At 61.5% G+C, this 54,863-nt stretch carries 56 protein-coding genes and 2 tRNA genes (2 of these 58 running past the window's edge); 26 read left to right on the forward strand and 32 right to left on the reverse strand.

Annotated features, from left to right (window positions below):
- Positions 1–75: the final stretch of a class II aldolase/adducin family protein gene (locus ACXAED_RS18145; RefSeq protein ID WP_475052061.1), read on the forward strand. Its footprint begins 591 nt before the window's first position; only the last 75 of its 666 coding nucleotides appear in the window; the start codon falls outside the window, past its left edge; it ends in the stop codon at positions 73–75.
- Positions 76–191: 116 nt separating this feature from the next.
- Here ACXAED_RS18145 and ACXAED_RS18150 read toward each other — a convergent pair.
- Positions 192–277 (reverse strand) — tRNA-Leu (locus tag ACXAED_RS18150).
- 164 nt (positions 278–441) lie between these two features.
- Here ACXAED_RS18150 and ACXAED_RS18155 point away from each other — a divergent pair.
- Both ACXAED_RS18155 and ACXAED_RS18160 read left to right on the forward strand, forming a co-directional pair.
- On the forward strand, positions 442–1,020 hold the full coding sequence (locus ACXAED_RS18155) for a YqaA family protein (protein ID WP_475053138.1): 579 nt from the start codon (positions 442–444) through the stop codon (positions 1,018–1,020).
- A gap of 2 nt (positions 1,021–1,022) precedes the next feature.
- Complete coding sequence (locus tag ACXAED_RS18160; RefSeq protein ID WP_475052064.1) at positions 1,023–1,490, forward strand: disulfide bond formation protein B; 468 nt, start codon at positions 1,023–1,025, stop codon at positions 1,488–1,490.
- 58 nt (positions 1,491–1,548) lie between these two features.
- Here the strand turns inward: ACXAED_RS18160 and ACXAED_RS18165 are convergent, their stop codons facing one another.
- The gene (locus ACXAED_RS18165) at positions 1,549–1,974 is read right to left on the reverse strand and encodes an Lrp/AsnC family transcriptional regulator (RefSeq protein WP_475052067.1); all 426 of its coding nucleotides are present in this window, start codon (positions 1,972–1,974) and stop codon (positions 1,549–1,551) included.
- A gap of 112 nt (positions 1,975–2,086) precedes the next feature.
- On the opposite strand from ACXAED_RS18165, the gene rocF reads away from it, so the two are divergent.
- The 3 genes from rocF to ACXAED_RS18180 are packed head-to-tail and all read left to right on the forward strand — an operon-like array spanning position 2,087 to position 4,982.
- Positions 2,087–3,013 carry an arginase gene (gene rocF, locus ACXAED_RS18170; protein WP_475052068.1) on the forward strand — a complete coding sequence of 309 codons (927 nt, stop codon included), beginning with the start codon at positions 2,087–2,089 and terminating at the stop codon, positions 3,011–3,013.
- The gene (gene ctlX, locus ACXAED_RS18175; protein ID WP_475052070.1) at positions 3,010–3,939 is read left to right on the forward strand and encodes a citrulline utilization hydrolase CtlX; all 930 of its coding nucleotides are present in this window, start codon (positions 3,010–3,012) and stop codon (positions 3,937–3,939) included. Before rocF ends, ctlX begins: the two co-directional genes overlap by 4 nt.
- The gene (locus tag ACXAED_RS18180) at positions 3,936–4,982 is read left to right on the forward strand and encodes an ornithine cyclodeaminase (protein ID WP_475052073.1); all 1,047 of its coding nucleotides are present in this window, start codon (positions 3,936–3,938) and stop codon (positions 4,980–4,982) included. Before ctlX ends, ACXAED_RS18180 begins: the two co-directional genes overlap by 4 nt.
- Before the next feature lie 197 nt (positions 4,983–5,179).
- Here ACXAED_RS18180 and ACXAED_RS18185 read toward each other — a convergent pair whose 3' ends face one another.
- Positions 5,180–5,764 carry an HNH endonuclease gene (locus ACXAED_RS18185; protein ID WP_259969497.1) on the reverse strand — a complete coding sequence of 195 codons (585 nt, stop codon included), beginning with the start codon at positions 5,762–5,764 and terminating at the stop codon, positions 5,180–5,182.
- Between the two features lie 240 nt (positions 5,765–6,004).
- On the opposite strand from ACXAED_RS18185, the gene ACXAED_RS18190 reads away from it, so the two are divergent.
- Entirely contained in the window at positions 6,005–6,658 is a 654-nt protein-coding gene (locus ACXAED_RS18190; protein ID WP_475052076.1) for a pseudouridine synthase, read from the forward strand.
- 13 nt (positions 6,659–6,671) lie between these two features.
- Positions 6,672–7,094 (forward strand): VOC family protein, encoded by a 423-nt coding sequence (locus tag ACXAED_RS18195; RefSeq protein ID WP_475052079.1) that lies wholly within the window; start codon positions 6,672–6,674, stop codon positions 7,092–7,094.
- Positions 7,095–7,131: 37 nt separating this feature from the next.
- Here the strand turns inward: ACXAED_RS18195 and ACXAED_RS18200 are convergent, their stop codons facing one another.
- A complete protein-coding gene (locus ACXAED_RS18200) occupies positions 7,132–7,797 on the reverse strand; it encodes an alpha/beta hydrolase (RefSeq protein ID WP_475052080.1) in 666 nt (221 codons plus the stop codon).
- On the reverse strand, positions 7,794–8,441 hold the full coding sequence (locus tag ACXAED_RS18205; RefSeq protein ID WP_475052082.1) for a DNA-3-methyladenine glycosylase family protein: 648 nt from the start codon (positions 8,439–8,441) through the stop codon (positions 7,794–7,796). The genes ACXAED_RS18200 and ACXAED_RS18205 overlap by 4 nt, the downstream gene beginning before the upstream one ends.
- Before the next feature lie 107 nt (positions 8,442–8,548).
- On the opposite strand from ACXAED_RS18205, the gene ACXAED_RS18210 reads away from it, so the two are divergent.
- The gene (locus tag ACXAED_RS18210; RefSeq protein ID WP_475052085.1) at positions 8,549–9,766 is read left to right on the forward strand and encodes an MFS transporter; all 1,218 of its coding nucleotides are present in this window, start codon (positions 8,549–8,551) and stop codon (positions 9,764–9,766) included.
- A gap of 60 nt (positions 9,767–9,826) precedes the next feature.
- Here the strand turns inward: ACXAED_RS18210 and ACXAED_RS18215 are convergent, their stop codons facing one another.
- From ACXAED_RS18215 to ACXAED_RS18235, 5 genes are all read right to left on the reverse strand, one after another.
- Positions 9,827–10,603, reverse strand: a complete 777-nt coding sequence (locus ACXAED_RS18215; RefSeq protein ID WP_475053141.1) for a squalene/phytoene synthase family protein — start codon at positions 10,601–10,603, stop codon at positions 9,827–9,829.
- On the reverse strand, positions 10,593–12,227 hold the full coding sequence (cimA, locus tag ACXAED_RS18220; protein ID WP_475052086.1) for a citramalate synthase: 1,635 nt from the start codon (positions 12,225–12,227) through the stop codon (positions 10,593–10,595). Before cimA ends, ACXAED_RS18215 begins: the two co-directional genes overlap by 11 nt.
- Positions 12,227–13,609 carry a cysteine--tRNA ligase gene (cysS, locus tag ACXAED_RS18225; protein WP_475052088.1) on the reverse strand — a complete coding sequence of 461 codons (1,383 nt, stop codon included), beginning with the start codon at positions 13,607–13,609 and terminating at the stop codon, positions 12,227–12,229. Before cysS ends, cimA begins: the two co-directional genes overlap by 1 nt.
- A 301-nt stretch (positions 13,610–13,910) precedes the next feature.
- A complete protein-coding gene (locus tag ACXAED_RS18230) occupies positions 13,911–14,492 on the reverse strand; it encodes an outer membrane protein (protein WP_475052091.1) in 582 nt (193 codons plus the stop codon).
- A gap of 275 nt (positions 14,493–14,767) precedes the next feature.
- Complete coding sequence (locus ACXAED_RS18235; RefSeq protein ID WP_475052093.1) at positions 14,768–15,283, reverse strand: hypothetical protein; 516 nt, start codon at positions 15,281–15,283, stop codon at positions 14,768–14,770.
- A 440-nt stretch (positions 15,284–15,723) separates the two neighbouring features.
- Here ACXAED_RS18235 and ACXAED_RS18240 point away from each other — a divergent pair, with 440 nt between their 5' ends.
- Positions 15,724–17,274: a trimethylamine methyltransferase family protein gene (locus tag ACXAED_RS18240; RefSeq protein WP_475052096.1), complete on the forward strand. Its 1,551-nt coding sequence runs from the start codon at positions 15,724–15,726 to the stop codon at positions 17,272–17,274.
- Between the two features lie 675 nt (positions 17,275–17,949).
- Here ACXAED_RS18240 and ACXAED_RS18245 read toward each other — a convergent pair.
- Positions 17,950–19,170: an acyl-CoA dehydrogenase gene (locus ACXAED_RS18245; RefSeq protein ID WP_475052098.1), complete on the reverse strand. Its 1,221-nt coding sequence runs from the start codon at positions 19,168–19,170 to the stop codon at positions 17,950–17,952.
- Positions 19,171–19,269: 99 nt separating this feature from the next.
- Here ACXAED_RS18245 and ACXAED_RS18250 point away from each other — a divergent pair, with 99 nt between their 5' ends.
- A complete protein-coding gene (locus ACXAED_RS18250; protein ID WP_475052101.1) occupies positions 19,270–20,181 on the forward strand; it encodes a LysR family transcriptional regulator in 912 nt (303 codons plus the stop codon).
- A gap of 46 nt (positions 20,182–20,227) precedes the next feature.
- Here the strand turns inward: ACXAED_RS18250 and phoB are convergent, their stop codons facing one another.
- The 10 genes from phoB to ACXAED_RS18300 all read right to left on the reverse strand — a co-directional run bounded on the left by phoB (position 20,228) and on the right by ACXAED_RS18300 (position 29,863).
- Positions 20,228–20,917: a phosphate regulon transcriptional regulator PhoB gene (gene phoB / locus ACXAED_RS18255; protein WP_058286894.1), complete on the reverse strand. Its 690-nt coding sequence runs from the start codon at positions 20,915–20,917 to the stop codon at positions 20,228–20,230.
- A 3-nt stretch (positions 20,918–20,920) separates the two neighbouring features.
- Entirely contained in the window at positions 20,921–21,631 is a 711-nt protein-coding gene (gene phoU, locus ACXAED_RS18260) for a phosphate signaling complex protein PhoU (protein WP_475052103.1), read from the reverse strand.
- Positions 21,632–21,648: 17 nt separating this feature from the next.
- Positions 21,649–22,446 carry a phosphate ABC transporter ATP-binding protein PstB gene (gene pstB, locus ACXAED_RS18265; RefSeq protein ID WP_475052105.1) on the reverse strand — a complete coding sequence of 266 codons (798 nt, stop codon included), beginning with the start codon at positions 22,444–22,446 and terminating at the stop codon, positions 21,649–21,651.
- Positions 22,447–22,460: 14 nt separating this feature from the next.
- A complete protein-coding gene (pstA, locus tag ACXAED_RS18270) occupies positions 22,461–23,819 on the reverse strand; it encodes a phosphate ABC transporter permease PstA (protein ID WP_475052107.1) in 1,359 nt (452 codons plus the stop codon).
- Positions 23,819–25,291, reverse strand: coding sequence for a phosphate ABC transporter permease subunit PstC (pstC, locus tag ACXAED_RS18275; protein WP_475052110.1), 1,473 nt, complete (start codon positions 25,289–25,291; stop codon positions 23,819–23,821). The genes pstA and pstC overlap by 1 nt, the downstream gene beginning before the upstream one ends.
- A gap of 109 nt (positions 25,292–25,400) precedes the next feature.
- A complete protein-coding gene (locus ACXAED_RS18280) occupies positions 25,401–26,441 on the reverse strand; it encodes a substrate-binding domain-containing protein (RefSeq protein ID WP_475052112.1) in 1,041 nt (346 codons plus the stop codon).
- 207 nt (positions 26,442–26,648) lie between these two features.
- Positions 26,649–27,689: a sensor histidine kinase gene (locus ACXAED_RS18285; protein ID WP_475052115.1), complete on the reverse strand. Its 1,041-nt coding sequence runs from the start codon at positions 27,687–27,689 to the stop codon at positions 26,649–26,651.
- 101 nt (positions 27,690–27,790) lie between these two features.
- Positions 27,791–28,312: a gamma carbonic anhydrase family protein gene (locus tag ACXAED_RS18290; protein ID WP_475052117.1), complete on the reverse strand. Its 522-nt coding sequence runs from the start codon at positions 28,310–28,312 to the stop codon at positions 27,791–27,793.
- Positions 28,309–28,950 carry a guanylate kinase gene (gmk, locus tag ACXAED_RS18295; protein WP_475052119.1) on the reverse strand — a complete coding sequence of 214 codons (642 nt, stop codon included), beginning with the start codon at positions 28,948–28,950 and terminating at the stop codon, positions 28,309–28,311. Before gmk ends, ACXAED_RS18290 begins: the two co-directional genes overlap by 4 nt.
- Positions 28,951–28,966: 16 nt before the next feature.
- A complete protein-coding gene (locus tag ACXAED_RS18300) occupies positions 28,967–29,863 on the reverse strand; it encodes a YicC/YloC family endoribonuclease (RefSeq protein WP_475052122.1) in 897 nt (298 codons plus the stop codon).
- A gap of 238 nt (positions 29,864–30,101) precedes the next feature.
- Here ACXAED_RS18300 and ACXAED_RS18305 point away from each other — a divergent pair, with 238 nt between their 5' ends.
- Positions 30,102–30,950 (forward strand): PAS domain-containing protein, encoded by an 849-nt coding sequence (locus ACXAED_RS18305; RefSeq protein ID WP_475052125.1) that lies wholly within the window; start codon positions 30,102–30,104, stop codon positions 30,948–30,950.
- A 140-nt stretch (positions 30,951–31,090) separates the two neighbouring features.
- Here ACXAED_RS18305 and ACXAED_RS18310 read toward each other — a convergent pair whose 3' ends face one another.
- Positions 31,091–32,461, reverse strand: a complete 1,371-nt coding sequence (locus ACXAED_RS18310) for a class II 3-deoxy-7-phosphoheptulonate synthase (protein WP_475052127.1) — start codon at positions 32,459–32,461, stop codon at positions 31,091–31,093.
- Between the two features lie 181 nt (positions 32,462–32,642).
- Here ACXAED_RS18310 and ACXAED_RS18315 point away from each other — a divergent pair, with 181 nt between their 5' ends.
- On the forward strand, positions 32,643–33,647 hold the full coding sequence (locus ACXAED_RS18315) for a GlxA family transcriptional regulator (protein WP_475052129.1): 1,005 nt from the start codon (positions 32,643–32,645) through the stop codon (positions 33,645–33,647).
- Positions 33,648–33,668: 21 nt separating this feature from the next.
- Here ACXAED_RS18315 and ACXAED_RS18320 read toward each other — a convergent pair whose 3' ends face one another.
- Entirely contained in the window at positions 33,669–34,772 is a 1,104-nt protein-coding gene (locus tag ACXAED_RS18320) for a PQQ-dependent sugar dehydrogenase (RefSeq protein WP_475052130.1), read from the reverse strand.
- A 189-nt stretch (positions 34,773–34,961) separates the two neighbouring features.
- On the opposite strand from ACXAED_RS18320, the gene ACXAED_RS18325 reads away from it, so the two are divergent.
- The 7 genes from ACXAED_RS18325 (at position 34,962) to ACXAED_RS18355 (ending at position 41,077) form a co-directional block, all read left to right on the forward strand.
- Complete coding sequence (locus tag ACXAED_RS18325; RefSeq protein ID WP_475052132.1) at positions 34,962–36,155, forward strand: ABC transporter substrate-binding protein; 1,194 nt, start codon at positions 34,962–34,964, stop codon at positions 36,153–36,155.
- Between the two features lie 99 nt (positions 36,156–36,254).
- The gene (locus ACXAED_RS18330; protein WP_058286880.1) at positions 36,255–37,043 is read left to right on the forward strand and encodes an ABC transporter ATP-binding protein; all 789 of its coding nucleotides are present in this window, start codon (positions 36,255–36,257) and stop codon (positions 37,041–37,043) included.
- On the forward strand, positions 37,040–37,870 hold the full coding sequence (locus ACXAED_RS18335) for an ABC transporter ATP-binding protein (RefSeq protein WP_421055459.1): 831 nt from the start codon (positions 37,040–37,042) through the stop codon (positions 37,868–37,870). The genes ACXAED_RS18330 and ACXAED_RS18335 overlap by 4 nt, the downstream gene beginning before the upstream one ends.
- Before the next feature lie 5 nt (positions 37,871–37,875).
- Complete coding sequence (locus ACXAED_RS18340) at positions 37,876–38,295, forward strand: hypothetical protein (protein WP_475052137.1); 420 nt, start codon at positions 37,876–37,878, stop codon at positions 38,293–38,295.
- Positions 38,295–39,305 carry a branched-chain amino acid ABC transporter permease gene (locus ACXAED_RS18345; RefSeq protein WP_475052139.1) on the forward strand — a complete coding sequence of 337 codons (1,011 nt, stop codon included), beginning with the start codon at positions 38,295–38,297 and terminating at the stop codon, positions 39,303–39,305. Before ACXAED_RS18340 ends, ACXAED_RS18345 begins: the two co-directional genes overlap by 1 nt.
- Positions 39,302–40,624 carry a branched-chain amino acid ABC transporter permease gene (locus ACXAED_RS18350; RefSeq protein WP_475052140.1) on the forward strand — a complete coding sequence of 441 codons (1,323 nt, stop codon included), beginning with the start codon at positions 39,302–39,304 and terminating at the stop codon, positions 40,622–40,624. Before ACXAED_RS18345 ends, ACXAED_RS18350 begins: the two co-directional genes overlap by 4 nt.
- Before the next feature lie 204 nt (positions 40,625–40,828).
- Entirely contained in the window at positions 40,829–41,077 is a 249-nt protein-coding gene (locus ACXAED_RS18355) for a hypothetical protein (protein WP_475052142.1), read from the forward strand.
- A gap of 30 nt (positions 41,078–41,107) precedes the next feature.
- Here ACXAED_RS18355 and ACXAED_RS18360 read toward each other — a convergent pair whose 3' ends face one another.
- On the reverse strand, positions 41,108–42,652 hold the full coding sequence (locus ACXAED_RS18360) for a helicase HerA-like domain-containing protein (RefSeq protein ID WP_475052145.1): 1,545 nt from the start codon (positions 42,650–42,652) through the stop codon (positions 41,108–41,110).
- Positions 42,653–43,150: 498 nt separating this feature from the next.
- Here ACXAED_RS18360 and ACXAED_RS18365 point away from each other — a divergent pair, with 498 nt between their 5' ends.
- A complete protein-coding gene (locus tag ACXAED_RS18365; protein WP_475052147.1) occupies positions 43,151–43,819 on the forward strand; it encodes an invasion associated locus B family protein in 669 nt (222 codons plus the stop codon).
- 71 nt (positions 43,820–43,890) lie between these two features.
- Here ACXAED_RS18365 and ACXAED_RS18370 read toward each other — a convergent pair whose 3' ends face one another.
- From ACXAED_RS18370 to ACXAED_RS18385, 4 genes are read right to left on the reverse strand one after another with little or no spacing between them, the layout of a single operon-like run.
- Positions 43,891–45,099, reverse strand: coding sequence for a beta-ketoacyl-[acyl-carrier-protein] synthase family protein (locus tag ACXAED_RS18370; protein ID WP_475052149.1), 1,209 nt, complete (start codon positions 45,097–45,099; stop codon positions 43,891–43,893).
- An 8-nt stretch (positions 45,100–45,107) separates the two neighbouring features.
- On the reverse strand, positions 45,108–45,365 hold the full coding sequence (locus tag ACXAED_RS18375; RefSeq protein WP_475052152.1) for an acyl carrier protein: 258 nt from the start codon (positions 45,363–45,365) through the stop codon (positions 45,108–45,110).
- Positions 45,366–45,413: 48 nt separating this feature from the next.
- The gene (lpxD, locus tag ACXAED_RS18380; protein WP_475052153.1) at positions 45,414–46,487 is read right to left on the reverse strand and encodes a UDP-3-O-(3-hydroxymyristoyl)glucosamine N-acyltransferase; all 1,074 of its coding nucleotides are present in this window, start codon (positions 46,485–46,487) and stop codon (positions 45,414–45,416) included.
- Between the two features lie 39 nt (positions 46,488–46,526).
- Positions 46,527–48,155, reverse strand: coding sequence for a L,D-transpeptidase family protein (locus ACXAED_RS18385; protein ID WP_475052155.1), 1,629 nt, complete (start codon positions 48,153–48,155; stop codon positions 46,527–46,529).
- Positions 48,156–48,503: 348 nt separating this feature from the next.
- Here ACXAED_RS18385 and mepK point away from each other — a divergent pair, with 348 nt between their 5' ends.
- The 3 genes from mepK (at position 48,504) to ACXAED_RS18400 (ending at position 49,752) form a co-directional block, all read left to right on the forward strand.
- Complete coding sequence (gene mepK, locus ACXAED_RS18390) at positions 48,504–49,073, forward strand: peptidoglycan L,D-endopeptidase MepK (protein WP_475052158.1); 570 nt, start codon at positions 48,504–48,506, stop codon at positions 49,071–49,073.
- A gap of 166 nt (positions 49,074–49,239) precedes the next feature.
- Positions 49,240–49,316, forward strand: a tRNA-Arg gene (locus ACXAED_RS18395).
- Between the two features lie 103 nt (positions 49,317–49,419).
- Entirely contained in the window at positions 49,420–49,752 is a 333-nt protein-coding gene (locus tag ACXAED_RS18400; RefSeq protein ID WP_475052160.1) for a PilZ domain-containing protein, read from the forward strand.
- 34 nt (positions 49,753–49,786) lie between these two features.
- Here the strand turns inward: ACXAED_RS18400 and ACXAED_RS18405 are convergent, their stop codons facing one another.
- Positions 49,787–50,656 (reverse strand): LysR family transcriptional regulator, encoded by an 870-nt coding sequence (locus ACXAED_RS18405; protein ID WP_475052162.1) that lies wholly within the window; start codon positions 50,654–50,656, stop codon positions 49,787–49,789.
- A 98-nt stretch (positions 50,657–50,754) separates the two neighbouring features.
- Between ACXAED_RS18405 and tmpA the strand changes: the two genes are divergently transcribed.
- Positions 50,755–51,888: a 2-trimethylaminoethylphosphonate dioxygenase gene (gene tmpA / locus ACXAED_RS18410; RefSeq protein WP_475052165.1), complete on the forward strand. Its 1,134-nt coding sequence runs from the start codon at positions 50,755–50,757 to the stop codon at positions 51,886–51,888.
- 3 nt (positions 51,889–51,891) lie between these two features.
- Positions 51,892–52,497, forward strand: coding sequence for a (R)-1-hydroxy-2-trimethylaminoethylphosphonate oxygenase (gene tmpB, locus ACXAED_RS18415; protein ID WP_475052168.1), 606 nt, complete (start codon positions 51,892–51,894; stop codon positions 52,495–52,497).
- Between the two features lie 102 nt (positions 52,498–52,599).
- On the opposite strand, the gene ACXAED_RS18420 is transcribed toward tmpB, so the two are convergent.
- The 3 genes in view from ACXAED_RS18420 to ACXAED_RS18430 are tightly spaced (each overlapping or abutting the next) and all read right to left on the reverse strand, a layout consistent with a single transcriptional unit that may run on beyond the window.
- On the reverse strand, positions 52,600–53,820 hold the full coding sequence (locus ACXAED_RS18420; RefSeq protein WP_475052170.1) for a cysteine desulfurase: 1,221 nt from the start codon (positions 53,818–53,820) through the stop codon (positions 52,600–52,602).
- Positions 53,813–54,397, reverse strand: a complete 585-nt coding sequence (locus tag ACXAED_RS18425) for a YIP1 family protein (protein WP_475052172.1) — start codon at positions 54,395–54,397, stop codon at positions 53,813–53,815. The genes ACXAED_RS18420 and ACXAED_RS18425 overlap by 8 nt, the downstream gene beginning before the upstream one ends.
- Positions 54,394–54,863, reverse strand: the 3' portion of a protein-coding gene (locus ACXAED_RS18430) for a YIP1 family protein (protein ID WP_475052174.1). The gene runs 16 nt beyond the window's last position; 470 of the gene's 486 nt are visible here — the last part of the coding sequence; its start codon lies off the right edge, out of view; it ends in the stop codon at positions 54,394–54,396. Before ACXAED_RS18430 ends, ACXAED_RS18425 begins: the two co-directional genes overlap by 4 nt.

Raw genomic sequence — 54,863 nt, forward strand, 5'->3', positions numbered from 1 at the left:
CATATCCTGAGCGAGGATGAGATGGCGGACGTGATCGCAGCTTTCGCCGATTACGGCCTGAAGGACAGCCGCTGATTTTGCACTGATGCAAAGCGTAACCGGAGTAAGCCGCCGGTCGCAGGCAATCCTTGCCGTGCCAGGTTTTTGGTTCAGCTTCGTTTCCGATGTATTTGATAGTTAACGAAAATCTGTGGTGCCCAAGGAGAGACTCGAACTCTCACGATGTTGCCATCGGGGGATTTTGAATCCCCTGCGTCTACCATTCCGCCACTTGGGCCACGCACCGTTCCTAGCCAAGCCTGCCGCCGACGTCCAGAGGCAAAACGGCACCTCTGCGCCGAAATCACATCCCGTTGCAAATTCATCCGCAGCAAAGGTTGACGGAGGCCGGCGCACATGCGACCTCCCTCTGCAAACGCCGTTGAGGACGCAGGGCGCAGCATGCTGAAACCGCTATATGACCGGACAATGGCTTTGGCCGATCACCCCAAGGCGCTTTGGTGCCTGGCTGCCGTCGCCTTTGTAGAAAGCTCTGTTTTTCCAATTCCCCCAGACGTGCTGATGATACCGATGATCCTGGCGCGCCCGTCGCGCGCCTGGCTGGTCGCGCTGGTGGCCTTGGTGGCCTCTGTGGCGGGCGGTATGCTTGGATATGCCATCGGAGCATTCTTTTATGACAGCATCGGGCAACCGGTTCTGGAGGCGATGGGCAAAGGCGATGCCATGGCGGAGTTCAACACCCGCTTCAACGACTTTGGCTTCTGGGCGGTTCTGGGCGCAGGCATCACGCCGTTCCCCTACAAGGTGATCACCATCATGTCGGGCTGGACCGGAATGCCGCTCAGCACTTTCATTGCCACCTCTATCCTCGCCCGTGCACTGCGTTTTTTCATTGTCGCCGCTCTGCTCTGGCAGTTCGGGGCCCCGGTCCGCGACTTCATTGAACGCCGCTTGGGGCTGGTTTTCTCGGCCTTCATGGTGGTGCTGTTCGGCGGCTTCCTGATGGTGAGGTTCATCTGATCATGCACCGGTTATTGATCGTCATTGCCGCCGCAGGCTCTGCAGCTCTCCTAGTTGGAGCGCTGGCCTTTCAGTACATCGGCGAAATGCCACCCTGCAATCTGTGCTACTGGCAGCGCTACCCTCATGCCGCCGCAGCCGGTATCGGCATTCTGGCGCTGATCATTCCCGGTGCCACTCTGCCATATCTTGGGGCGCTGGCAGCGCTGACCACCGCAGGCGTCGGCGTGTTTCATACCGGGGTTGAACGCGGCTGGTGGGAAGGTCCTTCCACCTGCACCTCCGGCCCGATCGGCGGACTGTCCCCCGATCAGCTGATGGAGCAGATCATGGCCGCACCGCTGGTGCGCTGCGACGAGGTGCCATGGGAGATGTTCTCTCTGTCCATGGCCAGCTGGAATGCAATTGCCTCCTTTGGCCTCGCACTGCTTTGGTTTGCCGCCGCCAACTATATCCGCAAGCAGGGTTAACCTGCTGGAAAGCTAAACTGCGGCCGCTAACCCGCTGGCAGCGTTATATGCTTCAGGATCACGTGTCCTTTTTGGTGGCTAGTAGCAGATTGGTTTCACTGCTCACCACCCCTTCGAAGGTTCGGATCTTGGCAAGAGCTGCGTCCAGTGTCTCCAAAGTTTCAGTGCCAAGTTCAACAATCAAATCCCAGCGTCCATTGGTAGTGTGAATCGCCCTCACTTCCGGCAGCCCCTGCAGCTGCCTGGTGATCCGGCTGGTTCCACGGCCCTCGATACCGATCATCATCAGACCACGCACCGGATCCCGCAGCACATCTTCCTTTAACACAACAGTGAACCCCAGAATGTCCCCGCGGGCCTGCAGCCGCTCTATCCTGGCCCGCACCGTAGTGCGCGACAGGTTCAGCTCCAGCGCCAAATCCGACAGCGACGCCCTGGCGTTGTGACGCAGCGCAGAGATCAGGCGCTCCTCCGTTCTGTCCATACTTCACCTCAAATCGAACAATCAGCAACCAATATGACCAAATTGCTTGCTGGATTCCATCGCATTTCGGAAGTTTATAGATGGAAAGCTGACTTTTAGAGAGAGCAAAACCGTGACTTCACAACATTGCATCCTGATTGGAGCCCCAGTCGACAGCGGCAAGCGCCGTGCCGGCTGTCTGATGGGCCCGGACGCCTACCGCACTGCCGGAATTGCCACCGCCTTGGAAAGCCTCGGGCACACAGTAGAAGATCTCGGCAACTTGTCTCCCGAGACACACGCCGCCGACACCAATGACGGGCTTGTCTACGCCCGCAATGAAACCATCGGCTGGACATCGCGCCTCGCTCAGGCCGCGGAAGATGCACTTGAGTGCGGCTTGCCGGTTTTCCTCGGCGGCGATCACTCGCTGTCGCTGGGATCGGTGGCTGGCGCCGCAAACTATGCTGCCAAGGCAGGCCGGCCGCTTTTTGTGCTATGGCTGGATGCGCATACCGATTTCCACACGCCGGAAACCTCTGACAGCGGTAATCTGCATGGAACGCCAGTCGGATATTTCACCGGACGCAGGGGGTTCGACGATTTTCCTGAAGTCCTGAACCCGGTACCGGAAGAAAATGTCTGCATGATCGGCCTGCGGTCAGTGGACACACAGGAGCGGCTCGCGCTGGAAGACAGCGCCATCCGCACCCACGACATGCGCCACATTGATGAAAACGGCATTGCCGGTCCGCTGAACCGGTTCCTGGATCAGGTCGCAGAGGCCAATGGCATGTTGCACGTGTCTCTCGACGTGGACTTCCTCGACCCCTCGGTTGCCCCGGCCGTCGGCACCACCGTCCCCGGCGGCGCGACCGTGCGCGAGGCGCATCTGGTTTGCGAAATCCTGCATGATTCCGGCCTGATGACCTCGCTGGATCTGGTGGAGCTGAATCCGTTCTTGGATGAGCGCGGCCGGACCGCGCATCTGATGGTGGATCTCTGTGCCTCCGCCCTCGGCCGCCGCGTCTTTGACCGCCCGACCCGGAGCTACCAGTGACCAGCCTGCAAGCCCCCTCTGCGGTCGTGATGATCCGGCCGCATCACTTCTGCTCGAACCCTGAAACCAAAGGCGATAACGCCTTCCAGACATTGGCAAACACGTCGGCTGAGGTTACGTCAGCCCAGGCTCTGGCGGAATTCGACGGCGCCGTCGAAGCTCTGCGCGGCGCGGGCGTTGCGGTACATGTGTTTGATGACACCGGCACCGAAACTCCGGACAGCGTTTTTCCCAACAACTGGTTCTCCACTCATGCCGGCGGCCATGTTGCCGTCTACCCGATGTTTGCGGAAAACCGCCGCAAGGAGCGGCGCTGGGATGTGATTGAGCTGTTGAAACGGGACTACCGGGTTCAGGATGTGATCGACTATTCCGGTTTGGAACAGGACGGGTTGTCGCTGGAAGGCACCGGCGCCATGGTGCTCGACCATATCGGCCGCATCGCCTACACGGTGAAATCCAACCGCGCCAATTCGGTTCTGCTGGAACGCTTCTGCACCCATTTCAACTTTGAACCCATGGTGTTCGAAGCCAAAGATGATGCAGGCCGCGACGTCTATCACACCAATGTTCTGATGGGGATCGGCACTGAATACGCGCTGATCTGCCTGGACATGATTGTGGACCCCGCCCGCCGCGCCGAAGTTGCCGCGCGGCTGGAAGAAACCGGCCGCCGGGTGATTGACCTCACGCCGGAACAGATCGCAAGCTTTGCGGGCAACGCCCTGGAGCTCACTGGCCGCAAGCGCCTTCTGGCTCTCTCGGCCAAGGCATTGGGCGCGCTGCGTCCGGATCAGATTTCGGTCATTGAGCAAAGCGCGGAGCCGCTGCCGCTGACCATCCCCACCATCGAAACCGCAGGCGGGTCGGTGCGCTGCATGCTGGCAGGCATCCACCTCAGCCCCCGTGAAAGGAAAACCGCATGACACAGCCCTCGGATAAGGCGCTGGTGCCTTTTGTCAGCGTCGACAACATGATGCGCCTCATTCATCACGTCGGCATCGAGCAGATGATGCGCGATCTGGCCGAATATGTGGAAGAAGACTTCAAGCGCTGGGAGCTGTTCGACAAAACCCCGCGCGTTGCCAGCCATTCGGATGTGGGCGTGATCGAGCTGATGCCGACCTCGGATGGCGAGGCCTATGGGTTCAAATATGTGAACGGTCACCCTAAGAACACCTCCGAAGGACTGCAGACTGTCACCGCCTTTGGCCTCCTGGCGGATGTCTACACTGGCTATCCGGTGCTGCTGACAGAGATGACCATGCTGACCGCGTTGCGCACTGCCGCCACGTCAGCAATGGCCGCCAAGTATCTGGCGCCCAATGGATCAACAACGATGGCCATGATTGGCAACGGCGCCCAGTCGGAGTTCCAGACGCTGGCGATGAAGGCGATCATCGGGCTGAAATCCGTGCGCCTCTATGACAACGACCCAGCCGCAACCGAAAAATGCGCCCGCAATCTGCAAGGTCTGGGGATGGAAGTTGTCGCCTGCAAGACGCCGGAGGAGGCGATCGAAGGCGCGCAGATCCTCACCACCTGCACCGCGGACAAGCAGTATGCCACCATTCTGACTGACAACATGGTCGGCAGCGGCGTCCACATCAACGCGATCGGCGGCGACTGCCCCGGCAAGACCGAACTGGCACCCGGCATCCTCAACCGCTCCGATGTCTTTGTCGAATATCCGCCGCAAACCCAGATCGAAGGCGAAATCCAGCAGATGCCGGAAGACTTCGCCGTGACCGAACTATGGGAAGTGATTGCGGGCAAGAAGCAGGGGCGCACCGGAGACCGTCAAATCACCCTGTTCGACAGCGTCGGCTTTGCGATCGAGGACTTCTCGGCGCTGCGCTACATCCGCGACCGCATAAATGGCACAGATTACTTCATCGACCTGGACATGCTGGCCGACCCCGACGATCCGCGCGATCTGTTCGGTATGCTTCAGCGCGCCAAGCCCTGACACGCCACCCCCTTCCACCATGCAAAGGCGGCCCGCTGAACTGAGGCCGCCGGCACCTCCGGCCTCCTTGTCCGTTTGCAGCACCCAGCGGCTTCGGTAGCACTGTTCATGGGGATCTGAGCAGTTGCCCCACGGGGAGCAGACGATCCGACAAAGAGGCCGGAACCCTTATTTTCCAACATATTGGATAGCTTACTTTAAGCGTCCAGCTCAGTATCCCAGTACAGGAAGTCCATCCAGCTTTCATGCAGGTGGTTGGGCGGGAACTTGCGCCCGGTATTGCGCAACTCCTCCGCGCCAGGCCGCCGCGGCGGCTTGCGCAGGGACATGCCGGCCCGGTGCAGCGACTTGGACCCCTTTCTCAAATTGCAGGGGCTGCAGGCCGCGACCACGTTCTCCCAGCTGGTCACACCGCCCGCCGCACGCGGCACCACATGGTCGAAAGTCAGTTCTCCCTTGCTGCCGCAGTACTGGCAGCGGAATTCATCCCGTAAAAACAAATTAAAGCGCGTGAAGGCCACGCGCTTTTGAGGTTTTACATAATCTTTCAGAACCACCACAGACGGTATTCGGATCTCGGTGCTCGGACTGTGCACCACCTCGTCGTATTCGGCCACGATGGCCACCCGGTCCAGCCAGGCCGCCTTGACGGCATCCTGCCAGGTCCACAAAGACAAAGGATAATAGGAGAGCGGCCGGTAATCCGCGTTCAGCACCAGCGCCGGGTGCTGCTTGAGCGCGCCCGGAGATCTGACAAACTCTGCTCTGAAATCGCCATCCATTTTTGAACGTCTTCCTCGCCCTGATCTTCCGTGTTGCGGAACCAGAGCGGGGAACCCGCCCCAGCCTGACTTTGACTATATATCGTGGTTAGCGCCTGACAAGCCCTGATGATCCACAATATGTCGGGAGCAACCTGCGCTGATTCCGTGACAGCACGGTGACACTTATCCACAGGTGCCCAGCCCCCAAGGGCCTCTGCGCCTCTTGCCCTGCGGCCACCGCCCGCATATTGCCGTGCCATGACCCGTCTCATTCGTTTCAACAAACCTTACGATGTGCTGCCTCAGTTCACCGACCGCGGCAGCCAGGACAGCCCGCGCGCGACACTGAGCAAATATATCGACTGCCCGGGTGTCTACGCAGCCGGCCGCCTGGACCGCGACAGCGAAGGACTGATGCTGCTGACAGACAACGGCCGTTTGCAAGCCTGGATTACCGACCCCAAGCACAAGATGGACAAGACCTATTGGGTGCAGGTGGAGGGTATCCCGGATCAGCAGGCCCTGAAGAACCTGGCAGAAGGTGTTGAACTCAAAGACGGAATGACCCTGCCGGCCAAGGCTCGGATGATCCCGGAACCGCCGGGACTCTGGGCCCGCACCCCGCCGGTCCGGGAACGCAAGACCGTCCCCGACAGCTGGATCGCGCTCACCATTCGCGAAGGCCGCAATCGGCAGGTGCGCCGGATGACAGCCGCGGTTGGGCATCCCACTCTGCGCCTGATCCGCTACAGCATCGGCGCCTGGACCCTGGACGGGCTGGCGCAGGGCGCTTGGTCGGACCTGGAACCGCCCCGCGTTCCCGGCCCGCCGAAACCCTCGCAGAAGCCGCCGCGCAGACCCAAGGCATCGGCGGCGCGGCCTGCAAAAGGTGACAGGTCCCGCCGCCGCTGATAGCCTTAAAGCTATGCTGCCGCACGCCCCTGCCCCTAATGCCATTCTCGAAGCGTCGCTGTACGCGGACGACCTCGACGCAGCTGAAGGTTTCTATGGTGAAATCTTGGGATTGGAGCGTATCCAGCGGGTCGCCAAACGCCATGTTTTCTTCCGCTGCGGCGCCTCAGTCCTGCTGCTGTTCAACGCTGAGGAAACGGTGAAGCCACCGGGAAACCCAAGGTTGCCGGTTCCGCCGCATGGCGCCCGCGGGCCGGGTCACGTGTGTTTTTCGCAGCCGAGAGAGGAGCTGCTCCTGATGCGCGCCCGGCTGCTGGCGGCAGGCATTGCGATTGAGGCGGAATTCGACTGGCCGAGCGGCGCCCGGTCCATCTACTTCCGCGACCCGGCCGGTAACTCCCTTGAAATCGCCGAACCGCACTTGTGGGCACCCTGACCTCCCGAAGAATTGGAAGGCCAGTTATTTCAACAAATTAGAGACCAAGCTTGTCGCGCATAAACGCAAGCGCCACGCTCAGCCCGTCCGGCGCGATGCCGTGGGCGGTGCCTTTCTGGATATGAGCAAAAACGTCCTGGAACCCGGCCTCCTGCAGGGCTTCGGCGGCTTCCGGCAAAGACTGCACCGGCACCACGTCATCCTGGTCGCCATGCACCAGCAGCACCGGCATCTTGGAGACTGCTTCGTCCTTCAGTAACTCCGGTGCCAGCAACCGGCCGGAAAAGGCTACTATACCCGACACTGGGTCCTCCCGGCGAGGCGCCACATGCAGGCTCATCATGGTGCCCTGGCTGAACCCGAACAGCACCACCTGCTCCGGCAGCACATCCTCGTCGACCATCAGCGCATCAAGGAAGGCGTTCAGGTCCTCGACCGCCGCCTGCATCCCGCGCATGCTTTCCTCTTCCGAGGAGCCATCGATCCAGGGGATCGGGAACCACTGGAACCCAAAGGGCGCGCCGGCACAGGCTTCGGGCGCGTCGGGTGCGACAAACAGCGTATCCGGCAGATGTTCGCCCAGCGGGTCGGCCAGCCCCAAGAGGTCGGCCCCATTGGCGCCATAGCCATGCAGGAACACCACAATCGAGCGGATTTCGCCAGAGACCGGCTCCTTGCGGCCGGCATTCAGTACACGAGTCATCGGATCCCTTCCCTGTCCTTCGCCACCCGGTAATAGGCCCAGAGAATGCGCGCCGCAACCGACCGCCACGGCGACCAGGCTTCGGCCATTTGCCGCATCTCACGCTCCTTTGGGCGGGCTGGCAGATCAAACAGCACCCGTGCCGCCTCCTGTAAGGCCAGATCGCCATGGGCAAACACATCCGCACGGCCCAGCGAGAACATCGCATAAATTTCAGCCGTCCAGACGCCGACCCCTGGAACCTGAACCAGTGTCTCAATCACTTCTGCGTCAGGCGCGTCGCGCAAGGCTTTGAAATCAATGCGTGCTTCCGCTAAAGCCCGGGCATAGCGGATCTTCTGGCGGCTAAGACCGGCTGCGCGCAGATCTTCATCCGTTGCCCATAATATCTTGCGCGGTCCGGTGAGCTTTGCGTCTTTCATCCGCTTCCAGATCGCATTGGCGGACGCCACGCTAACCTGTTGGCTGACAATCGCGCTTAGCAGTTCCGCAAAGCCGTCCGGCCTGCGCCTGAGCGGAAGCGCGCCGGTCAGCTCCAACGCATGGCCAAAACGGCTTTCCTGCGCCGCCAGCCACGCGGCACCTTCGCTCACGCAGGCATCGCACTGGATGATCCGGCCCACGCCTGGGAGAAATGTCTGCACTTCTGACGCCACGTCACCCCCTGATTGGCCGCTGTTGAAAGAAAGCGTGATCGCCAAGCCAATTCCGCTGTCTTGCTCCGCAACATATTCACCGCTACGCATCCCACATGACCATGAGCATGACCACCCCCAGCGACGCCGTCGCCAAGAAAAACGTCGCCATCCTGGTGCTGGCGCAGGCGATCCTCGGCGCGCAGATGCCGATGATCTTTACAATCGGCGGCCTCGCAGGGCAGTCGCTGGCGTCGAACCCCTGCTTTGCAACGCTGCCGATCTCGCTGATTGTCGGCGGCTCGATGCTGGCCGCGACCCCGATCTCTGCCATCATGCAGCGCTGGGGCCGCCGCGCGGGGTTCTTTGTCGGGGCCGCCTTTGGCGTTGTTGGCGGTTTGGTCGGCGCTTACGGGCTGTATCTTGGGTCCTTCCCCATCTTTCTGCTCGGCAGCCTGCTGACCGGTGTCTATATGAGCGCGCATGGGTTCTATCGCTTCGCCGCTGCCGATACCGCCTCCGATGCCTTCCGCCCCAAGGCGATTTCCTACGTCATGGCGGGAGGTCTGGCGGCGGCGATCATCGGCCCGCAGATCGTGAAGGCCACCAGCCAAGCCTTTGTTATTCCATTTCTAGGCACCTATTTGGCGGTGATTGCAGTCAACGTTCTGGGCGCCGCGCTGTTCCTGTTTCTCGACATCCCTAAGCCGCCCGCGCCTACAGAGGACGGCCCCAAGGGCCGCAGCCGGATGGAGCTGCTGAAGACGCCCGTGATCGCAGTTGCAGTTATCTGCGCCATGGTCTCCTATGCGCTGATGAACCTGGTGATGACTTCGACGCCGCTGGCGGTGGTCGGCTGCGGTTTTACAGAGGGCAACGCCGCCGATGTGGTCACCTGGCATGTGCTGGCGATGTATGTACCGTCCTTCTTTACAGGTCACCTGATTGCCCGCTTTGGCGTGGAAAAGATCGTCGCCGCAGGTCTGGTGATCCTCGCAGGCGCCGGCGCCGTTGCCCTGCAAGGGGTCGAGTTGGAGAACTTCTTTATAGCGCTGGTGCTTTTGGGCATCGGCTGGAACTTCGGCTTCATCGGCGCCACGACAATGCTGGCCGGCGCGCATGAAAGCTACGAGCGCGGCCGGATGCAGGGCCTGAACGACCTGCTGGTCTTTGGCGGTGTCACCATGGCTTCGCTGGCGTCGGGCGGGCTGATGAACTGCTCGGGCGGCAACCCGGCGGACGGCTGGAGCGCAGTGAACATGGCCATGGCCCCCTTCCTGGTGCTGGCAGGCGGCGCGCTGATGTGGCTGGTGTTGCGGCCCAAAGAGGCCTGACCATTCTGCAAACCAAAAAAGGCGCCCCGGGAGGCGCCTTTTTCTTTGGATGCGATTTCTTTACCAGCGCCCTAAGGCGGCCCGCCACATCAATCCCGCCCTACGCCGGAACTCGCTCTGCCCAAGCGTGCCTTGCGCTACCCGTTCAGGCTGGCGAATGGCCTGTTTCAGCAGGCTTTCCGCCTGCCAGCCCGCCAACAGCGCAGTTCCCGACGGTTTCGAGACTTTCCCGCCGCTTAACCGAGAGTTTTGTATTTTTTCCAAGCCCTTACGCGCCAAAGCCTGCACACCTTCCAAGGTTCCGTCCAGCAACGGGATCCGTTTCTGGGCCTCCAGCTCCGGAATGGCGCGCAGCCAGTTGGCAACGCCGATGCCATAGGCAAAGTCACGCACGACAGCTTCATCCGCCTGCCCCAAAGACGCCGCCGCCATCCACATCAGCGACCCGCTGGTGCGGTCGATGTAGCTGTCAAAGGCAGCTTGATCCTCAAACGGGTCCTTGTAGATGTCCCAGCGCCGCGCCTCCGCCATACCGTCAACGCAGGCCGCCAGTTCCGGCTTCAGAAACCGCGAGAGCGGAGTCGCCACGTAGTGCCGCCGGACGGGCTTGCCCTCGGCGATCTCTGCACCGACGTCGCGCCACCATTGCACCCGCATTTCGGCAATCATGCTTTCCTGGCTGGCCCAAGGTGCCCGGGCCAGTTCGACATTGAAGGCATAGAGCGCAAACAGCAGCGGCCGGGCCTGGACCGGTGCGGCCATCGTGGCCAGAAACCGGTCCGGGTCGCTCTTTTGAACCAGCTCCGCGCAGGCCGTCAGGTCGTCGTCAAACTGCATCCGCCTGCCCGGCCCCGCAGTCATGCGCCAATTTCCAGCGGATCGCATCCAGCAGCGCCTCGAACGAGGCGTCGATGATGTTCGGGCTGACCCCCACTGTGGACCACCGGCGCCCCTGACTATCTTCGCTGTCGATGATGACACGGGTCACAGCTTCGGTGCCGCCCTGAGTGATCCGCACCTTGAAGTCGACCAGCCGCATATCCTCCAGCTGGGCGGAGTAGCGCCCCAGATCCTTGATCAGCGCCCGTGCCAACGCGTTCACCGGGCCGCGGTCGCTGCCGGTTTCGTCCAGAGACTCACTGACAGACAGCCGTTTTTCGCCGTCGACCTTCACCACTACAACCGCCTCGGAGAGGCTCACCATCCGGTTGTACTTGTTCTTGCGCCGCTCGACCGTGACCTTGTAGCGCTTCACCTCAAAGAAGTCAGGCAATTGGTCTAGCTCATCGCGCGCCAGCAGTTCGAACGAGGCCTGCGCGGTATCGTAGGAATAGCCTTCCGCCTCGCGCTCCTTGATCCGCTCCAGGATCCGCGCCAGCGCCGGGTTGCCAGTTTCTACGCTCAAGCCTGCGTCGGTCAAACGCTTGCGCAGGTTCGACTGCCCGGCCTGATTAGACATCGGGATGACCCGCGCATTGCCGACCTTGCCTGGCTCGATGTGCTCATAGGTCGACGGATCCTTGAGGATCGCGCTGGCATGCAGCCCCGCCTTATGGGCAAAGGCCGAAGCGCCCACATAGGCCGCCTGCCGCACCGGAACCCGGTTCAGGATATCATCCAGCGTCCGGCTGATCCGGGTAAGACCCTTAAGCGCCTTTAGGCTCACGCCGGTGTCGAACTGGCTGGCATAGGGCTCCTTCAGCAGCAGAGTCGGGATCAGCGCGGTCAGGTTGGCATTGCCGCAGCGCTCCCCCAGACCGTTCAGTGTGCCCTGGATCTGACGCGCCCCGGCATCCACCGCCGCTAGCGAGCAGGCAACAGCATTTTCCGTGTCGTTATGGGTATGTATCCCCAGTTTCTCACCTGGAATTCCGGCGGCAACAACCTCCGCAACGATGCGGCTCACCTCGGCCGGCAGCGCGCCGCCGTTGGTATCGCACAGCACCACCCAGCGCGCCCCGGCCTCCAGCGCGGCGCGGCAGGCCGCCAGCGCGTACTCCGGATTATCCTTGTAGCCGTCAAAAAAATGCTCGGCGTCAAACAGCGCCTCGCGCCCCTGCGCCACGATATGGGCGACCGAGGCACGGATATTCTCGAGGTTTTCCTCCAGCGTGATCCCCAGCGCATGGGTCACGTGGTAGTCGTGGCTTTTGCCGACCAGACAGACGGCCGGTGTGCCCGCGTTCATGACCGCTGCCAGCACATCGTCATTTTCCGCGGACCGCCCGGCCCGCTTGGTCATGCCAAAGGCGGTCATGGTGGCGCGGGTTTCCGGTGCCTCCCCGAAAAAGGCGCTATCGGTCGGGTTTGCACCCGGCCAGCCGCCTTCGATGTAATCGACCCCCAGGCCGTCCAGCGCCTGGGCGATCTGCTTTTTTTCCGCAGTCGAGAACTGCACACCCTGGGTCTGCTGCCCGTCCCGCAGGGTCGTGTCGTAAAGGTAGAGCCGTTCCTTGCCCATCAAAGCGCCCCCAGCTTGTCCGGGTCAAACCCCGCACCCGGCACCAGTTCCACGCCGGTCTTGCTCATCCGCACCTCAAGCCCTGCCTCAACAAAGACCGCTTTTAGCCTGTCGACTTCGGAAAAATCCTTGCTTTCCATGGCCTTCCGGCGCGTTTCGAAAAGCTTCTCCTCAAAGGCGGAAAGATCGATGGCAGGCGCTGACGCCCAAGCCCCCAACTCATCGGTCAGCAGCCCCAGCAACCGGGCGGAGGCCAGCAGCCCCGCCGCATCGCCATCCGCTGCCAGCTTGTGCAGCTCTGCAATCGCGCCCGCGGAATTGAGGTCATCCGCCAGTGCTTCCAGGACCGCGGCAGCAGCGCTGGACGCGGGTTCGATGCCCGCGGTCAGCGCCCGCCACTTGCGCAGCGTCGCCTCGGCCTCCTTGGCTTTCTTGTCGGTCCAATCCATCGGCTTGCGGTAATGGGTCTGCAGGAACACCAGCCGGATCACCTCGCCTGGATAGCCCTGGTCCAGCAGATCGCGCACAGTGAAAAAGTTGCCCAGTGATTTGGACATTTTCTTGCCTTCCACCTGCAGCATCTCGTTGTGCAGCCAGAATCGTGCAAACTCACCTTCCGGATGGGCGCAGCAGCTTTGCGCAATTTCATTCTCGTGATGCGGGAACATCAGGTCGTTGCCGCCGCCGTGGATATCAAACGTCTCGCCCAGCAGCTCATAGGACATCGCCGAGCATTCGATGTGCCAGCCCGGCCGCCCGCGGCCCCAGGGGCTTTCCCAGCCTGGCAGATCGCCGGTGGAGGGTTTCCACAGCACAAAATCCATCGGGTTCTTCTTGTAAGGCGCCACCTCAACACGGGCGCCGGCGATCATGTCGTCAACAGACCGGCCTGACAGCTTGCCGTAAAGTTCTTTCCAACTATCGACAGCAAACAGCACATGGCCCTCCGCAGCATAGGCGTGGCCCTTGGCGATCAGATCCTCGATCATCGCCACCATCTGCGGAATGTACTCAGTCGCCCGCGGCATGTGGTTGGGTTCCAGCGCACCGAGCTCGCCCATATCGTCCAGGAACCACTGGGTGGTTTCCGCTGTGATATCGCCGATCGCGCGGCCACTTTCGGCGGCGCGGGCGTTGATCTTGTCGTCAACGTCGGTGAAGTTCCGGGCGTAAGTCACTTGATCCGCGCCATAAACTTCCCGCAGCAGCCGGAACAGAACGTCAAAGACCACCACAGGCCGGGCATTGCCCAGATGCGCCCGGTCATACACCGTGGGGCCGCAGACATACATCCGCACGTTGCTGGCGTCGATCGGCTCAAAGACCTCTTTCTTGCGGGTCTTCGTATTGTGCAGCTTGATCACTATGTCCTTGGTTCCCATGCCCGGCTCCTTTCCCATGCCCAGCTCAAAATGGCCGGCATCACCCTTTGCGCGCAGCGCGGGCTTAGCAACTTGTCAAGGAAATGAAAACGACAGAAACCAGCCCGCTGATATGTCAGCAGGTAATGCAGCAGATGATGGCGGTGCATTTATGGTTCATGAGGGTTGCTTAGCACGGGCCGGCACCCCCGCCAAGGCTTTTGCTTCAAAAAGCAAAGGCCGCCCCGTCTGCCTTGGGTACAGACCGGGCGGCCAGCGGCGCAGCGAAACAGGTGAGTGCTGCGCCCGCTTTAGCGTCAGCTTAGAATTTGAACGACGCGCGCAGCGATACCGAGGTGGCATCCGCGCCAACGCCGGAGTTGCCGAAGTCGTCGAACTCATGCTCCAGCACTTCGCCGCCGATCTGCCACTGGTCGGTCACCTGATAAGCCAGGCCAACGCCGTAGAACTCACCGGTTTCGCTGCCCAGCGAGCTGTCGGCCTCAGCCACACCGCCGGTGACATAGGCCAGAACGTTGCCGAAGTCGTAACCGGCTTTCACCTTGGCACGGGCAACCGAGTCAACGGTTGCGCCACCGCCCAGGTCCACGTCGGTGGTGTCATAATCCAGTTCGCCGCCCAGCACGAAGCGGCCAAAGTCATGGTTGTAGCCGGCGTGGATACCGTATGCGGCATCATCACCCGACGCACCGTTGGTTGCGTCCACATCCAGCTGGCCGATCTGGCCACCCAGGTAGAAACCAGTCCAGTCGCCGCCATCATTGGCCACCGGTACGGGTGCCGGTGCCGGTGCCGGCTCGACCACCGGTTCACTGATGTTACCGGCAAATGCTGCACTGCCCATTACGGCTGCGATGGCTGTCATAGCTACGAAACGAGTCATTCAGACTTCTCCTTTTGCAGTCCCGGCGCAGGTTGTGCGCCGTTGGAGCTTACAAAAGGTCTCCAAAGCCGAACTTCCAGTCCTATCGGCTCACGTTCCCTTGAACTGGCAATGACTGGCCGAAATTCCCCTGCAACGTGCGCTTTTCCGCCGGACTCCAATATCGGAGTTAAGTGCAGCCATTGAAATGAACCCTGCGCGCACCTAGCGCCCTAACACTGCATGGCATCGGTCACCCGCCGCGCGTAACGGCAGTTAGCCGGGGCCAGTGATCGTCAGAAGCGAAATGCAGCGGTTAAGGATAAAGTCTCGCCGCGCAGTCGGCCGCTGCCATCCTTGGGTCCGGCTTCGTGATGCAGCAGCTCACCCCGCAGTTGCAGTGCCCGGTTGAGAGAGACACGCATTCCCAAACCAAACAGTGTCCCATTCCGCTTGCCGGTTGCGGTCTCAGCTTGCAACCCGCCCAGGGTAACAACACCCGTTGCTGGACCAAAGTCGTATCCCGCGTGGAGACGCAGCTGATGCGTTTCATCTGCCCGCACCGCCCGTGTCAGCAGGCCGGAACGGCGGGAGGCAACAGTGCCGCCAAGGATAAAACTGCCAAATTCCTGCAGGAAGGCCAGCTGGAAAGCTTGCGGCTCGGTGCTGCCGGCGCCGGATGCGGATTGAACGCGGTTACTGAAAAGCGGCCTGGCCCACCCTTCTGCAAAACACGGCTGGGCAAAGGCAAGCCCAACAGAAAGACCCGCGGCAAAGGCATGAGTGAGTGTGGTTTTCCTAACCATCGGCATATCGCTTTGCCTTCTTGAAATGCGCTGTTTCAGCGCGCCATCCCCAGGACCCCAGTTTCGCCATTAATGCTTAATATTCGGTTCCCAAGGCCATCCTGCCAATAACCGCCAGCCGCGCATAGCGTCAAAAATCGAAGATACACCAATAAAAATAAATACATTTACTTAAAGCCACAGTTTTGCGGCGTCCAAACCGCGCCTGGCGCCCCGGATGAAAATCATGTCGCTTTTTTCATCCTGGTCGCAAACGGGCAAGAAACCCCTTCCAGCCATGTCAAATTACAACAACACAGACAGGAGCCCGCATGCAGGGAGAACGCAGCCTTGTCAGCCTGATCTGCCGCACAATCGGTGCGGCGCGCGGGCGTGCGGCCAGAGGCCGGCCGCACTGAGTTGGAATTCCAGAAATTTCCACTCACCCACCTGAAAGGCTCAATATAATGAACGACCAAGCCTCCTCCTCCCGCGCTGGCCGCAGCGGCGGCCGCAATGCACGACGTGCCGCCCGGGCAGCCGCATTGCCGGATCATCTGCGCCCCGTGCGCCCGGGGATGGAATTTACCGCCCTGAAAATGCTCAGCCAAGCGGACATGGAGCAGATCCACCAGACCGCACTGACCGCACTCGAAGAGATCGGCCTCGCCGATGCCCCCCAAAGCGGCATCGAATACTTGACCGCAGCAGGCTGTACCCTGGGCGATGACGGCCGTATCCGCTTCCCCCGCGCCCTGGTCGAGGACACCATTGCCAAAGCCAACCGGTCCGTCACCCTGTTTAGCCGCGACGGCAAAACCGACCTGCAGCTTTCTGGCGGCCGCGTTCATTACGGCACCGCAGGCGCCGCGGTCAGCATGGTCGATGTGCATGGCAAGACCTACCGCGATTCCACCGTGCAGGATCTGCACGACGCCGCCCGCATCTGCGACCAGCTCGACAATATCCACTTTGTCCAGCGCCCCATGGTATGCCGCGACATCGCCGACAACTGCGAGATGGATCTGAACTCGATTTACGCCACCACCGCCGGCACGACCAAACATGTTGGCGTCTCCTTCACCGAGCCGGGCTTCGTAAAGCCGGGGCTGGAACTTCTGCATATGATTGCGGGCGGCGAAGACAAGTGGCGCGAGCGCCCGTTCGTGTCGAACTCCAACTGCTTTGTGGTTCCGCCGATGAAGTTCGCCACGGAATCCTGCGAGGTCATGGAGGAGTGCATCAAGGGCGGCATGCCAGTGCTCCTGCTGTCGGCTGGTATGGCGGGCGCAACCGCGCCCTCCACCATTGCCGGCGCAATTGCCCAGGCGGTGGCGGAATGCCTGGCCGGGCTGGTTTACGTAAACGCCGTAAAGCCCGGTGCCCCAGCAATTTTCGGTACCTGGCCCTTCGGCCTGGACCTGCGCACCGGCGCGATGTCCGTGGGTTCTGGCGAGCAAGCTTTGCTGACTGCAGGCTGCGCTCAGATGCACAAGTTCTACAACCTGCCCGGCGGAGCCGCCGCGGGCGCGTCAGATTCCAAAATGCCCGACATGCAGGCCGGCTGGGAGCAGATGTGCTCTGCCGTGATGGCGGGGCTGTCTGGTCTCAATATGGTTTACGAGGCCGCGGGCATGCATGCTTCGCTGCTGGGCTTCTGCCATGAGTTGCTGATCCTCGACAACGACCTGCTGGGCCAGGCGCAACGCTGTGTGCGCGGCATTGAGGTCAACGAAGAGACTTTGGCCTTGGACCAGATGCGCGCCACCTGCCTTGGCGGGCCCGGCCACTATCTGGGCACCGATCAGACGCTCAGCCGGATGCAGATGGACTATGTCTATCCCGACCTGGGCGACCGCACCTCACCCAAGGAATGGGCGGAGCGCGACAAGCCCGACCTGATCCAGAAGGCAATTGTGAAAAAGGAAAAGATCCTGTCGCAACGCGCCACAGCCAGGTTTGACGCCGCCACCGACATGGCAATCCGGGAGCGTTTCAACATCCATCTGCCTGCGTAACGGCCAGTGTCGCTTTCAAACGGGCCGGAATTTCCGGCCCGTTTTTTTTGCATCAGTGCCTGTGGCCGTCAGTTCTGCAACCGGCCGATATACCAGGCTGCCTTCCTGAGTGGTCCATTTGTGCTACACCGGGCCCATCGCCAGCAATCCAATAAAACGCGAACTAATGGCTTCCATAGCCGGGAGCTTCATGATAACTATTTGTTAACATGCGCTTCTTTGCAAAGCGCGCCGGCGTTCGGTTGTTTCACGAATTGCATTCTTGCAATGCAAAGTTGCAGGCTGGTATTGCATTATTGCATGACGAGACCCTTGTGTATCTCGCTACTGCTTCGCGGCTCCTCAAAAGCGCAAGACGACAGCGCCAGATGGGTGGGAAAACCATCATCTGAAAATTCGCAACGCAAACCTGCGCTTGGGTCGCCGCAGCCAACACTGTTGCAAAAGCGGTCCTCGAAAATTAACCAGCTGTCTCCCGAGAGACCAAAGTTTCTCAGTAGTTTTTATGCCACCACAGATTTCAGGGTAGGGTTTTCGGATCCTATCCGCGATAGCTGAGCTTGCAAACGAGCCAGAATCCTTTGCGGAACTCACCGAGCGGTCACATCTTGCAAAACTGCAAAATCATAATGGAAAAATGCAGCGCGAGAGGGTATCTCGCGCTGCAATCGGTCTTTAGAAGAAGGCCTGCAAACCAGTCTGAGCACGGCCCAGGATCAGGGCATGAACATCGTGGGTGCCCTCATAGGTGTTTACTGTTTCCAGATTAACCATGTGGCGGATCACGTTGAACTCCAGGCTGATACCGTTGCCGCCATGCATGTCGCGAGCCATCCGGGCAATCTCCAGAGCCTTGCCGCAGTTGTTGCGCTTGATGATCGAGATCATCTCCGGTGCCGCGCTGGCCTCATCCATCAGCCGCCCGACCCGCAGAGAGGCCTGCAGGCCAAGGGTGATCTCGGTCTGCATGTTGGCAAGCTTCAGCTGAAACAGCTGCGTATTGGCCAGCGGACGGCCGAACTGCGTGCGATCAAGCCCGTACTGGCGCGCTGCGTGCCAGCAAGCCTCCGCCGCGCCCATTGCGCCCCAGCTGATGCCGTAACGGGCGCGGTTCAAACACCCGAAAGGACCCTTAAGCCCCTGAACATGCGGCAGAAGCGCGTCTTCGCCAACTTCAACGCCGTCCATCACGATCTCACCGGTGATCGACGCGCGCAGTGAGGCCTTGTTCTGGATCTTCGGCGCGCTCAGGCCTTTCAGGCCCTTGTCGAGCACAAAGCCGCGGATCTTGCCGCCATGCGCTTCGGACTTGGCCCAGATCACAAAAACATCCGCGATCGGCGCGTTGGAGATCCACATTTTGGAGCCAGTAAGCCTATAGCCTCCTTCGGTTTTCTCAGCTCGGGTCTTCATGCTGGCGGGGTCGGAACCGGCATCCGGTTCGGTCAGGCCGAAGCAGCCGATCCATTCGCCGGAGGCGAGTTTCGGCAGGTATTTCTGCCGCTGCTCTTCGCTGCCGTATGCATAGATGGGATACATCACCAGCGAGCTTTGCACCGACATCATGGAGCGGTAGCCGCTGTCCACACGCTCCACTTCGCGCGCCACGAGTCCATAGGATACATAGCCGCCGCCAAGGCCGCCGTATTCTTCCGGGATGGTAGTGCCAAGCAGGCCCATTTCGCCCATCTCGCGGAAGATTTCGGGATCGGTTTCTTCGTTTTCATAGGCACTTAGCACACGCGGCTGAAGTTTTTCCTGGGCATAGGCGCAGGCCGAGGCGGAAATCATCCGCTCATCTTCGGTCAGCTGGTCCTCCAGCCGCAGGGGATCTTCCCAGTTGAAACGGCCCAGGTCCGGAGCATCTTTGGCGCGCAGCGCGGGTTTGTCGGTCATCATGTCACCTCAATGGTTCGCGGTTTGGGCAAACCCTAACGGGAGATGAAGGGAAAAAACAGCGAGACTTTCGCAAAGATACATGACAAAAACTCATACATGACCGTGCCCCGCAAATTCCTGCCATCCATCTCCTCCCTGCGCGCGCTTGAAGCGCTCGACCGTTTGGGCAGCGCCTCTGCCGCGGCTGAGGAGCTTGCGTTGACGCAAGGCGCCGTCAGCCGGCAGCTGCAAACGCTGGAACGGCAATTGGGGATGGAACTGGTGCAGCGGGACCAGAAACGCCTGATGCTGACCTCAGAAGCGCAGGATTACGCCGCGGAGGTTCGCCAAGCCCTGAACCAAATTGTGCAATCCACCCTGCGTTTGCAGGCCGCGCCGCTGGCCGGCACGCTGAATCTGGCGATTTTGCCCGCCTTCGGGATGCGCTGGCTGATGCCGCGGCTGCCGGAGTTTTCCCGGCTGCACCCGGATGTGACAATCAACATGGCCACCCGTCTGGAACCATTCAACTTCTCCACGGAACCCTTTGATGCGGCTATTCATTTCGGAAACGCAGAATGGCCCGGCACGCGATCCTTGCTGCTCAAGCACGAACAGCTGCTGCCGGTCTGCGCGCCGGAGCTTTTGGAGGGCCGTTCAGTCACGGACCCCAAGGATATCCTGAAGATGCCGCTGCTGCACATTCAAACCCGGACGACCGCCTGGCGGGACTGGTTCGACCGGCAAGGGATCGCTGCCGATGACGGTTTGAGCGGCACGATCTATGACCAATTCGCAACCATCACCCAGGCTGCTCTGCATGGCCTGGGCGTGGCGCTGATGCCGGATTACCTGGTGGAACAGGACCTGGCGACAGGCCGTCTGGTGGCGCTGCACCCGGAACCGCTGGAGTCAGCCGGTGCCTATTACCTGGTCTGGCCGGAGCGGAAGTCAGGCGCGCCGGCGCTGATGAAGTTCCGGGAGTGGCTGGCGGGCCAGGCGCAGCCGGAAGATCCGCTGCCGCGCTGACCGGCGGTGCACAGGGGGTGACATGCGTGTACCCCCTGATGCCGTTTCAGCCGAGCGCGTAGCCCGCGCCGCGCACCGTGCGCACCGGGTCGCTGCCGCCATGCTGGGTCAGCGCCTTGCGCAACCGCCCGATGTGAACATCGACGGTGCGGGTGTCGACATAGATGTCGCGGCCCCAGACCCGGTCCAGTAGCTGCTCGCGGCTCCACACCCGGCCCGGCTTCTCCATGAAGGTGGAGAGCAGACGGAATTCCGTCGGCCCCAGCTTCAGCGGATTGTCGGCGCGGCTGACCTTGTGAGTTTCGGCGTCCAGCACGATGTCGTCGTACTCCAGCCGCACCCCGACGGTGGAGGGCCGCACCCTGCGCAGCTGGGTGCGCACCCGCGCCATCAGCTCAATCACCGAATAGGGTTTGACCACGTAATCATCGGCGCCGGTCTCCAGGCCGCGCACCTTGTCGACCTCTTCCGAGCGGGCCGACAGCATGATCACCGGAATGTTGCGGGTTTCCGGTCGGGTCTTGAGCCGGCGGCACACTTCGATGCCGCTGAGGTTAGGCATCATCCAGTCCAGGATGATGATGTCGGGCATGTCTTCCTCGACCACCAGCAGCGCTTCTTCGCCATGTTCGGCGCGCAGCACGCGGAAGCCGTCGGCTTCGAGGTTGTATGCCAGCACTTCCCGCTGGGCCATTTCGTCTTCAACAACAAGGACGGTGGGCTGATCGGCAGCCATCGGTCAGATCTCCTGAGATGTTGTCGAGGTGGTATCGGCTTTCTTACGGTCTTCCTCCGGTTTTACACCGGTCACCAGATAGATCACCTGCTCAGCGATGGAAGTCACGTGATCACCCATGCGCTCTGTGTTTTTTGCAATGAAATGCAAGTGCATACAGGCCGAAATGTTGCGCGGGTCTTCCATCATATGGGTCAGAAATTCGCGGAACAGCGCGTTATACATCTGATCCACATCGCGGTCGCGCTCGATGACATCGGCTGCCAGCTCGGGGTCACGCTGGATGTAGGAATCCAATGCGTCCTTAAGCATCCGCTCCACCTCGCGCGCCATCCGGCGCAACGCCGCTGCGCCTTCGGTGATGTCAGGACCCTGGGCCAGCACTGCGGTGCGCTTGGCCATGTTTTTTGCATAATCGCCAATGCGTTCCAGGTTGCCGGCGATCTTCATCACCGACAGGACCAGGCGCAGGTCGGAGGCCGTGGGCGAGCGCAGCGCGATCAGCCGGGCGGTTTCCTCGTTTATCAGCTCTTCCAGCCCGTCAATCGCCTTGTCGCCCTGGCGCACGGTCAGCGCCAGTTCTTCGTCGCGGGTTTCCAGCGCGCGGGCTGCCTCGCGGATGGCGTCCTCAACCAGGCCGCCCATTTTCATGATCCGCGCCTGGATTGCCTCCAGGTCGCGGTCGAATGCCGATGCAATATGCTGTTCTACCATGTTGAAATTCCTATAGATCAGCCGATCCGGCCGGTGATGTAGCTTTCGGTGCGCGGATCTTCCGGGTTGGTGAAAATCTGGCCGGTGGGGCCGAATTCCACCAGGTTCCCAAGGTGGAAGAAGGCGGTTTTCTGGCTGACCCGGGCGGCCTGCTGCATCGAGTGCGTGACGATCACCACGGAATACTGGCTGCGCAGTTCGTCAATCAGTTCCTCGACCTGCGCAGTGGCGATCGGGTCAAGCGCTGAACAGGGTTCGTCCATCAGCAGCACTTCGGGCTCTGTCGCGACGGCGCGGGCGATGCACAGGCGCTGCTGCTGGCCGCCGGAAAGGCCGGTGCCGGGGGCGTCCAGCCGGTCCTTCACCTCGTCCCAGATCGCGCCGCGGCGCAGGGACTTCTCAACGATTTCATCCAGTTCCGCCTTGTTCTTGGCCAGGCCGTGGATGCGCGGACCGTAGGCCACGTTGTCATAGATCGACTTGGGGAACGGGTTTGGCTTCTGAAAAACCATGCCGACCTTGGCGCGCAGCTGCACAGGGTCGACGCGCTTGTCATAGATGTCCTCACCATCCAGCAGGATGTCGCCCTTGACGCGGCAGATATCAATAGTGTCGTTCATCCGGTTGAGGCAGCGCAGGAAGGTCGACTTGCCGCAGCCCGACGGGCCGATGAAGGCAGTGACGGTCTTGTCCTCGATCTCGACGTTCACGTCTTTGATCGCGTGGGAGTCGCCGTAGTAGACGTTCACATCCTTGGCGGCGATTTTGATTTGTTGTGTGTCCACGGTGTTATCCATCAAGGTCATGTCGTTCATTGCACTATGCCCCCTTACCAGCGGCGTTCAAAGCGGCGTCGCAGGATCACGGCAAGCGTGTTCATGGTCACCAGGAAGATGAGAAGGATGATGATGCCGCCCCAGGCGCGTTCATAGAACGCCGGGTCGGCGCGTTTGGCCCACTCATAGATCTGCGCGGGCATCGCGGAGTTCGGGGCCAGCAGGCCGTCGGCCAGGGTTTCCGGCGCGTTGGAGGCGATGAAGCCGACCATGCCGATGAGCAGCAGTGGCGCGGTTTCACCAAGCGCCTGCGCCAGGCCGATGATGGTGCCGGTCAGGATGCCGGGCGCGGCCAGCGGCAGCACGTGGTGGAACACCGCCTGCATCTTGGAGGCGCCGACACCGAGGGCGGCGTCGCGGATCGACGGCGGCACCGATTTCAGCGAGGCACGGGTGGAGATGATGATGGTCGGCAGGGTCATCAGCGTGAGCACCAGTCCGCCCACCAGCGGCGCCGAGGTCGGCAGGTGCATGTAGTTGATAAACACCGCAAGACCCAGGATGCCGAACACAATCGACGGCACCGCGGCGAGGTTGGAGATGTTCACCTCGATCATGTCAGTGAGCCAGTTCTGCGGCGCAAATTCCTCAAGATAGATCGAGGCGGCGACGCCAATCGGAAGCGCGAGCGCCAGCACCACAAACATCATGAACAGCGAGCCTAGCATGGAGACGCCGATGCCGGCGGCTTCGGGGCGGGCGTCGGAGGCGTCGGCGCCGGTGATGAAGTCGAGGTTGAAGGTCTTTTCAAGCACTCCGGCTGCAGCCAAAGCATCAACCAGATCAAGCTGTTCGGCCGAGATGTTCTTGTCGTTGACGATGCTGTCGCGACTGACGCGGCCCTTCATGTAGCCGTCGACCCGGCCTGAGGCGAGGAAGCGGAACTCCACCGTCTGGCCGATCTGGTCCGGGTTGGCGATAACAAAATCACGCAGCTGCGCGGCGACGTCCTTGGACAGCACGCCCGCCAGTTCCTTGGCCTTCAGGCTGGTCTCAATGCCCAGCTCTTCGACCGCGGACTCCATCGCGCCCTTGATGATCGGGGCATAGCCGAAGGTGGTGACCTTCTTGATGTCCTCGATGTTGCGCTCACCCTTCTTGTCGAGCTTGCTTTCCAGCAGTTCCACCTGAAGCGTCACAAAGGTTTGCTGGAAGGCGCCGGTGCCCTTGCTGACAATGGTGGTCACCAGGATCAGCAGCATGATCAGGCCCGCGGTAATGGCGGCGATGCCATAGCCGCGGAACCGTGCTTCGGCTGCGTTACGTTTTCTGGTGCGCGGGGTCTGCTCCAGCAGCGAGCCGCCATGTTTGCGGGGCGCGGCGCCTGCGGGGGATTGGCTGAGGTCAGTCATTATTCGTACTGCTCCCGGTATTTGCGCACGATGTAGAGCGCCAGGACGTTCAGGCCGAGGGTCAGGACAAACAGGGTCAGGCCCAGGGCAAAGGCAACGAGGGTTTCGGGGCTGGCAAAGTCGGTGTCCCCGGTCAGCTGGCTGACGATGCGGGTGGTGATTGTGGTCATCGATTCCAGCGGGTTGGCCGAGAACTTGGCAATCGCCCCTGCCCCCATCACCACGATCATCGTTTCGCCAATGGCGCGGGACGCGGCCAGTAGCACCGCGCCGACAATGCCCGGCAATGCCGCCGGCATCACCACCTGGCGCACGGTCTCAGATTTGGTGGCGCCCAGGCCCAGCGAGCCATCGCGCATCGCCTGCGGCACCGCGTTGATGATGTCATCGGACAGCGAGGAAACGAAGGGGATCAGCATGATGCCCATCACCAGTCCCGCGGTCAAAACCGAGGTGGCACCGGCCATCCATTCGACGCCCAGCAGCCCGCCCTTGGCGAACAGATTGGCCAGCGCCGGCCCCACGGTCAGCAGCGCGAACAGGCCGTAAACGATGGTCGGGATGCCCGCCAGGATCTCCAGCAGCGGCTTGGCAAAGGCGCGCACGGTGCCGCTGGCGTATTCCGACAGGTAGATGGCGGCAAAGAGGCCCACCGGCACCGCCACCAGCAGCGCGATGAAGGAGATATATAGCGTGCCCCACAACAGCGGCAGGATCGACAGGTCGCTGTCGCCGCGGAAGTTGGGCGCCCAGGTGGAACCAAAGAAGAAGTCGGTCCAGCTGTGCAGGCCAAAGAAGTTCTTGGTCTCGAACAGCATCGACAGGACGATGCCGACCGTTGTCAGGATTGCCAGCGAGGCAGCCAGGATCAGCAGCGCAAGGACACCGCGCTCCACCACGTTGCGGGCGCGGAAATCCTTGTGAGTACGGCTGTGGGCCCAAGCAAAGCCGCCAAGCGCCAGCAGCGCGACGACCACGGTCATTGCGGTTTTGCCGGTATGCGACAGGTTGCGGTAGGCCTGAGCCGCATTCAGAACCTCGGGCCGCACATCGGCACCTAGGGCAACTCCGACTTCGCCCATCAGGGCGCGCAGGTCCTGCCCGCTGCTGGAGGCATCGCGGGCCTGACGGCGGGTCAGCAGTTCCTGCTCCACCGCGAGATCCAGCCCTTCGGCAACCCGGCGCACGTCGCTCATCACCAAGCCGAGGGTGGAGCTTTCCGGAACCGCCTCAGGCGGGATCATGCCCGAGACACGGTTCTCAATGACCAGCGGCTGGGCCAGCAGCCAGATGGCCAGCACAGCGATGGCAGGCACAAAGGATGCCAGTGCAACATGGTAGCCGTAATAGGACGGCAGCGAATGCAGTTCTCTTGCATCGCCCCCGGCGGATTGGAGCGCGCGGCTGCGCCCCCAGTAAAAACCCGCTGCGGACAGCGCAAGCAGGAGAACAACGAGCCAGAAAGTGGGCATGGAGGGCTCCGTTAGGCGGTGACGGAAAGGGAAACAGCGTCGGGGACCGGGAAAAACAGCGCCGGGGCAGAAAAGTCCACCCCGGCAAATCTTACGTCAGGACAAAGCCTTAGGAGTTGCCGCCCATGACGGCTTCGTTGGCGACGGTTTCCTGGGTCTCGGCCAGTTCCGGGTCTGCCACCAGGCCGTATTCGGCCAGCGGGCCGTCTTCGCCTGCGACTTCGTCAGCGACGAAGAACTCAGCATATTCCTTGAGGCCGGGGATCACGCCGATGTGGGCTTTCTTCACGTAGAAGAACAGCGGGCGGGAGACCGGGTATTCGCCGGTTGCGATGCTCTCGGTCGAGGGCACAACACCGGACATGGTGGCAACCTGCAGCTTGTCGGTGTTGTTCTCATAGAACGCCAGGCCAAAGACGCCGATGCCGTCCTTGTTGCTTTCGATGCGGGCCAGGGTCTCGGTGTAGTCGCCGTCGATGTCGACCGACTTGCCGTCGGTGCGCAGGGCGATACAGGCTTTCTCGGCTGCTTTTTTGTCGCCGCCATTGGCTTCCTTGAAGGCTTCAAAGGCGCCGGTTTCCTCGCAGCCTGCCAGGATCACCTTATCTTCGAACACTTCGCGGGTGCCGTGCTTGGTGCCCGGAACAAAGGCCTGGATGTCGACGGCCGGGAAATCGGCGTTCACGTCGGCCCAGGTCTGGTTCGGGTTGTCGGCCAGCTGGCCGTCAACCAGGATCTTGTCGGACAGCGCCAGGAACCAGTCGGACGGGGTGAACTCAAAAGCGTTGGCGTTGATGTCGGAGGCAAACACGATGCCGTCATAGCCGATGCGGACTTCGATGATGTCGGTCACGCCGTTTTCGGCACAGGCGGCGACTTCCTTGTCCTTGATCTTGCGCGAGGCGTTGGCGACGTCGATGGTGTTTTCGCCCACGCCTTCGCAGAACCGCTTGAGGCCCGCGGAGGAGCCGCCGGATTCCACAACCGGGGTCGGGAAGTCGAAGTTCTCGCCAAAGGCCTCAGCCACGATAGAGGCATAGGGCAGAACGGTCGACGAACCGGCAACCTGCACCTGGTCGCGCGCGGCTGCTGCAGTGGCAGAAACGGCGGAAATTGCCAGGGCGGAAGCGGTCAGTTTCACAAAGGACATTTTTGTCTCCATGAGTTTTCAATGTTCGATCACCCCTCGATGATCTTGGCGCATCACCTAGAGGCCGCTGATGAGGCTTTTGTGACACCAGTGTAACAGCTTCATGACAACCGCCGTTTGGACGGAAAAAAATGTGTCATAAATCGGCAAAGCGCCGCCGGGAATTGCCGGCGGCGGTTTGTGTGCAGCGTTATATGCGGCGCCTGGTCATTCCGGCAGGATCACCGTGAAAACAGAGCCCTGCCCCAATTCGCTTTCCACCCGCAGGCGTCCGCGGTGGCGGTTGATGATATGTTTTACAATTGCCAGCCCCAGCCCGGTGCCGCCCATCTCGCGGGAGCGGTGGCTGTCGGCGCGGTAAAACCGTTCGGTCAGGCGCGGCAGGTGGACGGGGTCGATTCCCGGCCCGTTGTCGATCACCTGCACGCGGGCGGCCGGGGCACGCACGGATGGGTCGCGATCAGTATGGCTCAGCACCACCCGGACCTCGTCACCGCCGTATTTCACCGCGTTTTCCACCAGATTGGTGAAGACCTGCTGCAGCTGGTCCGGATCGCCGGTGACTGACACGGCCTCCTCGGGCGCCTCAAGTTTCATCTGGACGCCGCGGGCCTCCGCCACCGGCTGCAGCGTCCTGAGAGTGGAGGCCAGATGGCCGGTCAGATCGACCTTCTGCTTGGGCCGCACCCGTTCTTCGCTTTCCACCCGGTTCAAGGACAGGAGGTCGCCTACCAGGCGGTTCATCCGGCTCGCCTCGCCCTCCATGATCGTCAGGAAACGGTCGCGGGCCCGCGCATCCTCGCGGGCCGGGCCGCGCAGGGTTTCGATAAAACCGATCAGCGCGGTCAGCGGCGTGCGCAGCTCGTGGCTGACGTTACCGACGAAATCGCGCCGCATCTGGCCGGCTTGCTCGCGTTCAGTCACATCGTCGAAACAGGCCAGCACCGCGCCGCCGCCGACGGCGCCGATGCCGGGCACGTAGCGCAGCGTGACAGCAAAGGTGGTGTCCTGCGCCCCGTCATTGGCGAGATGGCGGGCCACGCGCGGGTTGCGGTCGCGCAGGCAGCCCTCGATGGCGGTGGCGACGCTGGGCTGGCGCAGGATGGTGGCGAAATGGCGCCCCTTCACCCCTTGCCCCAGAAGCGTGGCCGCTTCGGTATTCACCGCGATGAACCGCTCGGTCTGGTCCACCAGCACAGCGGGCAGCGGGATGGCCGCCAGAAATCCGTCAATCAGCTCCGTCGTCATCAGATCCCCGTCGTTGAGTGTCCGGCCTGCCTAGCGCTGCTTTGTAAACGCCGTGTGGCACCCGCGTTCAGCCAGCGCAAAAACCGGGGCTCGGATGCTGGTTACAGCGGTTTCAGTTCAGCCCGGAAGCGGCGCATGTTGTCCTGATAATGCAATGCGCTTTGGGTGAGCTTCTCTGCCAGCGCGGCATCCACCTCCCGCACGACCTTGCCGGGGCTGCCCATGACCAGCGAGTTATCGGGGATTTCCTTGTTCTCGGTGATCAGGGCACCGGCACCGATCAGGCAGTTCTTGCCGATCTTTGCACCGTTCAGGATGGTGGCGCCCATGCCGACCAGGGTGTTTTCGCCGATAATACAGCCGTGAAGCATCGCCTTGTGGCCGATGGTGCAGTTCTTGCCGATGGTCAGCGGGTAGCCCGCATCAATGTGCATCACCACGTTTTCCTGCACATTGGTGCCTTCGCAAATGCGGATCTCCTCGTGGTCGGCGCGGATGGTGACGCCGAACCAGACCGACGACCCTGCCTCCATCACCACCTTGCCGATCAGATTGGCATCGGGGGCGACCCAGGTGTCCTCGTCGATTTGCGGCTGGTGGTCTCCAAGGGCGTAAAGGGTCATGACTGTTCCTCGAATTGGGTTTGCAGGGCGCGCACATGCTCTTGCAGCTTGGGCTGCTGGATCCGGCGCATCCGTTCAGCTTCGACGATGGTTTTCAGCTTGGCCTCGGTCTGGTCCAGGTCGTCATTGACCAGCACGTAATCGTAATAGCCCCAGTGGCTGATCTCATCCCAGCTTTTCTGCATCCGTTTGGCGATCACCTCGTCGCTGTCCTGAGCCCGGGTTTCCAGGCGGCGGCGCAGCTCCGGAATGGAGGGCGGCAGGATGAAGATCGACAGCGCGTGCTTGCCCAGGTCGGAGTTGCGGATCTGGATTTCGCCCTGCCAGTCGACGTCGAACAGCACGTCCTGGCCGGCCTCGATGGTGTCCTTCACCGGACCGGCGGGTGAGCCGTAGAAGTTGCCGAACACGTGGGCGTGCTCCAACATGCCGCCCTCAGCCACTTTCTGGCGGAACTCGTCCTCGGACATGAAGAAGTACTCGCGGCCATGCTCCTCGCCCGGGCGCGGGGCGCGGGTGGTCGCGGAGACCGAGAATTTGAGCCCCGGGTCCCAGGCCATCAGGCGGCGGGCCAGTGTGGATTTGCCTGCGCCCGAAGGCGATGAGAGGATGATCAAAAGGCCGCGGCGGTCCGCCATCTGGGAACTCCTTTTCTTATTCTATGTTCTGCACCTGCTCGCGCATTTGGTCGATCACGGTTTTCAGCTCAAGCCCCACCGCCGTCAAGGCGCTGTGCTGCGCTTTTGAACAAAGCGTGTTGGCCTCGCGGTTAAATTCCTGCATCAGGAAGTCGAGCCTGCGGCCCACGGCGCCGCCCTTGACCAGCAGGTCGCGTGCGGCTTCGACATGGGCGCCGAGGCGGTCCAGTTCCTCGGTCACGTCTGCCTTGACGGCAATCAGCGCCAGTTCCTGCGCGACGCGGTCCGGATCGGCACCGTCGGCGTTGTCCAGCACCCGGGCCAGGTTGGCCTTGAAGGTTTCCGCCATTTTGACTTTGCGCTCGTCGGCCCGTGCCCCTGCTTGGGCGGTCAGTGAGGCAACCTGCTCCAGCTGGCCGTTAAGGATTACGGCAAGCGCGGCGCCTTCGGCTTCGCGCATCTGCACGAATTCCGCCACAAGTGTTTCCAGTTCCTTGCTCAGCACCTTAACCAGCGGCGCCGGGTCGTCGTCCACTGCGGCCTGTTCGAGCACGCCCTTGAAGCCCAGCACCTCGGCGGCGGAGGCCGGGCGGATGCCGACCCGGTTCTGCTGCGCGATGGACTGCGCCTCGCCCAGGGCCTTGATGACCGACTGCAAGACTGCCGTGTTGATCTGAACCTGCGCGGCGCTGTCTTCGGTCCGTGACAGCCGCAGCGTCAGCGAGACATTGCCCCGTGCCAGCGCCTTGGACAGAACCGAGCGGATGTGGCTTTCAAGGCCGTCCAGCCAGTCCGGAACCCGCAGCCGGATGTCCAGCCCCTTGGCATTGACCGAGCGGAGTTCCCAACTCCAGCTGTGCTGCCCGGTGCTGCCCTGCGCCGAGGCAAAGGCGGTCATGCTGCGGATGGTCATGGCAAAGGCCCTCTCGTCGCTGGTGATTGGTCAGCTCTACTGTCTCGAAAGTATAGGGTGCAAGCGCAATCGCAAAAACGCCGCTACCCCTGCACGTTAACCATTGCTTAAAGAAGTAGTCCAAATTTGAATTAGATTGTGTCATCTTAACTTCAGGGTAACCATACCGGCCCTAAGTGTTAACGCAGCCGCTGGCTGAGAGAAACGCAAGGCACGCCGGGGCTTAAGGGGATATGAGATGATTTTTGGCAGCCGCAGCGGTACCGAAAAGACCAGCAGTCAGGACAAGGTTGTTTCCATGAACCGGTTCCGCAAAGGCGGACCGCTGTCGCCGCTGCGCCAGGCGGAGGCCTATTGGACGGCCCTGCGGCGCGGCGATGATGTGCCGAGCCGGTCGCAGATCGATCCGCGCGGGCTTGAGAATATCCTGAGCAACACATTCATTCTGGAGCGGATCGCACCGGGCATCGCCCGCTTCCGCCTGGCCGGGTCGATGGTGAATGACATGGCCGGCATGGAAGTGCGCGGTATGCCGGTCACCGCCTTCTTCACTACCGAGGCGCGCAAGCAGCTGAGTTCGGCGATGGAGCATATGTTCGAGACTCCGGCAATTGTGGAGCTGGAGCTGCAGATCGAAGCGCCGCGCCTGCGCACCCCGCGCGAGGCCCGCATGCTGCTGCTGCCTCTGCGCAGCGATCTGGGCGACATCAGCCGGGTGCTGGGCGTGCTGGTGGCGGATGAGGGCGAGACGGTCACCTCGCAGCGGTTCTCGATCTCCTCGATCGAGATGCGCGCGGTCTCCAAAACCCCGGGCACTGCCGGGTTCAAGGCCAAGCCGCGTCCCGATACCACGCCTCCCGCCACGCCAGCAGCCAAGGAAGAGCGCCGCGACGTGAACCAGCCAAACCCGGGCTTTGCCGAGACCCAGGCGCGGTTCAAGCCGGAGCGCTCCATTTTGGATGAGGCCAAGGCGCTGCTGGAGCGCAGCCGCGCGGCCAGACCCGCAGCACCGGCAGAGACACCCGCGGCGGCACCGGCCAAGCCCAAGGGCGCGCCGCACCTGCGCCTGGTGGTCAGCCGCGACTAACAGGCCGCGCCGCACAGATCTTATCATTCAAGTACAAGGTCATAGCACTTGAATTGACTGCGCCCCGAGGGAGAACCCCCGGGGCGCCTTTTCTTTTGCAAGAACCGTGGAAAGGCCGCGCAGCCGCGGCCCCACTGGTGTCAGCCTGCCTGACGGGCTTTTTGCGCGGCGCGCAGGGCGGACAGTTCCTCGGCCACCAGGAAGGCAAGTTCCAGCGACTGGCTGGCGTTCAGGCGCGGATCGCAGGCGGTGTGGTAACGGTCGCTCAGGTCCTCTTCGGTCACCGCACGGACGCCGCCGGTGCATTCGGTCACGTCCTGGCCGGTCATCTCGAAGTGCACGCCGCCGGGGATCGTGCCCTCCGCCTTGTGGACGCCGAAGAAGTCGCGCACCTCGCGCAGCACGCTGTCGAAGGGGCGGGTCTTGTAGCCGGTGGAGGATTTGATGGTGTTGCCATGCATCGGGTCGCAGACCCAGGTAACATTGGCCCCCTCTTCCTTCACGGCCTTGACCAGCCGCGGTAGATGCTCGCCTGCCTTACCCGCACCGAAGCGCGCGATCAGGGTCAGTTTGCCCTCTTCGTTCTCCGGGTTCAGGCGCGCCATCAGCACCTTCAGGTCCTCGGCGGTGGTGGACGGGCCACACTTGAGGCCGATCGGGTTCAGTACACCACGGCAGAATTCCACATGGGCACCGCCGGGCTGGCGGGTGCGATCGCCGATCCAGATCATGTGGCCGGAGCCGGCCAGCCATTTACCGGAGGTCGAGTCCAGACGGGTCAGCGCTTCCTCATATTCCAGCAGCAGGCCTTCGTGGCTGGTATAGAATTCGACGGTCGAGAACTCATGGGTGGTGTCGGCGGTGATGCCCGCGGCGCCCATAAAGTCGATGGTGTCCTGAATGCGGGTGGCAATCTCGCTGTATTTCTGGACTTCCTGCTCGTCGGTGAAGCCCAGGGTCCAGGAGTGCACCCGGCTCATGTCGGCAAAGCCGCCGGTGGAGAAGGCACGCAGCAGGTTCAGTGTGGCCGCGGCCTGGGTGTAGGCCTGCAACATCTTGCTGGGATCGGGAATGCGGGCGCCCGGCGTGAAGGCAAGCTCGTTGATGATGTCGCCGCGGTAGCTGGGCAACTCGACGCCATCAATGGTTTCGGTCGGCGCGCTGCGCGGCTTGGCAAACTGGCCAGCCATGCGGCCCACTTTCACCACCGGAACCTTGGCGCCATAGGTCAGTACCATCGCCATTTGCAGCATCACCTTGAAGGTGTCGCGGATCGCATCGGCGCTGAACTGGTCAAAGCTTTCGGCGCAATCGCCGCCCTGCAGCAAAAACGCCTCGCCGCGGCCCGCAGCGCCCAGATGCTGCTTGAGGCGGCGCGCTTCACCGGCAAAGACCAGCGGAGGATACTTGGAAAGCTGAGCCTCGACAGCGTTCAGCGCTGCCGCATCGGTGTAGTCCGGCATCTGAACCCGCGGCTTGCTGCGCCAGTCCGATTTTTGCCATTCGCTCATGACTTTTTCTCCGCATCAGAGGACTTTAGAATTTGTAGGGTGCTCTATACAAAATCCGCTCCTTGGAGGCCAGTTTAGAATTGCGCCTACTTGACCCGGCGTCCATCCTGTGAACACGGTTTTCCGACCTGCCGCGGAGCGTGCTCCCGCGGCCCGACTTGTTTCTTGAAGGACCCCCGCCATGCAGACGTCACGCAAGCCTGCTGATTCTGGAACAGAAGCCGGCCAGCCGAAGAGGTTCGTGTTTGTGCTGCTCGACAAATTTACGATGCTGTCCTTTGCATCGGCTGTCGAGTGCCTGCGGATCGCCAACCGAATGTATGGCGAGGATATGTATTCCTGGACCCTGGTGGGCGAAGGCGGCGAGAATGTAACCTGTTCCGCCGGAACCACTTTTCATCTGGACGACGATCTGATCGAGCTGCGCCGCGACGACGTGGTGATGCTGTGCTCCGGTATCGACGTGCAGGAGGCCACCACCAAGAAGCTGCTGGCCTGGCTGCGCCGCGAGGCGCGCAAGGGTCTGACCGTGGGCGGGCTGTGCACCGCGTCTTACACCATGGCCAAGGCCGGATTGCTAGACGGCAAACGGGCCACCATCCATTGGGAAAACGCCGACAGCTTTGCCGAGGAATTCGACGAGGTCGATCTGACCAAATCGGTGTTCGTGATCGACGGCAACCGGGTTTCCACCGCAGGCGGCACATCGTCGATCGACCTGATGCTGAAACTGATCGCCAATGACCACGGCGAGGAACTGGCCAATGCGGTGGCCGATCAGCTGATCTATTCCTCGATCCGCACCGACCAGGACACCCAGCGGCTGTCGATCCCGACCCGCATCGGCGTGCGCCACCCCAAGCTGTCGATGGTGATCCAGATGATGGAAGCCAATATCGAAGAACCGATCAGCCCGTCGGTGCTGGCGCAGGATGTCGGCATGTCGACCCGTCAGCTGGAGCGGCTGTTCCGCCGCTACCTGAACCGCTCGCCCAAGCGCTATTACATGGAGCTGCGGCTGCAGAAGGCGCGCAACCTCCTGATGCAGACCGACATGAGCGTGATTAACGTGGCGCTGGCCTGCGGCTTTGCCTCGCCGTCGCATTTCTCCAAATGCTACCGGGCGCATTACGACACCACGCCGTACCGCGAGCGCGGCAGCAAGGCGGCGCACTACAAGGCCTGACCGGCGCTTGGCTGTTCCGTTTCAGCGGGACAGCCTGAATACGGCTCCTTCAGTTTCCGAGGCGAACCATATGCTGCCATCGGGCGCTTCCTGCACATCGCGGATACGGCCCGTCTCATCGCTGCGCAGCTGTTCGACCTCTTTAAGCGGTGCTCCGGAAAGGCGGGAGATGTAGCCGAATTTCAGTGAGCCCACGAAAATATCGCCGCGCCACTCCGGCCACATCCGGCCGGAATAGATCATCATGCCGGAAGGCGCGATGGACGGGTCCCAGTACCACTGCGGCTGTTCCATCCCGGGCTTTGCGGTGCCCTCGCCGATCCGCGCGCCGGAGTAATGGCGGCCGTAGGAGATCACCGGCCAGCCGTAATTGGCACCCTTACGGACCCGGTTGACCTCGTCACCGCCCTTGGCGCCATGTTCCGCGACCCAGAGATTGCCTTGCAGATCCAGCGCCATCCCCTGCGGGTTGCGGTGCCCGTAGGACCAGATCTCCGGCTGCGCGCCTTCCGTCCTTGTGAACGGATTGCTGGCGGGCACCGTACCGTCGCGGTTGATCCGCACCACCGACCCCTGGTGCAGCCGCAGGTTCTGGGCGCTGGGCCGGTCACCGCGCTCCCCCAGCGAAACAAACAGCGTGCCGTCCCCCGCTTCCACCACGCGGGCGCCGAAATGCCGCCCGCCACGGGAACCAGGCGCGGCCTCGAACAAAATCCTGACGCCTGTCAGCCGGCTATTGTCCCGGCTGAGCTTGCCAACGGCCAAGGCGGTGCCTGCCCCGCGCCCCTGGCGCTTGGCGTAGGTCAGGAAGACCTCGCGGCTGCTGGCAAAGTCCCGCGGCACCATCACGTCCAACAGCCCGCCCTGCCCCTCGGCTACAACCGCAGGCGTGCCGCTGATGGGCTGCTTTTGCCCGGTTCGAATATAAAAAAGCTGACCGTCCCGCTCAGTCACCAGCAGGCCGCCGTCCGGCAGAAACGCAAAGGCCCAGGGCACATCAAACCCCGCAGCCATCCGGGTCAGGCGGAGTGTGCCCTGGCTGCTGGAGAGAGTTCCTGCCCATGCGGCCGTGAAAACCGTCATCAGCGCCAGGGCAAGCGTCACGGGGCGGAGCAGCTGCAACATTGAGGTCTTTTCCTTCTGATGATTCCACGGTAGATCCACGCCGGCGCTGCATCCGGGGATCAAGAGGAGGAGCAGCGCAAAACAGGCGGCCCGAGGAAAATTGTTCCGGTTCAATAAGACTTTTCTTTTTCAACCGGCTTGCCTAGGGTCCGATGTGAACATTTTTGTTCCAACAATGGGAGTTCTCAAATGAAAAAACTGCTGATGGCCACCGCGGCTGTTGCGCTGACCGCTGGCACCGCATTTGCCGGCGGCCACGCGAAGGAAGTGAAACTGGGCGTGCTGTTCGGCTTCACCGGCCCGATTGAATCGCTGGCCCCGGCCATGGGCGACGGCGCTGAGCTGGCCATGGAAGAGGTCACCAAGTCGGGCAAGCTGCTGGACAGCGCTACCGTGACCCCGGTCCGCGCGGACACCGGCTGTATCGACAACGGCCTGGCAGTGGCAAACGGCGAAAAGCTGGTGGCTGAGGGCGTGAACGGCATCATCGGCGGCGACTGTTCCGGCGTGACCGGTGCCATCCTGCAGAACGTGGCGATTCCGAACGGCATGGTGATGATTTCTCCGTCGGCAACCTCGCCGGGCCTGTCGACCATGGAAGACAACGGCCTGTTCTTCCGCACCTCGCCGTCGGATGCACGCGAAGGCCAGGTGATGGCCGAGATCCTGAAAGAGCGCGGCGTCAACTCGATCGCGCTGACCTACACCAACAACGACTATGGCAAGGGCCTGGCGGACGCGATCAAGACCTCCTTTGAGGAAGTCGGCGGCGAAGTCACCATCGTGACCGCGCATGAAGACGGCAAAGGCGACTATTCCGCAGAAGTCGGCGCGCTGGCATCCGCCGGCGGTGATGTGCTGGTTGTGGCCGGCTACCTGGACCAGGGCGGCCTGGGCATCATTCAGGGCGCGCTGGACTCCGGTGCGTTTGAAACCTTTGGCCTGCCCGGCGGCATGATCGGCGACAGCCTGCCCGCAAATGTTGGCGCGGACCTCGATGGTTCCTTCGGCCAGATCGCGGGTTCCGACAGCAAGGGTGCGGAAATCTTTGCCGAAATGGCGAAAGAGCGCGGCTTTGACGGCACCTCGGCCTATGCGTCCGAATCCTATGACGCCGCGGCGCTGTTCCTGCTGGCGATGCAAGCAGCCAACTCCACCAACCCGGCGGATTATGTCGGCAAGATCCTGGACGTGGCCAACGCCCCGGGTGAGCCGATCAACCCGGGTGAGCTGGGCAAGGCGCTGGAAATCCTCGCTGCCGGCGGTGACATCGACTATCAGGGCGCAACCGGCGTTGAGCTGATCGGCCCGGGTGAGAGCGCAGGCTCCTACCGCGAGATCGAAGTGAAGGACGGCAAGAACGAAACCCTTCGCTTCCGCTGATAACCTTCGGAAAAGCAACCGATAAAGAGCAGCCCGGGCCCCGCCCGGGCTGTTCCAAATTAAAAACGCCGCAAAAACTGCGGCAGGGGATGAAATGACATGATCGTCGTCGAGGACTTGCATAAGCACTTCGGCGGGTTCCACGCGGTGGACGGCGCCTCGCTGGAAATCGCCAAGGGGTCCATAACCGGTTTGATCGGCCCGAACGGTGCCGGAAAAACCACTCTTTTCAACGTAATCGCAGGTGTTCTGGAACCGACCTCAGGCCGGGTCACCATGGACGGTGAGGACATCACCGGCCTGCCGCCGCATGAACTGTTCCACAAAGGCCTGCTGCGCACCTTCCAGATCGCGCATGAGTTCTCCTCGATGACCTGCCGGGAAAACCTGATGATGGTGCCCGGCGCGCAGTCGGGGGAGAGCCTGTGGAACACCTGGTTCGGCCGCAAGCGGATTGCTGACGAGGAACGCGCGCTGCGGGCCAAGGCCGACGAGGTGCTGGAGTTCTTGACCATCAGCCATATCGCGGACCTGAAAGCGGGCCAGGTCTCCGGCGGCCAGAAGAAGCTGCTGGAACTGGGCCGCACCATGATGGTGGACGCCAAGATCGTCTTCCTCGACGAGGTCGGCGCCGGTGTGAACCGCACCCTGCTCTATACCATCGCCGATGCGATCAAGCGCCTGAACGAGGAGCGCGGATATACCTTCGTGGTGATCGAGCACGACATGGAATTCATCGGCCGCCTGTGCGACCCCGTGATCTGCATGGCCGAAGGCAAGAAACTGGCCGAGGGCACCCTGGACGAGATCAAGGCAAACGAGCATGTGATCGAGGCCTATCTGGGTACTGGTCTGAAAAACAAGGATAAGCTGGAGGCGGACGCATGAGCGATAACCCCTACCAGGACGATCATGGCAACAAGGATGCCTCGATCACCAACCTGAAAGGTGCGGGCACGATGCAGCCCGCCCATATGAAAAGCGGCCCCACGCACAAGGTCGAGGGCGGCCCGTTCCTGATCGGCGACACCATGACCGGCGGTTATGGCAAGGGTCCGGACATCCTGCATGACTGCACCATCGCCGTCGACAAGGGCGAAATCGCGGTGATCGTCGGCCCCAACGGCGCCGGCAAGTCGACCGCGATGAAGGCGGTGTTCGGGATGCTGAACGTTCGCTCCGGCTCCGTGCGGCTGGACGGCGAGGACATCACCCAGCTGACCCCGCAGGACCGGGTAATCAAGGGCATGGGGTTCGTGCCCCAGACCAGCAACATCTTCACCTCGATGACGGTGGAGGAAAACCTGGAGATGGGCGCGTTTATTCGCACCGATGATTTCCGGGATACTATGGAGCAAGTCTATGACCTGTTCCCGATCCTGCGCGACAAGCGCAACCAGCCGGCCGGTGAGCTGTCTGGCGGCCAGCGCCAACAGGTTGCAGTAGGCCGCGCGCTTATGACGAAACCGAAGGTTCTTATGCTGGACGAACCGACGGCGGGCGTGTCCCCCATCGTAATGGATGAGCTGTTCGACCGCATCATCGAGGTCGCCCGCACCGGGCTGCCGATCCTGATGGTGGAGCAGAACGCCAAGCAAGCACTTGAGATCGCGGACAAAGGCTATGTTCTGGTGCAGGGGCGCAATGCCTATACCGGCACCGGCAAGGAGCTGCTGGCCGATCCCGAAGTGCGTAAGTCGTTCTTGGGGGGGTGAGGTTAATGACTGGAAATTTCTGCCAAGCCGTCGGCTCCACTTCGCTGGCAACTGCCGCAATTTGCGCTTCGGCTCAAACCGGCTGGGCGTTTTTCGATCCGACGTATGCGTGTGAAGTCAAAGCGCCACAGGTAATTGCGACTGAAGGCGGTGAAATTCTTGAACTCCAGGCTAGAGACAGTGTCACTGTTCAATACTTTCACTTCTGTGATGACGATTACTGTCCTGCTCACGTCCGGGCTCCGAAAGGCACTGGCTTTTCTGCTTGGAGCAGCGCTTTTACTTCCGACACCTCTCGGCTGCCAACAGACAAGGTAGAAGGCCGCCGGGGTGGGAACGTAACTTGGCATCACGCAAATAACGGAGACCGTAGCGATATGGTCAAAATCCAAATGGATTGCCAGTCGGAAGCGGGGCTTTACTGATGGATCTTCTCAACGCCCTCGTGGCGCTTACCAACTTTGTTATTGTCCCCGGGCTGGCTTATGGCAGCCAGCTGGCGCTTGGCGCGCTGGGGGTGACGCTGATCTACGGGATCCTGCGGTTCTCGAACTTTGCCCATGGCGACACCATGGCGTTCGGCGCGATGGTCACAATCCTGATCACCTGGGCTTTCCAGTCCATGGGGATCAGCGCAGGCCCGCTGCCGACGGCGCTGCTGGCGCTGCCCTTTGGCATTCTGGGCACCATCGGCCTGGCGCTGCTGACCGATAAGACCGTCTACCGGTTCTACCGCCAGCAAAAGGCAAAGCCTGTGATCTTCGTGATGGTCTCGCTTGGTGTGATGTTCATGATGAACGGCATCGTGCGTTTCATCATCGGCCCTGGCGATCAGCGCTTTACCGATGGCGAACGTTTCATCATCAAGGCGCGCACCTTCAAACAGATGACCGGCCTGGATGAAGGCCTGGCAATCAAGACCACCCAGGGCATCACCGTGATCACCGCAATCATCGTGGTGGCGGTGCTGTTCTGGTTCCTGAACAAGACCCGCACGGGCAAATCCATGCGGGCCTACTCGGACAACGAGGATCTGGCGCTGTTGTCGGGCATCAACCCGGAGCGCGTGGTGATGTACACCTGGATGATCGTGGCGGCGCTGGCGACCATTGCCGGGGTTCTCTATGGCCTCGACAAGTCGTTCAAACCCTTCACCTATTTCCAGCTGCTGCTGCCGATTTTTGCCTCTGCCATCGTTGGCGGCCTCGGCAACCCGATCGGGGCGATTGCCGGCGGGTTCATCATCGCGTTTTCCGAGGTGACGATCACCTATGCCTGGAAGAAGGTTCTGACCTATGGCCTGCCGGAGAGCCTGGCGCCTGACGGGCTGGTTCAGCTCCTCAGCACCGACTACAAGTTCGCGGTTTCCTTCGCGATCCTGATTGTCGTCCTCCTGTTCAAACCCACCGGCCTTTTCAAAGGGAAAGCGGTATGACCGACACCATGAAACATACCCTTCTTTTCGTCTTTGTCGGCGTGATGATCCTGCTGGAAGGCATGACCGACTTCCTGTTCTTCTCCGGCTCCTGGAACTCGGCGCTGGTGATCCTGAACATGGGGCTGATCTCGGCCATCATGGCGATTGGCGTGAACATCCAGTGGGGCTTTGCCGGGCTGTTCAACGTCGGCATCATGGGCTTTACCGCGCTTGGCGGGCTGGCCGTCGTGCTGACTTCCACTCCGGTGGTCCCTGCGGCCTGGTCTTCGGGCGGCGTCAGCATCGTAATGGCCTTGGTCATGGGTGCGATGACAATCGTGGCCGCGGTGATGATCACCAAGAACATGCCAGCGGGTAAATTCAGAACGCTGGTCCTGCTGGCTGTTCTGGTCGCCGGCTTCTTTGTTTACCGCGCGATCTTCGACCCGGCAGTCAGCTCTGTCGAGGCGATCAACCCGGCGCTGCAGGGCAATATCGGCGGCCTGGGCCTGCCGGTTCTGCTGGCCTGGCCCGCGGGCGGGCTGCTGGCGGCAGGTGCGGCCTGGCTGATCGGCAAGACGGCCCTGGGCCTTCGCTCGGACTATCTGGCCATTGCCACTTTGGGCATCGCCGAGATCATCATCGCGGTCTTGAAGAACGAGGACTGGCTGTCACGCGGCGTGAAGAACGTGGTCGGCCTGCCCCGCCCGCTGCCCTATGAGGTCGATCTGCAGAACGATCCGTCCTTTGTGGAGCGCGCCGCAAGCTGGGGCATGGACCCGGTCACCGCCTCGACCGTCTACGTCAAGGCGGGTTATGCGGTGATGTTCGCAGTGGTTCTGCTGGCGCTATTGTGGATGGCGCAGATGGCGCTGAAAAGCCCCTGGGGCCGGATGATGCGCGCGATCCGCGATAATGAGACCGCGGCCGAAGCCATGGGCAAGGATGTCACCCGCCGCCACCTGCAGATCTTTGTGCTGGGTTCCGCAATCTGCGGCATTGCCGGCGCGATGATGACCACGCTGGACAGCCAGCTGACGCCGGGCACCTACAACCCGCTGCGGTTCACCTTCCTCATCTGGGTGATGGTGATCGTGGGCGGGTCAGGCAACAACTTCGGCGCGGTGCTGGGCGGCATGCTGATCTGGTTCTTCTGGATCAAGGTGGAGCCGATGGGCATCCTGCTGATGGAGTTGGTGACCGCAGGCATGGCCGAGGGCAGCGCACTGAAGGCGCATTTGATGGAAAGCGCCTCGCACATGCGGCTGTTCACGATGGGCCTGATCCTGCTTCTGGTGCTGAGGTTCAGCCCGCGCGGCCTGATCCCCGAAAAGTAAGAAAGCACGGGCCTTGTCTGGATGATCCCAGGCAGGGCCCTGCACTTTTTCAAGACGGTCGCAGTTTATTCGATTGACTGCTGTCCGACCGAAGCCCCGATGAAGCCCACGCCTCAGGTTTTCCTTAAAATTGGAAAAGACCTGCCTCATTTTCTTAACTATCAGGTGCTAAGCAGTTCACTAATAACAAAGAGGCACGGTTCCATGCGCAATACTTTGACTCTCTTTCTGATATCCGCGGCGGCGGCCGCATTGTCCGGCTGCGTTTCGCCAGAGCAGTTTGAAACCACTCCGGTGCAGCTCCAGACAAGCAAAGGCATCGTGACCTGTCAGCTTTATACCAAGGACCGGGTTCTTTGGGACCGCTCGATCGACCGCCCCGCGGCCATGTCGGTGAAGGAGGCTGACGCGATCTGCAAGCAGGAAGGGCAGCGGCAAAAGGACGGCGTCTGATCCGCCCTTTTGCAAAGTTTGGCTTAACCCCTAACGGCCCTTGAACAGGCTGCCGAGGATGCCGCGGACAATGCGGCGTCCTGTCGTGCCTTTCAGCTCCTTGATCACCGCTTCCGACATCGCAGAGGCAAAGCTGTCTTTCTGGCGGTATGTGCGGGACGAGGACCGGCTGACCCGTGTTCCGGAATAGCGGCGGCCAGCGTTGAACTCACGCGCCGCCGGTTTCGGCGACTCTTCTGCTGCGGTTTCGGCCGCTTCAGCTTCCTGGGCCGCGGCCTGCGCCCGTTGGGCAAGGATCTCATGAGCCGACCGCCGGTCCAGAGTCGTCTCATATTTTCCGGCCATATCGGACGCTTTGAGCATGGCCGCCCGCTCCTGCGCGGTGATTGGCCCCAGTTGGGAACTTGGCGGGCGGATCAAGGTCCGTTCCACCACGCCAGGCACGCCCTTCTTTTGCAGCATCGAAGTGACCGCCTCGCCGACACCGACCTCGCGGATCGCCTCTTCGGTCGAAAACCGCGGGTTCTCGCGGTAGGTTTCCGCGGCCAGCCGCAGGTTCTTGCGGTCCTTGGCGGTGAAGGCGCGCAGCGCGTGCTGGATGCGGTTGCCGAGCTGGCCCAGGATATCCTCGGGCACATCGGCAGGGTTTTGGGTGATGAAATACACCCCCACGCCCTTGGACCGGATCAGCCGGGCCACTTGCTCCACCTTGTCGATCAATGCCTTGGGGGCATCCTCAAACAGCAAATGCGCCTCGTCAAAGAAGAAGACCAGGCGCGGCTTGTCTGGATCGCCAACCTCAGGCAGTTCCTCGAACAGCTCGCTGAGGAGCCAGAGCAAGAATGTTGCGTAGAGGCCCGGTGCGGCCATCAGCTTATCCGCGGCCAGGATGTTGACCGTACCCCTGCCATTTGAATCGCAGCGCATAAGGTCGCTGAGCTCCAGCGCCGGCTCCCCGAACAGACCGGCACCGCCCTGGTTCTCCAGCACCAGAAAGCGGCGCTGGATCGCGCCGATCGACGCGGGTGAGACGTTACCGTAGCGCAGGGACAGCTGGCTGCGGTTTTCGCCGATCCAGACCAGCAGCGCCTGCAGGTCCTTGAGGTCCAGGAGCGGCAGCCCTTCTTCGTCGGCAAGCCGGAAAGCGATGTTCAGAATGCCCTCCTGCGCCTCGCTGAGTTCCAGCAGCCGCGACAGCAGCAATGGGCCCATCTCGGCAACCGTTGTGCGTACGGGATGGCCCTGCTCCCCGTAGAGATCCCAGAAGGTGACTGGAAAAGCGTGGTAGCTGTAGTCAGCAAACCCGATCTTTTCCGCCCGGGAAGTGAAGGCGCCATGCAGTTTGTGGCTGTCCGTGCCTGGTTTTGCAAGCCCTGACAGGTCTCCCTTCACGTCCGACAGGATCACCGGCACGCCGGCGTTGGAGAACCCTTCGGCCAGGATCTGAAGTGTCACCGTCTTGCCGGTGCCGGTTGCGCCGGCAACCAGCCCGTGGCGGTTGGCATAACTCAGCGCCAGCCCTTGCGGCGTGCCGTAACCCTCTCCGCCACCACCCAGAAAAACCCATTCTTCCATGCCTGCCCCCTGCTTGTGCCTTGCGCCTGTGGATAACAATACAAAGTTAACTTTTCAGTGCGATAGTCAATCTTGCCCGCCCCTGCACATGCGGTTGCCGCGGCGGACATTTCCTCCCTGTCAGACTGGGCCGTGCCTCGTGCACGGCCTTCTTTTTGGCGAAACTGCCTGCAAATCGGGCAGCTGGCACCGCAACCTCCCGCGATTTCCGGCAATTTTCGCCAAATCGCGGCTGTGCTGTATTTTTTTGAACTTGCATGTTGACCGATGGCCAGCCCTTTCGTAACGTCCTACGCAATAACTAAGTCGGCCAGTCCGACGGGGAGACGCAAACACGAAAAAGGGGGCCATCGGGTTCCCTTTTTTGTTCTTATTCAGCACCTTCCACGATTGAGGCGGTTTGAGCGGAATTCCCCGCTGATCGTCTGATATTGACCTGACACTGTCCGGACAGCGTGTTACACGCGAGAGCAGCGTCTGTAGAAAAATGAGGCATTCATGTTGAAGTCCCTGACCCCGATCACGCTGGCCGCAATGCTGGCAATGGCCGCGCCGCTGGCGGCGCAGGAAACGGCAGCGGAAGAGGAAGCCGCCGGGGCGGAAACCGCAGAACAGGCTGAGCAAACCGAACAGGCGGAGCAAGGCGAGCAGGCGGAATCAACCGCGGATCAGCTCCTTGACCTGGGGGAGCCGGTCAGCAACGGCCCGCAGCTTGGTCAGCGTTATTCCAAGGAAAAGCACGGCGACTGGGATCTGGCCTGCATCAAGACCGAGGGCGAGAGCGACCCCTGTTCGCTGCTGCAGATCCTGTCAGGCCCGCAAGGCAACCCGATTGCCGAGGTTTCGTTGTTCCGGATTGAGCAGCAGGGCGGCCAGGCGGTTGCCGGTGCAACCGTGATTGTTCCGCTCGAAACCCTGCTGCCAGCCGCGCTGACCATCTCGATCGATGGCGCGCCGGCCAAGCGCTATAATTATTCCTTCTGCAACCAGCTGGGCTGTGTGGCGCAGATCGGCCTGACCCAAGGCGACATCGACGCCTTCAAGAAAGGCAAGGAAGCCACCCTGTCGCTGCGCCCCGCACCGGCGCCGGAACAGGTGGTGGAGATGAAACTGTCGCTGAGCGGGTTTACCGCAGGCTATGACGTGGTGGACGTGGTCAAGCAGTAACGCCAGCCACCCGCCTGAACCCAGAAACGCCGCGTCCCCCCTGGGCCGCGGCGTTTCCGTTTTCTAGGTCTTCAGACCTTGCGCAGGGCCAGCACCGCGTTCAGCCCGCCAAAGGCAAAGGCATTGGACAGTGCAACCTCGACCGAGGCCTCGCGCGCCTCGTTCGGGACCACATCCAGGTTGCATTCCGGGTCCGGCTCCTCATAGCCGATGGTCGGCGCAATCACCCCGTCGCGCAGCGCCATGATGCAGGCCAGCAGTTCCACCGCTCCGGTGCCGCCGATCAGGTGGCCGTGCATGGATTTGGTGGAGGAGATCATCAGGCTGTCCGCGTGCGGGCCGAAGACATCCGCCACCGCAGCGCATTCGGTCTTGTCATTGGCGGCCGTTCCGGTGCCATGCGCGTTGATATAGCCGACCTCTGAAGCGCTGACGCGGGCATCCTGCAGCGCGCCGGCAATGGCCCGCGCGGCGCCCTGCTTGCTGGGCATGACGATATCGGCGGCATCCGAGGACATCGCGAAACCGATGACTTCGCACAGGATTTCTGCGCCGCGTTCCTTGGCGTGGTCATATTCCTCGAACACGAAGACGCCGGCGCCTTCGCCCTGCACCATACCGTTGCGGTTGGCGCTGAAGGGGCGGCAGGCGTCCTTGGACATCACCCGCAGGCCCTCCCAGGCTTTTACGCCGCCAAAGCACAGCATCAATTCCGAGCCGCCGGTGATCATCACCGGGCTCATCCCCGAGCGAACCATTTGGAACGCCTGCGCCATCGCATGGTTGGAGGACGCGCAAGCGGTGGAAACGGTAAAACTCGGCCCCTTGAGGTTGAACTGCATCGACACATGGCCGGCCGCGGCATTGTTCATCAGCTTGGGCACCACAAACGGATGCACCCGGTTCTTGCCGTCCTCGTAGACGCTGCGGTAGTTCTCATCCAGCGTCTGCATACCGCCTCCGGAGTTGCCCAAAACGACACCGGCCTTGGCCGACAGCTCCCCATGAAACTCCAGGCCGGATTGTTCGATAGCTTCCTTGGCTGCGGTGAGGGTGAACTGGGTGAAGCGGTCATAAAGGCTCATCTGCTGCCGGTTGAAGCGGCCTTCGGCCTCGAACCCGCGGACCTGGCCGCCGATGCGGATCGCCAGCCGGTCCACATCGCGGAACTCCAATTCTCCGATTCCGCAGCGGCCTTCCCGCATGGCCTCCAGCGTGGCCGGCACCGAATGGCCCAAAGCATTGATAGTCCCGGCCCCGGTAATGACAACGCGCTTCATGAGTGGGCTTACGCCTTTTCCGTGATCAGCTTGTCGATGCCTTCGACGATGGCCGCGACATTGGAGATGTCAAAGTCGCTCTTCTCGGGCTCATTGGCATTGAAGGGAATCGAAATGTCGAACTCCTCTTCAATGGCAAAGATGCTTTCGACCAGCCCCAGGCTGTCGATGCCAAGATCCGCCAGGGTACTGTCGAGGGTCACATCCGACGGTTCTAGAACCGCCTGTTCGGCAATGATTGCAATGACCTTGTCCTGCGTGCTCATGAAAGGATCCCCGATTTTCTGCCTGAAGCTGATGTAAGTATGCGGCCGCTACTTGAAAACAGCCTTTTTTAACAATTCGATGTCACGCATCAGCCGCGGCAGCCGGCGCTGTGCCTTATACATCTCTGTGTGGGTCTCCATCTTGACGCCCGGGTAGCCCATGATCACGCGGCCCGCGGGCACGTTCGACAGGATCTTGGTGCCGCCGCCGGCAATCACACCGTCGCCGATGAAGATGTTGTCGACCACACCGCACTGGCCGCCCAGAACAACGTTGTTGCCGATGTCCACCGACCCGGAGATCCCTGTCTGGCCGCACAGCAGGCAGTCATTGCCGACGCGGGTGTTGTGGCCGACGTGAACAAGGTTATCGAGTTTGGTGCCATTGCCGATCACGGTGTCGCGGATGGTGCCGTTGTCGATGGTGCAGTTGGAGCCGATCTCCACATCATCACCGATGGTGACAGCGCCCAGCGAATGAATGCGGACCCAGGATTGTGCCTTGGCCTCGCCTTGGTCGCCCAAGGTCTTGCGGGCGTTTTCGGCGCCGGAGACCTCCGGCGTCACATAGGAGAACCCGTCGCCTCCGACTCGCGCTCCCGGCTGAGCGCGGAAGCGGTCCCCAATGGTGGCGCGGGCGCCGATCGAAACCATCTCGCGCAGCTGGGCCTCCGCACCGATCACCGCATCTGCACCGACAAAGCAATGCGGGCCGATGATGGATCCTGCGCCAATCCTGGCACCGGCCGCAACAACCGAAAGCGGACCCACAGAGACGCCCTCGCCCAGCTCGGCGCTGGGATCAACGACGGCGGAGGGGTGAATGCCTGCGGGGAACCCCTGTCCGCGGTCCAGCATGGCGGTCACGCCGGACATTGTCATCCGCGGACGCGTCGCAAAGATCGCGGCCTTGAGCCCGAAAGACTGCCAGTCCGCGCCTTCCCACAGCACTGCAGCCTGGGCGTTGCCTGCCTGCAGGCCTTCGGCGTATTTCGGCGCCATCGCCATGGCGATCTGGCCGGCTTCAGCATCCTGCGGTTCAGCCGCGCCTGCAATCTGCAGGTCCAGGTCGCCCTGGGCTTCAGCGCCCAGGGACTCGGCGATCTGGCGGATAGTGAACATGGCAGGCCCTTTCAGAATAATCCTGTATGGGCCCGGTATTTACCCTTGAACGCTGGGCAGCACCACCCCTGCCCGTTCCAGCGCGGCCCAGATCTTGGCGTCGCGGCCATAGACATCGCGGCGGAATTCCGCACGGCCTTTGCTGGAAACAACTGCGGTCCGGTAGATGATGTGCACCGGCACCTTCTGCTCCAGCTCGACCTTGGTTTCCCGGCCGCTGTTCAGGATGCGGTGGAAGAAGGCTTTGGGGTCTTCGGTCTGGCGCGCCAGCAGCGCATAGGCAAATTCGAACGGCTGCGCGAGACGGATGCAGCCGTGCGAGAAGGCGCGCACTTCACGCGCAAACAAGCTTTTTTGCGGAGTGTCGTGCAGATAGATGTTGTACTTGTTCGGGAACATGAACTTGACCAGACCCAGCGCATTGCTGCGGCTGGGGGGCTGGCGCATGGAATAGGGGAAGTTCCGCGCTGTGTACTGCGAAAAATCGGCAGAACTGCGGTTCACCACCCGGCCGCGGCGGTCGGTGATCTGGATGTGGCCCACGGCATTGGGGTTATTTCGCAGCTTGGGCAGGTATTCCTTGGTGATGATCGAGCGAGGCACATACCAGCTCGGATTGATCACCATATGCTCCATCTCGTCCGAGAATTCGGGGCTGCGGCGGTCGTGGGTATTCTTGCCGATCACCGAGCGGGTTTCAAAGGTCACATCGCCATTGTCGACGATTTTGGCGGTGAAATCGGTCTGATTGACCAGGATGTGACGCTCGCCCCGGTCCGGGGTCAGCCAGCGTTCCCGCTCCATTGCGATGATCACCGATTTCAGACGGTCGCTGACCGGTTTGTTGACCTCTGCCAGAGTGCCGGCGCCCGCCACGCCATCGGTCTCCAGTCCATGATCCGCCTGAAAGCTCTGCACCGCCTGAACCATCGCGGCGTCATAGCTGCGCGCGGCGCTGCGCTGCAGATAGCCCATCGCCATCAGCCGGTTGCGCAAGGCAATGACCGCCGGTCCCTGCTCACCAGGTTCCAGCTTCTTGGCCTGCACCACGGGCCCCCAGCCGCCGGCGGCCAGAACCTGCTCCAGACGCAACTTCTCGCGCATTAGTCCGCGGTATTGCTGGGATGCGGGCACCAGGCCGCGCATATAGGCAAAGGGCTGGGCGTCGCGGATGCCGGCAAGGAAGCTGGCGCCGTCCACAGTATGCTTCTTGCGCACCATGCCATCATCAATCCGCGACGGCACCAGAAGGCCGGTCTGCAGGTCGGTGGCATAGTCCACCAGCGCCTTGCTCAGCGCCGCCTCAACCATGCCGATGTCGCGGGTGGTGCGGGCCTCTTGCATCTGCTGCAGCAGGGCGTTGACCTCCGCAGAGCGGTCCGGCAGCCCATGCGCACGGGTGTCGTTCAGCGCGGCCAGCAGCGCGTTGCGGCGTTGGAGAGACGCTTCATCCGATCCGGTCCAGATCGCCTGATAACTGTTCTCCCGGTAAAAACTGGCGACCGCTTCGTCGGTTGAGGCCGCCTCAGCCACGGCCTGACGGAAGGCCGCCGGTATATCTGCCTGCGCCGTGCCGGCGGTGGTTCCGGCAGCCAAGCCGCTCAAGGCCAGAGCAAACAGCCCTGCCTTGAGCCCCGGCAAAAAATATCCAGCGGATGCGCGCGTCATAAATCTCCGGTCCTTGTGCCGTTTTTTCCAATTTTGGCAGTGCCTATCTGAAATTCTGGTAAATGCCAGCCTGCGTTGTCCACTCACAATCGCGAAAAGTTAACCCTGATGCACCGTTGCCGCGTCTATGAAACCCGCCTGCAACAGTCGCGGGGAAAAGTTCCATCGCCCTCCCCTTTTGCGCAAGAAATCGCCGAAAACCCGGTCATACGTTACAGTGCGGCAAAGAAATGTTGGAACAAGATTCTCACTGTGCCATACATGCCGCACGTTAACTAAGAGCGTTGACGAGCCCGTAACATCGGGCGTTTAGGCAGGACTAACAGCGTACGGGACGGCGCAGTATCAATGGCAGAAACCACGGGCACGGGGATCTCCCGGCGTTCTCTTTTGGGTGTTTTTGCTGCAACCGCAGTGACAGCAGCCCCAACCTTCTCAAGTGCAGCAGGCTTCTTGCGCGGCGGCGGTGATATCAGGCGCATCCGCATGTATTCCGGCCGCACCGGCGAGCGTGTCGACATGGTGTATTGGATTGACGGCCAGTACATCAAAGACGCGGTCAAGGAAATCAATCACTTCATGCGGGACTGGCGCACGGATGATGTGAAGGAAATCGACCTGCGCACCATCGACATCATGGCGGCGTCTCACAACCTTCTGGATGTGAATGAGCCCTACATGCTGCTGTCGGGCTACCGCAGCCCCAAGACCAACGCGATGCTGCGCAGCCGCTCGCGCGGGGTGGCCAAGAACTCGCTGCACATGCGCGGCCAGGCTGCTGACTTGCGGCTGGCATCGCGGTCGGTGTCGCAGATGGCGAAAGCCGCCGAAGCCTGCCGCGCCGGCGGTGTCGGTAAATACGCACGCTCCAACTTCGTGCACATGGATTGCGGTGTTGTCCGCACCTGGCGCGGCTAATCACCCCCTCCATTGCAAGAATGCAAGCCTGCCCGTCCCGGGGCGGGCTTTTTTTGTCTTCCCCGATACCGCCCCTGATTACACAAGCCTATCTCAGGAAATTGGAAACAGGCAGTTTTTCCCGTTGCAGAGGTAGCAAAGCACGGGTATACCCCGGCCTAACGACGCACCTGTAGCTCAGCTGGATAGAGCGCTGCCCTCCGAAGGCAGAGGCCAGAGGTTCGAATCCTCTCAGGTGCGCCATTTCACCGCAAAAGCTCTCCAATCCTTACGACCTTTAAGGTTTCGTAAAGAGCGTGATGCTAGCAACGCTGCTGATATCTCCCGATGCGGCCAGTGAGGCAGAATGGTACATTCCAACTCTATTTTCCGGACTGCAGAACCGACAGAGCCCCGGCTTCGTCTGAACTTGCCCTGCGTTGTCAATCTGTCCGGATCCAAACAGGAAGCCACGGTTTACAACATCAGTTACAGCGGTTTTGCTATCCGCCTTCCCGAAGGCCACGAAACTTTCGCTCTGGCAGATCTGAACTCGGTCACCATCGGGGATATCGGTGAGTTTGAAGTTCGCACCCGGTGGCGCAAGGACGTGAGAATTGGCTTCAAGTTCTACAGCAAGCGCGGCGCCCGGCCAGAACTGGATGCATATTTCACCCGTATCGGCGAGTACCCGACCTGAAACCACGAACACTGTCCTGGATGCTGGGCCAAAGTCAGCTTTGAAGCGCGGCAGTGAGTGCGGCCAGAACTTCTGTCTGCCGCTTGGACTTTCCCTGACTGGCAGGCCAGGTCAGCCAATAGCCGTCGATGGTGGCCAGTTCAGGCGCGCCGGCACTTTCCAATTGCCCGGTGCGCAGAAGATTGGCTGCCAGAGCCGTGGACCCCAGGACCACGCCCATTCCCAGCCGCGCCGCCCGCAATGCGTGAGCCATGGAATCGGCTGAAACGGCTCCCTCTTCCGGCACGGCTTCCCCCGTTACCCGGGCCCACTCAGCCCAGCCGGGGCGCTCCCCGCGCAGTTCGATTGTCGGCAGGTTCCGCCAGTTTTTTGCATGTTCCGGTGCCGCCATCGGCTGCAAAACTTCATTTGCGAGCAGAACGTCGTCGCGCCCTTGCCAGCCGCCGCGCCCGAAACGGATGTGTAAAGCCCCGTCAGCGGCCTCAAAGTCCAGCCGCTTGGGCACAGTTTCTGTAACCAGCCGCACGTCCGGATAGGATTCAGAAAACGCAGCAAGCCTCGGCAGCACAAGCATTTCCACGTGCGACGGCAAACCCGCAATCCGAAGTTCACGTACCGTTTGGCCGAACAGGTTCTCGGTTCCCTGCTCCAGCGCGCGTAGGGAGTCATGCACCAGCGGCAAATAGCTTTCGCCGTCCACGGTCAGCGTTACCCCGCGAGCGGAGCGGATAAACAGCTGGCGGCCCAGCCAGGATTCGAGATTGCGGATCCGCTGGCTGACCGCGGCCTGGGTGGCTCCGAATTCTTCGGCCGCGGCGGTGAAACTGCCGTGCCGGCCCGCCGCCTCAAACACTTTGAGCCAATCAAGCGGCGGCAGCCCCTGTTTGGTGATTTTCTTTGGCATTAGAAAACCTAACTCTCGAACCCTGAATTCCGTCGTTCTCTAGATGGCTCAGCCGCGGTACCAGCGCAAGGAAGAACCAAGCCAACCGGAGAAACCCCATGCCCCGTTCCGTGATCGCTGACGCATCCGGCAGCTTTCTGACCCTGACATTCGACGACGGCAGCCAAAGCCGCTTTCACGCGATCTGGCTGCGGGACAACGCGCTGGATCCCGAGACCCGCGACCCTGGCAACGGCCAGCGGCTGATTACCATCGGCGACATTCCGGCGGATACCAAAATCAGCACTGCTCTGGTGGAAGACGGCGAACTGACCGTGACATTCTCCCCCGGGGGCAAGACCGTTACCTTCCCCGGAAACTGGTTAAAGTCCAACGCATATGACGTTGAAAAAATAACTGATTTTGGCCGGACGGCTCTGGGCGTCCAGACCTGGGACAGCGGCCAGCCGGCCCCGGCCTTTGACTGGAACGAAGTACAGTTCGAGCCGGAGATCAAGCGCAACTGGCTGGATGCCATCGCCCGCCTCGGCTTTGCCAAGCTGGTGAACGGCCCGGTGCGCGAGGGCGCACTGATTGATTGTGCCGCAATGTTCGGTTTTGTGCGTGAGACCAACTATGGCAAGTACTTCGAAGTGCGGACCGAGGTGAACCCGACCAACCTGGCCTATACCGGCCTGGGCCTGCAGGCGCATACCGACAATCCTTATCGCGATCCGGTGCCCAGTTTGCAGATCCTCTATTGTCTGGAAAACTCCGCCGAGGGCGGTGACAGCATCGTGGTGGACGGTTTCCGCGCGGCCGGGCGCCTGCGCGAAGAAGACCCGGAGGGCTTTGCCCTGCTGGCAGGCTACCCGGCCCGGTTTGAGTACAAGGGCTCTGACGGGGTCCATCTGCGCTCGCGCCGCCCGATGATCGAACTGTCGCCCGATGGCGAGATGATTGCGGTGCGGTTCAACAACCGGTCCTCGGCGCCCTTCGTCGACATTCCCTTTGAGAAGATGGAAGCGTATTACGCCGCCTACCGCCGCCTGGGCGAATTCATTGACGATCCAGAAATGGGCGTGTCGTTCAAGCTGGAGCCCGGGGAAAGCTTTATTGTCGACAACACCCGCGTGCTGCACGCGCGGCTTGGCTATTCCGGTGCAGGGTCGCGCTGGCTGCAGGGGTGCTACGCCGACAAGGACGGGCTGCTGTCCACCCTGAACGTGCTGAACGCCCAACTGGAGGGTTGAGACATGAGCAAGCCGGACGTCAGCAAGCTGAACCGCGAAAACATCGTTGAGTTCATTGGCGGAATCTTTGACCGCCGCGGGGACGAGGAATACTTGGGTGAGCCGGTCACCATGGCCGAACACATGCTGCAAGGCGCCACGATTGCCGAGCAGAACGGTCAGCCGGAAGAAATCATCGTGGGGGCTTTGCTCCACGATATCGGCCATTTCACCAGTGAGTTTGGGATGTTCTCAATGAACGACACCGAAGACCGCTTTCATGAGGAAGCTGGTGCCGAGGTGCTGGAACGGTTCTTTCCTTCGGTAATCACCGATTGCGTACGCTATCATGTGGCCGCGAAACGTTACCTCTGCGCGACCAGGCCGGAATATTTCAACCGGCTGTCAGAGGCTTCCGTGCACTCGCTCAACCTGCAAGGCGGGCCGATGAACGCTGAGGAAGTGGCAGAGTTCGAGAAGAATCCGAACCTAAAGCAAATTCTCGCAGTGCGGTATCTGGATGAGGCCGGCAAGCGCGCGGATATGGAAACCCCGGACTACTGGCACTTTGCACCGATGGTGCAGCGGATGGTCGATATGCATATGGGTGCGGGAAATTCCGCAAGATAAGCGACCCGCAGGATCTCTTGGGATCCCAAGGCTGTTACCAAGCTGGAAAATGCGAAACGGCGCCGTGACGGGCGCCGTTTTCTTTTCGATCTGCATCTTAGATCAAGCAAACAGCTCATGCGCCAATTCCAGCGCATTGATCAGCGTGTCGACCTCTTCCTTGGTGTTGTAGAGGCCAAAAGACGCGCGGCAGGTTGCGGAAACCCCCAGGTGGTCCATCAGGGGACCGGCGCAATGATGGCCCGCACGCACCGCGACGCCTTTCTTGTCCAGGATGGTGGAGATGTCATGAGCATGCGCGGCGCCTTCCATGGTGAAACTGAAAATCGCTGCTTTACCCGGTGCTTGTCCCTGCACGTTGATCCAGTTCAGACCGGTCAGCCGCTCCATCGCATAGTCACGCAAGCCGCCCTCGTGCTTGGCAATGTTCTCCATGCCAAGGTCCATCATGTACTCCAGCGCCACGCCCAGACCAATGGTCTGAACAATGCCCGGCGTGCCCGCCTCGAACTTCATCGGCGGATCATTGTAGATGACCTGCTCCTTGTGGACTTCTTTGATCATGTCGCCGCCGCCTATAAAGGGGCGCATTTCGGCCATGCGCTCTGGCTTGATGTAGATCGCTCCGGATGCGGAGGGGCCATAGAGCTTGTGGCCGGTGATCGCATAGAAATCGCAGCCGATGTCCTGCACGTCGACCGGCATGTGGACCGCGCCCTGCGAGCCGTCGACCAGCACCGGCACACCCTTGGCATGGGCGCCTTGGGTGATGGCTTTGACGTCCACCACGGTGCCCAGGACGTTTGAGCATTGGGTGACCGCTACCAGCTTGGTCTTGGGGGTGATAGCGTCAATGACCTTCTGCGGATCGAGGCTGCCATCGGCCTCGGTATCGACCCATTTCAGCACTACCCCCTGACGCTCCCGCAGGAAGTGCCAGGGCACGATGTTAGCGTGATGCTCCATCACGGACAGGATGATCTCTTCGCCGGCCTCAAACCGGGGCATCGCCCAGCCATAGGCAACAAGGTTGATGCCCTCGGTAGTGCCGGAGTTCAGCACGATGGTGTTTTCGTCGCCCGCATTCAGGAACCGGGAAATAATGCCTCGGACGGCCTCATACTTTTCGGTCGCGAGGTTGGAAAGGAAGTGCAAGCCACGGTGAACATTGGAATATTCTTCCGCATAAGCCTTGGTCACTGCATCGATCACCACCTGGGGCTTCTGGGCCGACGCACCGTTGTCGAGATAGGTCAGCGGCTTGCCGTTCACCTCACGCGAGAGGATCGGGAAGTCGGCACGGATTTTTTCGACGTCATACATTTTCGGGCAGTCCCAGATTGGCTGGGCCGATCAGACCCACGATGAAGAGTAGAGCAAACACCAGGATCAGGCTGGCCATCAAAACCACCCCAAGCGAGCGCCAGACGGAGCCGAACCTGTGCGCCGCGTTGACGAAATGCAAGAGGATAAAGAACACTACGATATTGGCGGCAATGTTGAGCAGCGCCGCCAGCGCCGGAAGGACCAGGAACACCGCCACAATGGCACCGTTCAACGCGGCCTGCAGCAACTGCAGCCAGGTGATCAGCGCCAGCAGCGACGGCAGGTCACCCTGCCCGCCCAGCCAGCGGCCGGTGGTGGCAAGCATCGCAATGAAGCTGAGTTGCAACACCAGAACCACTGCGAAATAGGCACCGGGCGCAAACCGTGGCAGCAAGACTTCCGGCGGCAGCGGGAACAGAACCTGCTGCAGGGTGTAGACGCAGGTGTTCAGCACCACGGACAGCAGGAACGCGGTCCACAGCGCTTCCCGCGGCCAATCGCGCGCCAGGATCTGCATCGCGGCATCGCGCGGAGACTTGATTGTCAGCAGGGCAAAAGCAGCCAGAGCGTTCATGACTTTGTCCAATACCCTTGGATCATGCCGGAAATCCAGAACCACAGAAAGACGGCGCACCACAGTGCCCCCACCAGGTTCAGCGCCGCACCGGCGCCGATGAAACCGGCCACGAGGCCGTTCAGCAGGATCAGCGGGCTGGAGGCCAGAAACGCCCAGAACAGCGCAAGCCGGGCCCGATAAGCATCACCCTGCCCGCCCACGGCCCGGGCAATCCAATGCGCAACCAGTGCCAGGACGTAAAGCAGCAGCGGCGCGATAAAGACGATGCCCAGCAGCGCGCCGCCCAAAAGCATGTTGAGCTCCTGCCCCGTCAGATGCGCCTCGCGGGCCAGTTTTGGCATTTGCGCCACAAAGGTCAGCACGCAGCCAACAATGAGGAACACCAGCAGCCGGTCCTCGCGGGCGCCCATGCTGAGAAGCCGCGCAAAAACCTTGCGCGGCCCCTTGTAGGTTGCGGGGATAT

This window comes from Leisingera sp. ABM4_103 (genome assembly GCF_056158685.1).

Excerpts from the sequence above, each read along its gene's own strand:
- ACXAED_RS18155 (WP_475053138.1), top strand. The coding sequence starts at position 442 with ATGCTGAAACCGCTATATGACCGGACAATGGCTTTGGCCGATCACCCC.
- ACXAED_RS18160 (WP_475052064.1), top strand. The coding sequence starts at position 1,023 with ATGCACCGGTTATTGATCGTCATTGCCGCCGCAGGCTCTGCAGCTCTC.
- ACXAED_RS18165 (WP_475052067.1), bottom strand. The coding sequence starts at position 1,974 with ATGGACAGAACGGAGGAGCGCCTGATCTCTGCGCTGCGTCACAACGCC.
- ACXAED_RS18180 (WP_475052073.1), top strand. The coding sequence starts at position 3,936 with ATGACACAGCCCTCGGATAAGGCGCTGGTGCCTTTTGTCAGCGTCGAC.
- ACXAED_RS18185 (WP_259969497.1), bottom strand. The coding sequence starts at position 5,764 with ATGGATGGCGATTTCAGAGCAGAGTTTGTCAGATCTCCGGGCGCGCTC.
- ACXAED_RS18190 (WP_475052076.1), top strand. The coding sequence starts at position 6,005 with ATGACCCGTCTCATTCGTTTCAACAAACCTTACGATGTGCTGCCTCAG.
- ACXAED_RS18195 (WP_475052079.1), top strand. The coding sequence starts at position 6,672 with ATGCTGCCGCACGCCCCTGCCCCTAATGCCATTCTCGAAGCGTCGCTG.
- ACXAED_RS18200 (WP_475052080.1), bottom strand. The coding sequence starts at position 7,797 with ATGACTCGTGTACTGAATGCCGGCCGCAAGGAGCCGGTCTCTGGCGAA.
- ACXAED_RS18210 (WP_475052085.1), top strand. The coding sequence starts at position 8,549 with ATGACCATGAGCATGACCACCCCCAGCGACGCCGTCGCCAAGAAAAAC.
- ACXAED_RS18215 (WP_475053141.1), bottom strand. The coding sequence starts at position 10,603 with ATGCAGTTTGACGACGACCTGACGGCCTGCGCGGAGCTGGTTCAAAAG.
- cimA (WP_475052086.1), bottom strand. The coding sequence starts at position 12,227 with ATGGGCAAGGAACGGCTCTACCTTTACGACACGACCCTGCGGGACGGG.
- cysS (WP_475052088.1), bottom strand. The coding sequence starts at position 13,609 with ATGGGAACCAAGGACATAGTGATCAAGCTGCACAATACGAAGACCCGC.
- ACXAED_RS18230 (WP_475052091.1), bottom strand. The coding sequence starts at position 14,492 with ATGACTCGTTTCGTAGCTATGACAGCCATCGCAGCCGTAATGGGCAGT.
- ACXAED_RS18235 (WP_475052093.1), bottom strand. The coding sequence starts at position 15,283 with ATGCCGATGGTTAGGAAAACCACACTCACTCATGCCTTTGCCGCGGGT.
- ACXAED_RS18240 (WP_475052096.1), top strand. The coding sequence starts at position 15,724 with ATGAACGACCAAGCCTCCTCCTCCCGCGCTGGCCGCAGCGGCGGCCGC.
- ACXAED_RS18245 (WP_475052098.1), bottom strand. The coding sequence starts at position 19,170 with ATGACCGACAAACCCGCGCTGCGCGCCAAAGATGCTCCGGACCTGGGC.
- ACXAED_RS18250 (WP_475052101.1), top strand. The coding sequence starts at position 19,270 with ATGACCGTGCCCCGCAAATTCCTGCCATCCATCTCCTCCCTGCGCGCG.
- phoB (WP_058286894.1), bottom strand. The coding sequence starts at position 20,917 with ATGGCTGCCGATCAGCCCACCGTCCTTGTTGTTGAAGACGAAATGGCC.
- phoU (WP_475052103.1), bottom strand. The coding sequence starts at position 21,631 with ATGGTAGAACAGCATATTGCATCGGCATTCGACCGCGACCTGGAGGCA.
- pstB (WP_475052105.1), bottom strand. The coding sequence starts at position 22,446 with ATGAACGACATGACCTTGATGGATAACACCGTGGACACACAACAAATC.
- pstA (WP_475052107.1), bottom strand. The coding sequence starts at position 23,819 with ATGACTGACCTCAGCCAATCCCCCGCAGGCGCCGCGCCCCGCAAACAT.
- pstC (WP_475052110.1), bottom strand. The coding sequence starts at position 25,291 with ATGCCCACTTTCTGGCTCGTTGTTCTCCTGCTTGCGCTGTCCGCAGCG.
- ACXAED_RS18280 (WP_475052112.1), bottom strand. The coding sequence starts at position 26,441 with ATGTCCTTTGTGAAACTGACCGCTTCCGCCCTGGCAATTTCCGCCGTT.
- ACXAED_RS18285 (WP_475052115.1), bottom strand. The coding sequence starts at position 27,689 with ATGACGACGGAGCTGATTGACGGATTTCTGGCGGCCATCCCGCTGCCC.
- ACXAED_RS18290 (WP_475052117.1), bottom strand. The coding sequence starts at position 28,312 with ATGACCCTTTACGCCCTTGGAGACCACCAGCCGCAAATCGACGAGGAC.
- gmk (WP_475052119.1), bottom strand. The coding sequence starts at position 28,950 with ATGGCGGACCGCCGCGGCCTTTTGATCATCCTCTCATCGCCTTCGGGC.
- ACXAED_RS18300 (WP_475052122.1), bottom strand. The coding sequence starts at position 29,863 with ATGACCATCCGCAGCATGACCGCCTTTGCCTCGGCGCAGGGCAGCACC.
- ACXAED_RS18305 (WP_475052125.1), top strand. The coding sequence starts at position 30,102 with ATGATTTTTGGCAGCCGCAGCGGTACCGAAAAGACCAGCAGTCAGGAC.
- ACXAED_RS18310 (WP_475052127.1), bottom strand. The coding sequence starts at position 32,461 with ATGAGCGAATGGCAAAAATCGGACTGGCGCAGCAAGCCGCGGGTTCAG.
- ACXAED_RS18315 (WP_475052129.1), top strand. The coding sequence starts at position 32,643 with ATGCAGACGTCACGCAAGCCTGCTGATTCTGGAACAGAAGCCGGCCAG.
- ACXAED_RS18320 (WP_475052130.1), bottom strand. The coding sequence starts at position 34,772 with ATGTTGCAGCTGCTCCGCCCCGTGACGCTTGCCCTGGCGCTGATGACG.
- ACXAED_RS18325 (WP_475052132.1), top strand. The coding sequence starts at position 34,962 with ATGAAAAAACTGCTGATGGCCACCGCGGCTGTTGCGCTGACCGCTGGC.
- ACXAED_RS18330 (WP_058286880.1), top strand. The coding sequence starts at position 36,255 with ATGATCGTCGTCGAGGACTTGCATAAGCACTTCGGCGGGTTCCACGCG.
- ACXAED_RS18335 (WP_421055459.1), top strand. The coding sequence starts at position 37,040 with ATGAGCGATAACCCCTACCAGGACGATCATGGCAACAAGGATGCCTCG.
- ACXAED_RS18340 (WP_475052137.1), top strand. The coding sequence starts at position 37,876 with ATGACTGGAAATTTCTGCCAAGCCGTCGGCTCCACTTCGCTGGCAACT.
- ACXAED_RS18345 (WP_475052139.1), top strand. The coding sequence starts at position 38,295 with ATGGATCTTCTCAACGCCCTCGTGGCGCTTACCAACTTTGTTATTGTC.
- ACXAED_RS18350 (WP_475052140.1), top strand. The coding sequence starts at position 39,302 with ATGACCGACACCATGAAACATACCCTTCTTTTCGTCTTTGTCGGCGTG.
- ACXAED_RS18355 (WP_475052142.1), top strand. The coding sequence starts at position 40,829 with ATGCGCAATACTTTGACTCTCTTTCTGATATCCGCGGCGGCGGCCGCA.
- ACXAED_RS18360 (WP_475052145.1), bottom strand. The coding sequence starts at position 42,652 with ATGGAAGAATGGGTTTTTCTGGGTGGTGGCGGAGAGGGTTACGGCACG.
- ACXAED_RS18365 (WP_475052147.1), top strand. The coding sequence starts at position 43,151 with ATGTTGAAGTCCCTGACCCCGATCACGCTGGCCGCAATGCTGGCAATG.
- ACXAED_RS18370 (WP_475052149.1), bottom strand. The coding sequence starts at position 45,099 with ATGAAGCGCGTTGTCATTACCGGGGCCGGGACTATCAATGCTTTGGGC.
- ACXAED_RS18375 (WP_475052152.1), bottom strand. The coding sequence starts at position 45,365 with ATGAGCACGCAGGACAAGGTCATTGCAATCATTGCCGAACAGGCGGTT.
- lpxD (WP_475052153.1), bottom strand. The coding sequence starts at position 46,487 with ATGTTCACTATCCGCCAGATCGCCGAGTCCCTGGGCGCTGAAGCCCAG.
- ACXAED_RS18385 (WP_475052155.1), bottom strand. The coding sequence starts at position 48,155 with ATGACGCGCGCATCCGCTGGATATTTTTTGCCGGGGCTCAAGGCAGGG.
- mepK (WP_475052158.1), top strand. The coding sequence starts at position 48,504 with ATGGCAGAAACCACGGGCACGGGGATCTCCCGGCGTTCTCTTTTGGGT.
- ACXAED_RS18400 (WP_475052160.1), top strand. The coding sequence starts at position 49,420 with ATGGTACATTCCAACTCTATTTTCCGGACTGCAGAACCGACAGAGCCC.
- ACXAED_RS18405 (WP_475052162.1), bottom strand. The coding sequence starts at position 50,656 with ATGCCAAAGAAAATCACCAAACAGGGGCTGCCGCCGCTTGATTGGCTC.
- tmpA (WP_475052165.1), top strand. The coding sequence starts at position 50,755 with ATGCCCCGTTCCGTGATCGCTGACGCATCCGGCAGCTTTCTGACCCTG.
- tmpB (WP_475052168.1), top strand. The coding sequence starts at position 51,892 with ATGAGCAAGCCGGACGTCAGCAAGCTGAACCGCGAAAACATCGTTGAG.
- ACXAED_RS18420 (WP_475052170.1), bottom strand. The coding sequence starts at position 53,820 with ATGTATGACGTCGAAAAAATCCGTGCCGACTTCCCGATCCTCTCGCGT.
- ACXAED_RS18425 (WP_475052172.1), bottom strand. The coding sequence starts at position 54,397 with ATGAACGCTCTGGCTGCTTTTGCCCTGCTGACAATCAAGTCTCCGCGC.